Below are 52,419 nucleotides of genomic sequence, written 5' to 3'. Positions count from 1 at the left end.
GTGTTAAGTCGCTAACATCGCCTACGTTTTGAATGGTGAGTATTGGCGCTTGCGTGTCGATAGTGGTGGTATCACTCACTGTAGTTTCGTTGCCAACACTGTCGCGTACACTTACTTCGATGGTGTTATCACCTTCATTTAAATCTGTTTGTGGAGTTACTTCCCAGTTACCATTTGCATCTACTGTGGTGGTAAGTGTTTGTTCAACCCCGTTATCATCAGTAATAACAACCGTGATGCTGGTACCAACGTCTGCATCACTAGTGCCTGAAATGGTAGGTGTTGAGTCGTTAGTTACAGTATCAAAGTTTACGGTTAAGCTAGGCCCTGATGTATCTATGTTGCCTGTAGCCGTATCTGAAGCACTATTTCCAGCAGCATCAGATACTTCAGCTTCTACAGAATAATCGCCCGAGGCCAACTCTTGAGAAAGTTCAACACTCCAATTACCATCGGCATCTGTTGTTGTGCTTAATGTGCGAACAACCCCTTGAGAATCAGTAACCGTTAAATTTATAACTGTGCCTGCAACTACGTCAGTTGTGTTACCTGAAATAACCGGTGTTGTATCATTACTTGTTTCTAGTTCATTTACTTGTATGGTTGGAGGCGTAATATCAATTACAGCATCAAGCTCTGCATTTGCGCTTCCACCACCTATGTCTGTTACTGTCGCACTAATTAAAATGGTGCCTTCAGCCAAATCGGCTGGCGGAGTAACACTCCAGAGTCCGTTTTCATCAACAACCGTAGTTAAAGTAATTATTCCACCCGCTGAGTCAGTGATCTGAACTTCAACTTGAGAGCCAACTTGTGCATTAAAAGTATCACCATTTATTTGAGGTGTTTGATCGTTAGTTTCGCCAATAACATCAATGGTAATAGTCAATGCGCTTGTATCAATTGTGCCTGAAGCACTTGCTGTGCCTTCATTACCAGCGCTATCACTAATACTTGCATCTACAGAGTAGGTCCCTTCAGCTAAAGCCGCAGGTACTTCTACTGTCCAACTTCCGTCTGCAATTACTTGTGCTGAAATTGTTTGTACTGCACCATTAGCATCGGTCACTGTTAAAGTTATGGTTGAACCAGCAGGCTCCCCGCTAACCGTGCCTGAAATGGTCGGTGTTGTATCACTCGTATCGCCTAGTGCATTAATAGTAACTATTGGCGCTGTGGTATCAACTTCTCCCGTTGTTGTGGCGGTAGTTTCATTACCTGCTGTATCGGTAACCGATACTTCAACAGTAAATTCGCCTTCACTTAATTCATTTGGTACATCAACACTAAAGGTGCCATCGGCTTGTACTTCTGTGGTTATAGTTTGTGGATTACCAGCTTCATCAGTTACGGTAATAGTAACAACTGTGCCTTCTGGCTCACCCGTTGCGGTGCCTGAAATAGTTGGGGTGGTGTCGTTACTATCAGCCAGTGCATCTATCGTGATCACCGGTGCTAAAGTATCAACCTCGCCAGTCGTAGTTGCTGTGGTTTCATTGCCCGCAGTATCTGTAACCGATACCTCAACAGTAAATTCACCTTCACTTAATTCATTTGGTACATCCACACTAAAAGTGCCATCGGCTTGTACTTCAGTGGTGATAGTTTGTGGGTTACCTGCTTCATCAGTTACGGTAATAGTAACAACTGTGCCCTCTGGCTCACCCGTTGCGGCGCCTGAAATGTTTGGGGTGGTGTCGTTAGTATCACCTAATGGGTCAATAATAACTGTTGGCGCGGCAGTATCAACTTCGCCTGTTGTTGTTGCGGTAGTTTCATTACCTGCTGTATCGGTAACCGATACTTCAACAGTAAATTCGCCTTCACTTAATTCGTTCGGTACATCAACACTAAAGGTCCCATCGGCTTGTACTTCTGTGGTGATTATTTGTGGGTTACCTGCTTCATCAGTTACGGTAATAGTAACAACTGTGCCCTCTGGCTCACCCGTTGCGGAGCCTGAAATGGTTGGGGTGGTGTCGTTAGTATCACCTACGGGGTCAATAATAACTGTTGGCGCGGCAGTATCAACTTCGCCTGTTGTTGTTGCGGTAGTTTCATTACCTGCTGTATCGGTAACCGATACTTCAACCGTAAACTCACCCTCACTTAATTCATTTGGTACATCAACACTAAAAGTGCCATCGGCTTGTACTTCAGTGGTGATAGTTTGTGGGTTACCTGCTTCATCAGTTACGGTAATAGTAACAACTGTGCCCTCTGGCTCACCCGTTGCGGTGCCTGAAATGGTTGGGGTGGTGTCGTTAGTATCACCTACTGGGTCAATAATAACTGTTGGCGCGGCAGTATCGACTTCGCCTGTTGTTGTTGCGGTAGTTTCATTACCTGCTGTATCGGTAACCGATACTTCAACAGTAAATTCACCTTCACTTAATTCATTTGGAACATCAACACTAAATGTGCCATCGGCTTGTACTTCTGTGGTTATGCTTTGTGGGTTACCTGCTTCATCCGTAACTATAATAGTAACAACCGTGCCTTCTGGTTCGCCCGTTGCGGTGCCTGAAATAGTTGGTGTTGTATCGTTACTATCCGCCAGTGCATCAATCGTAATATTTGGTGCGGTATTATCAATAGTTCCCTGTGCAGAAGCTTCACTTTGGTTACCTGCTTCATCACTAACGATGGCATTAACACTAAAGTCACCTTCAACTAACTCATTAGTATCGGCTGTCCAGCTACCATCAGCTAGCGTTTGTGTTGTAATTGTTTGTGTATTACCACCAGCATCTGTAACGATTAACGTAACAGTTGTTCCGGCTGGTACATTTTGTACAGAACCTGAAATTGTTGGAGTAGTATCGGCACTATCTGGGATTGTATTAATTGCTATAATTGGAGCTGATAAATCAATTGTTCCACTAACAGTATCGCTTGCTTCATTACCCGCAGCGTCTGTTACTGTTGCTGTAATTGTAAAATCGCCTTCAGCAACAGCTTGAGTTGCACCTACTTGCCAAGTTCCATCTTCTGACACAACCGCCGTCAATGTTTGTGACTCACCATTTGCATCAGTAACTAAAACACTAACAAGGCTACCCGGTGCTACATCACTCGTTGTTCCGCTAAATGTAGGCGTTGTATCGTTTGAATCAGCAAAGTCATTTATTGCAACTAAAGGAGGGGTGGTATCAACTGTGCCTAATTGTGAATCTTGAGCTGCGTTACCCGCATTATCAGATACATTAGCTGTTACTGTAAAATCTCCCTCGCTTAAAGTAGTTGGAATCTCAATACTCCAAGTACCATCCGCACTTATAGTAGTCACTAACTGTTGCTCAGCCCCTAGACTATCGGTAATAATTAAAGTTACTTCACTGCCCGATGCTAATCCTTGGGTAGAGCCTGTAAGAGTAGGTGTTGTATCGTTTGTATCAGCAATATTGTTAATAGTTACACTTGGTGCGGTTAAATCGACCGTACCTGTAACAGTTGCCGTACTGCTATTGCCTGCAGTGTCGCTAACACTCGCTGTTACTGTGAAATCTCCTTCACTGAGATCTGCAATAATATCCGCTGTATATGTACCATCTGTATTTGTAGTTGTTGTAAGTGTTTGTTCATTGCCTTCACTGTCAGTTATTACTAAGGTAACTTCTGTTCCTACTGGTACATCAATTACGTTGCCACTTACTGATGGGGTTACATCATTCGTATCCTCAATAGGATTAATCGTGATTGCAGGATCTGTTAAATCAATTTCTCCAGTTTCGCTTGCAGAAGCTGTATTACCCGCAGCATCAGTTACAGTTGCAACCACACTAAACTGGCCTTCAACTAATTCATTACTTGCCTCAACTGACCAGCTTCCGTCAGCACCAGTAACTACTTGCACGGTTTCTGCTACGCCATCGCTTCCTGTAAATGTAACGGTTACTACCGCACCAGGATCTACGTCTTGGGTAGAGCCGCTAATTGTTGGTGTTGTATCGTTAGTATCAATAATAAAATTAATACTTACAGTTAAATCAACATTACCTACTGCACTTGCTTGCGCTTCATTACCCGAGTCATCTATAACAGCAGCAACTACTGTAAAGTCGCCCTCCGGTAGAGGAGTTGTTACTTGTGCAGTCCACGAACCATCTTCTTGCGTCACTGCAAGTAATGTAAATGTGCTGCCATCGCTTGCCGTAATAGTTAAAGTAATGGTTGTACCTGCAGGCACATTACCGGTGTTACCACTTAAAAATGGAGTGGTATCGTTAGTATTAGCAATTGCATCGATTTGAATTGAAATAGGAGCAAACGTTATTTCGCCGTTTGTTTGCGCAGATGCCTCATTACCCGCAGCATCGGTTACTGACGCAGTTGCGGTAAATTCACCACCTGGCAAGATTTCACTAGCATCAACACTCCATGTGCCATCTTCATTTAATAAAGTAGTTAAAGTTTGTACGTTACCGTTTATATCGGTTACTAATACTGTAATTACAGAGCCCGCTGGAGCGTCTTCTACCCTACCTACAAATGTTGGTGTAGTATCGTTAGTATCAGCAATTGCAGTAACGGTAATATCAGGGTTTGTTAAATCAACAACACCTTGGTTATTTGCTTGGGCTTGATTACCTGCAGCATCACTTACACTTGCATCAACCTCAAACTGCCCTTCAGCCAATGGCGTAGTTACGTCGATAGACCAATCCCCATCAGCGTTAGTTTGGGTTAATAATGTTTGAGTTTGACCATCAAAATCGGTAATAACCACACTAATAATAGAGCCTGCAGGTACATCTTGCGCGTTACCTGTAATCGTTGGCGTGGTGTCTTGAGTGTCGTTAATATTATTAATTTGTACCGAAGGCGCCGTTAAATCAATTACTCCTGAATCACTTGCTAATGCTAAGTTTCCTACACTGTCGCTTACTTGTGCATCAACAGTAAAATCACCTTCAGGTAAAGGAGTCCCTACTTCTACACTCCAGCTTCCATCGGCTTGGGTAACTGCAGTTAATGTTTGTATTTGTCCTGCACTATCTGTAACAGTAATTGTTACTTGAGTGCCCTCTGGAACACCATTTGTTGTTCCAACAAGTGGTGGTGTTGAGTTATTTGTTTCATCAGTTACATTTACGGTGATTACCGGAGCAGTTAAATCTACATTCGCTAAAGCTTGGTCTATAGCTTGATTTCCAGCTGCATCAATCGCAACAGCGCTTACGTTAAACTCCCCTTCAGATAAAGGTGAGGTGGTAGTAATTACCCAATTTCCTTGAGCATCAACCTGAGTAACTATTGTTTGTACCGTACCTGCACTATCCGTTAACGTGACTGATACATTATCCCCAGTATTCAAACCAGATACTGTCCCTGTCACTGTCACTGTTTGCGAAGCAGAATCGGCAACAGGATCAATAGCAATAAGTGGAGGTGTTGTATCAACCTCAATTGAAATAGTGTCGTTTATAGGATTACCAACAGGATCCGTCGCTTCAACAACAACCGTTACAGGGCCATCAGCAATTGGTGTTGGTAGGGTTATTTCAAAGGTACCATCAGGGCCAATTACAACACTAACTACTTGAGAGTTTCCATCAACATCAGTTACCGTTACATTAACCGTTTCGCCGATTAAGTTTTCGCTCGTACCGGTGATTGTAGGTTGTGATGAGTTAGTAATACCTAGCTCATTAAGTGAAATAGATGCAGTAGTTGAATCAGGCACAATACCGTCAGAGGTATCTCTTAAATTAAAAGCTTCAGTAGCGCCTTGCTCAAAAGATGAATCAAAAGTAACACTACTAGGATCAACACTTTCAGAAATTCGGGTTAGCTGTACAAACGAACTGCCTCCATCTGCACCCGCAGCGTTACCCCCACCAGCGGCTGTTGCCTCTAAATTATCTAGAATGTCCCCATCACCTTCTAACGCATCTAAAAAATCTGTTACATCAGAATTAGCCGCTGTTGATGGGTCTTGCTCTGCCCCTAAATCTAAGCTTGCAATTGCTTCATCTAAACTTTCATCAAAAACAGTTGTTTCGCTAGAATCTCTGGCTTCTTTCGCTAATAAGTCTGGTGTTATTTTTACCTTTTGATTTGCGGGTATAGATAAGGTTTCACCTTGCACATCAATTTGTAAAGACGATTTAATAGCAGTAACAACTAAATCACCCACGGTGATAATGTCACCAACATTTAATGCTCTTATTGACCCATCATCCAGCACCACACCTGCCGAACCTTGAATATCAATAACTACCAGTTGATTTGCTTCCATTTTGGTACCCTCAAACTTTTTAAAATAACAATCTAATAAGTTAAAGGTAGGACAAAAAAGCCACATAGATACTGTACTCAAGTACAGGTTTAAAAGAAAAATTCAAAAAATAAAAAATCAACAAGAAAGTGGTAGAAAATTTTTTTTATGCTAACCAAAACGATTACTTGCAAAAATAGTATTCCTTTACTAAATACTTAAGGGAGTATTTACGGTCTTAACAGGATCTAAGAGGAAGAAATGATTACAAAAAACACTTTTAAGAAACATCAAGAGACTATGTTAATCGGACTAACGATTACAGCCGCAACTCTACTAAACTATGTGCATGCAAATGAACAATCAGCAATGCCACTTACCTATGTCTCAAGTAAAGCGATTGAAAACAATCCTGAAGTACAAGAAGCATGGCATGCTTTTAAATCTTCGATTTATGGAGTAGATGCTGCCCGCTCAGGTTATTTACCAAGTGTTGATGTATCAGCAAGCGCGGGCTATGAAAGAAGAAATTACGGTGTTGAAGAAGAATATAACCGTAATACAGCCGAGTTAAGTGTTACTCAAATGCTTTACGACGGTTTTAGGACCTCGAATACGGTTGATCGCTTTAAACGCATTCAACTCATTAGGTACTTTGAGCTTATTTCTCAAACAGAACAAACAGCACTTGAAGCCTCAATAGCCCTGCTCGACGTACAAAAATTCAAAGAGTTAGTACAACTTGCAGAAGCAAATTTACAAGAGCACGAGTCTGTATATCAACAAATAGAACAAAGTGTAGGAGCTGGTGTAGCGCGCGCTGCCGATCTAGAACAAATTAGTGGGCGCTTATCTTTAGCACAATCTAACGTATTAACGGAGTACTCAAATTTACATGATGTAAGCGCTCGCTACTTAAGGGTTGTAGGAGAGCTTCCTATGAACGATATAAAGCAAGCTGACCTTGATGAAAAAAATATACCAATTTCAGTTAATCAAGCGCTAGACGTCGCTTACAAAAATAGCCCTTCATTTTACGCCTCTTTGTATAATATTGAAGCACAAAAAGCGAACGCAAAAGCACAAAAAGCAGCGTTTCATCCTAACGTAGATTTATCTGCCCGCTACGGTAGCCAAGATAGAGATGAACTTGGTCAAAATGAAACCAGAACAGAAGCGCGAGTCGGCATCGATATTAGCTATAATTTATATAATGGTGGTCTTGATAATGCCAATTTAGAACAAGCCTATCAGGATATAAACATTGCAAAATATCAACGCGATCAGTCTTGTATTGATATTCGTCAGAGTCTGCAAATTGCTTATTACAACGTCACTATATTAGAGCAAAAGTTACCGGCGCTTGATCAACACCGCGAATCATCAACTAAAGTTAAAATTGCATATAAGGATCAATTCGATATAGGCCAACGAACTCTACTAGACGTACTTGATGCCGAAAACGAGTCATTTCAATCAACACGTTCATACATAGTGGCGCTTTACGACCGTCAATCAGCTATTTTAACTATGCTAAAAGAAATGGGGAAATTACTGCCAGCACTTAACGTGATGTCAGATAAATACCCTACATTAAAAGAGCTAACTGACGACCCTATTGTTCATAACGCACAAAATATCTGTCCGAGTTACGATGTAGCAACCACTTTTAGCCGCAAGGCATTTCTTCAAAAAAAAGCTAAGCAAGATAATGCATACATGAGTGTAACGGCTATGCCAAGGTACTTAGATATACCGCTGGAAACCGACACGACAGCAAGCAGCTTTACCGATGATGATGGTGACGGCGTACCAAATGAGCAAGACACTTGCCCAAGCACACCTTTGAGTACAAATGTAGATTTATCTGGTTGCACAATTTATAGCGCATCAACCTCGAATATAGAAATTGGTATTCCTTTTTCTGCTGACTCAAGCGATGTAAGGTCTCAATATATTCAAGAAATTAGTCGGCTTGCAGATTTTTTAAAAGAGAACCCAACTAAACAGGTTGAAATACAAGGTCATGCCTCTTTAGATGGAGACCGTAAATATAATCGTAAACTATCAGAAAAACGTGCGTTTGCCGTAGCTGAAATTCTGATTAAGCAATTCGATGTAGAACCTAAACGTGTTAAATCGTTCGGGTATGGCATCGATCAACCACGTGTAAACGAAGTATCAGTAAGAGCAAATGCTGCGAATCGACGTATCGAAGCTGTAATTACTGATACCTAAAGACAATTAACGTTATGTAAATAACCTAAACTCGGCATGAAATATTTAAGTCGAGTTTAGGTTTACTAGTAACAATCCTATGCAGTTCTACATAACATTGGATGGTGTATGGAATTAAACGATGTACTTGATCATGGTGGCATCCTCGTTGACTGCCTAGCAGTTTTATGTCGTCATCATGGTAAAGAGTTTTCAAGAGAAGCACTATTAAATGGACTTCCTCTAACTGATGGAAATCTTACTCCATCAGGTTTTTCGCGCGCAGCAAAGCGCATCGGCTTTAAATCAAAAGTAGTTAATAAGCCATTACAAAAAATTAATACAGCACTGCTACCTGCCATCTTAATTTTAAAAGATAACCAAGCCTGTGTTATTAATTCTATTGATTACGATAAACAGTTGGTGAGTGTAATTTACCCAGAACTTACAGAATCAGTTATCGAACAAAGCATTGATGAGTTAGCTGCTAACAGTGTAGGTTTAGTTATTTATGCTCAACCAGAGTTTGCATTTGATGAGCGAACACCTGTACTTGAAAAACTATCAAAAGACGGATGGTTTTGGGGAGTAATTAAAGAATGCCGCTCACTTTATAAGGACGTAATTATTTCGGCTGTTGCTTTGGGTTTTTTGTCGGTTGCTATGCCTTTATTTGTAATGAACGTATATGACCGCGTAGTGCCCAACCACGCAACAGAAACCTTATGGGTACTTGCCATTGGCATTTTAATAGCACTCACTGCTGACTTTGTTTTGCGTTTAGTAAGAGGCTACTTTGTAGAGCTTGCTGCCAGTAGAATAGATGTCAAAGTATCGGCTGTAATAATGGAGCGGGTATTAGGTATGAAACTAAAAAACCGCCCATCGTCCGCAGGCTCCTTTGCTAGCAACATTCAATCATTTGAAGCTGTACGTAACTTTTTTAGCTCCATAACGCTTGTCGCATTAGTCGACTTACCATTCGTAGTTTTATATTTAATTGTTATCGCCATTATTGGCGTACCCCTAAGTTTACCCATTATAGCGGGCGCACTTATATTATTAGCTTACGCTATAGCCGCACACCGCAAACTTGAGGCTCTTTCAGAACAAACAATGAAAGCAAGCTCAATGCGAAATGCAGTATTAGTCGAAAGCTTAACCAATATTGAAGATGTAAAGAGCTTTCACTCAGAGTGTAAAACACAGTCTGTATGGGAAAAGTCGACCATTTACATTGCACAAGTAAACGCACATAGCCGACTCGTTTCTAGCTCTATATCAAATACAGCATCATGGATACAGCAATGCGTAGGCGTAATAATAATGATAATAGGCGTACACCTCGTTATTGAAGGTGAGCTAACTCAAGGCGGGTTAATTGCAGCCTACCTATTATCGTCTCGTGCTATGGGCCCAATCGGGCAGTCGGCCGCTGTTTTAGCACAATATCATCATGCCGCAATAGCAATGCAATCGCTGAACGAGATTATGGAAAAAGAGGTCGAGCGTCCACCTGGTAAGCATTGGTTAAGCCACCCTATTTTAAAGGGTGATATAGAATTTAAAGATGTATGTTTTAAATACTCTGACGAATCTCATAATGCGCTCAACGGCGTTAGTTTTAAAATTAAAGCCGGTGAAAAAGTCGCCATTTTAGGACGCAATGGCTCAGGTAAAAGTACATTAGAAAAGCTTATTTTAGGACTATACGAACCCTGTTCAGGATCAATTTTGATGGACAATAATGATATACATCAAATTGACCCAGCTGAGCTTCGTCATAATATTGGCTACCTACCACAAACCGTTGCCCTGTTTTATGGAACCTTGAAAGACAACCTCACCATGAGTGCTTGGCATGCCAAAGACGAGCAAATTATTGAAGCCTGTGAGCGAAGCCAATTATTTGATTTAATTAATTCGCACCCAGACGGATTTGATTTACAAGTAGGTGAGCAAGGTCGTCAATTATCAGGTGGCCAGCGCCAAGCTGTAGGTATGGCAAGAGCCATAATTAACGACCCTCCAATACTATTACTAGATGAGCCAACCTCATCGCTAGATCATAATAGTGAAAGTAAAATTATTAATAATTTAAAGGGTTATTCTAAAGGTAAAACCTTAATCGTGGTGACTCACCGCTCATCATTACTTGAGCTTGTTGACCGAATTATAGTTTTAGATAACGGAAAAGTAGTTGCTGATGGACCAAAACAAAAAGTAATTGCAGCGTTAAATAATAAGACAGTGGAGCAAGCCTCATGAGTGACAATAAAAAACCACTTGAACAGCGCTCCTTTGAATCTGTTAGCAGAGCAATAGAAGCAAGAAAACAAGGCAAGCCATCAATATTTAATAAACTATTTAAAGGATGGATTTCTCCGCCTAATAGCCAAGACTGGGTAGTCGATGCGCAGTGGGAAAAAATGCAACAGGAGCCAGCAAGCGCTAGGTTATTGCTCTATTTAATTTGTTTAACGTTTATATGCCTTATTGTGTGGTCTGGTTTTGCTAATTTAGATGAAGTTGCTCGTGGTGAGGGGCGAGTTATTCCCTCCAATAAATTACAACTTATTCAATCTTATGATGGTGGTATGGTCGAAAAAATAAATGTAAAAGAGGGGCAAATAGTAAATGAGGGTGATGTACTCATTAAAATAGACCCTACCCGCTTTATTTCTAGCTTTAGAGAAAACCAATCCAAAGTTGAGTCGTTAAGCGCAAAAGTAGCGAGACTCAGAGCACTCACTCAAAAAAAGGAGCTCGTATTTAGTGAGTCTGTTATTAAAAATGCGCCTAGAGTTGTGCAACATGAACGTTCTCTTTATTTGAGTAACAGCCAAGAATTAGAGCAACAAGTAAGTATTCACAAACGCCAACTAGAGCAGCGACACCAAGATTACATTGAAGCCAAAGCGGCACTTGAGCAGCATACGAGCGCGCTGCGCTTAACAAACAGAGAGCTCTCTGTTACTCGCCCATTGTTACGCACGGGCGCTATCTCAGATATAGATATTATTCGTTTAGAGCGCCAAATAGTTGATCTAAACGGCGAGATAAACAGAACCAAGGCAGTTATAAATAGGAGCCTTTCGGCCATTAACGAAGCTAAAAATAAAGTAACCGAAGTTGAACTCGTTATGATTAACCGTTGGAACAATGAACTATCCGAAGCGCTACTTCGACTAGATTCAATTAAAGAAACTGAATCTGGCTTGGCCGATAAAGTAACACAAACCGAAATACGTTCTCCTGTTAAAGGCACTGTACAGCGATTATTAGTTAATACTGTTGGCGGTATTTTACAGCCCGGTAGCGATGTTATGGAAATTGTCCCGCTTGACGATCAACTTGTAGTAGAGGCAAAAATTCCTCCTAAAGACATTGCATTTTTACGCCCTGGGCAATCTGCGATGATAAAATTTAGTGCCTACGACTTTGCCGTATATGGAGGCCTTGAGGCAGAGGTTTTACATATTAGCGCCGATACCATTACAGATGATCGTGAGAATACCTTTTATTTGGTGCAACTAAAAACCACCAAAAATAACTTTTCAAAAGAGCTGACTATTATTCCAGGTATGACCACTCAAGTGGATATTATTACCGGTAAAAAAACCGTACTTGAGTATCTTTTAAAACCAGTTCTTAGAGCTACATCGCAAGCAATGACAGAGCGTTAAGCATTTAATAAATGGAGAAATAATGCGCCAAAGTATTTTTATTACACAGCCTGAATTTGAATCGAAGCACTGGCGTGCAGCGTTTCCTGGTTGTTTAATATGCACAAAAGAACCAAACAGAGTAACGGCATCAAGTATTATTTGGGTTTTAGCCGGTACACCGAACTGGCTTGAGCTCGTTAAAAAGTATTCGCAACAACGTTTACTCGTTATTGTTATGACCAACGAACTAGAAATAAATCAACTAAGGAGTGCGCTTGAAGCAGGAGCTAAAGGATACGTAGAAGCACTCGCCACTAAAGTAATTATTGAACAAGTACTTGAGACTATTTGTTCTGGCGGAATATGGTTACCAGGACAATTACTATCTAATTTAGTGGGAGCTTTATCAAATACACCGTTTAAATATGCGAGTACATGCGAGCTTGAGTTACTCACAAAACGAGAACGCCAAGTAGTTGATATTGTTGTAACAGGCGCTACTAATAAACAGGCTGCAGAATCTTTAAATATTACAGAGCGTACGATTAAAGAGCATATGGGTTCTATATTTAATAAGCTAAAAGTACGCGACCGCATCCAATTAATGTTAGTTGTAAAAGGGCATTAACCGCACGGTTAATGCCCTTTTACTCTTTAATAACCCCATCAAAGCCTAAGTTAATAAGTGTATCGAGGTCATCTTGACTGGTAACACCTTGTGCGACCACTTTAATACCAATAGAGTGCGCTAACGTACACACCCCTCGCAGGAATGTTTGGTTATCTTGGCTGTAACTAATATTATGCCCATAAACGCTATCAATCTTAATCATTTCAAGCCCAAACTCCTGAATTTTTTCAATTTTAGTAAATTCAGGACCTACACGTTTTAACGCCACCTTAGCGCCCATACACCTTACATCTTCACAAAAGCCTTTAAATATTTTAATTTCGCTGACGGCAATACTTTCTCGTATATCAAAGCAAATTTTAGAGGCTAAATCAGGAAATGCCGATAGATAGGTAAGAATTGAAGCAAGCGCAGCATCATCAAGTAATGTTTGGGCAGATAACTCAACCGAAATCAGCTCACTTGGTGGCTCAATACTATACTGAGCAACCAACGCCTTAATTAATCCCCAATCTAAACGCGCTAATAACTTTAAGCGATTAGCCCATTGGTAATAATAACTTGCCCGATATATTTGCCCGCCAAGCTCTAGGCTCAGTCCTAATTGATTTTGCATCAACTGCCCCGTAAAACTCGTTACTGGGTATGTGTTAATTTCTAGCGCTTTGTTATCTAGAGCTTCTTCTATTGCATTTTGCCAACTCGTTGCATCATCAAATAACTCGCTTTTTTGTTTATTGTCACTTACTTTTGCTTGAACACCTGGTTTATTATCGGCTGATTTTAAAAGTTCATCGGCTCGTTTTAATACATCAAACCGCGTGTCATTCTTTTGTATGTAAGTGCAACTATGCGGTATAGCTAATTCAATATTTTTATACTCTTCAATAAAAGATTCATGGAGCCTAACTACTTTTTTACTCAATACCTCAATATCATCAGTATCACTAAACAGTACAGTAAAGTCATTATGTGATATTCGGGCTATGTAGTTTTCTGAAAAGTGTGCTTCATTTGATTCTAAAAACTCGATTAAAACCTGCGAAAAACGACGTAAGAAATTAACCATTTCTACACGGCTAATTTGTTCGCTCATTTTATCTAGGTTTACAACCCGAAATAAAAACAAGGCGCCATGGGCATGATCTTTCGATTTTTGTAAGTGGGCCTCAAGCGTTGCACCAAAGTATTCTCTATTTGCTAAACCAGTTAGCTCATCATGTTGTGATTTAAATCTAAGCTCTTCTAAACGTTTACTATCTTCTTTAATAATACGACTAAAACGGGTAGATAATTGGTTCATAGATTGCACTAAACGTGCAAACTCAAATGTACGAGGGACGGTGGATTTAATAAAACGTTTTTCACCAAATGCATTAGCCTGATACACAACATCATCTAGCGGTTTTAATATCCTACTTAAAAAGTAAGCACTAACTATACAAGCAAAAAAAGCGACAATTAAAAAACTAAAAAATAGTTTAAGCGCACTTTCCCATAAGGCTTGCTCAGCATATTGACTGTGGCTTTCTATAAACAAAGTTCCAAATTGCTGCCAACCATTATTTACTTGCCCAACCCCTGGTTGAACATTTAACCCATACATTGCCCTAAACCACTGTGGAGCCGTCGCTTTAAGCTCATCGGTAAATGTGCGTTTAACAATCACCTCACCATTAGGGTTTTGTAGCTCTATTCGCTTATAGTGACCGGTATCAAATGTGGCTGAAACTAATAATTCAAGCTCAACGGGGTCTTTGTCTAATTGACTGATCATCAACGCAAGTGAGCTGGCGTTATCTACATTTTTTAAGTACAGCTGGGTCGAAAAATAATTTTTAGCCGAATTAGTACTAATTAAAACACTACTTATAAAACCCACAAAAATAACAATTAATAATGCAATCCATAGCTCTTGCCTGAGTGTTATTTTTCGTTTTTTAAGATACTTAGATAAGGAAAATGATGCCATTACCACATAACTCCTTCTTTGGTTGTCTGCTCCAAAATTTTACGCCAGCGTGAAAGTCTTGCTGTTGGGCTGGCTACACTTTTGGTTGAATTATTAGCCCATAAACCTTGGCTGTTAAAGCTAAAAACAGGGCTTAAATCTACACGTTTTGCAGCAGGTAAAACCTTTGTTATTAAACTGTCTAAAATAAGTGGCTGAGCGTTTGGTGTAGCAAAATAACCTAACACCATATGCGCTTGCGTTTTGTTAGTGCCCGCAATTTTTGCTTTTACATAAATAAGGCGTAACTTGTCGTCGCTCACACCTAACGCTCTTAAGCTGATATATTTTGCTATTGCGTAATCTTCACAATCACCGAGGCCTCTGCCTAATGTTTCTAAAGGGGTTGCCCAATAATCGTTTTGTTTCCATAGCAAAATATCTGTCTGGTAGCGTAAATTACGCGCAAAAAAATCATTAACAATAAGAATTTGTTGTTGCTCTGGCTTGTTTTGAGTTTGCACCAACATGCTTTGCCAGTTGCGTGCAACCGCCGCTCGCGCAGGTCCATATTTTTGACCCATGAGCTCTATAAAGGTATTAAATTGAATAGTTAGTCGGCTTGCAAGCACACCACTGGAGAGTACAAAAAACAGCAATAGGTAGCGCAAATTGGCTTTGCACCATATAAATAATTGAGGATTTAAATGACTTGGCTTAATCGCCATTTACAGAGCCACTGTTAATATAAGTGGCAATAAAATACATCTGTTGAGCACTACGTAATCTGCTTAAAATTAATCCTAACAACAGCATAGCACTCAATATAAGAGGATGAGATATTTTGAATAACTTTTTTAGTAGTACGTTACTTTTTTAACTTCGCGTGGTTTTACTTCACCTATGTATAAATCGTGCACACGCTTCATATTAAGCTCAAGCTCGGTCACGTAAGTATCATCTACTGCGTAAGTTTTAATTATTTGTGCACCTTTAATAAGCCCCTGCACTTTACTTTCTAAGTAATCGTCTTGAGCAATTGAGCCTTCCACCGTTGTTCCTGCGGTAATTTTTTGCCCATAGACTTGCTCAGTAAGCTCGCGGTAAGCTTCAAGCTTAGAAGCCTTAATGGCCATAAGTTGCTTTTGCGACAAGTTAGCACCTTTTTGCAAGCTAATAGGTGCATACCCTATCGCTTTTAAAACGGGGTAATTATTTGGCTCTACATATTTATATTCAACATGCTTATCAAAAACGCTGCTACAACCACCTAAGGTTAAACACCCAAGTGTAATAAGTAATGAAATTGCTCGCATAGCATTTAGCCCTTGTATAGTAATTAGCAGTACATATGCACGTTTAATGCCATTTATAGCATTACTAATAATTACCAAATAACATTGGTACAGTCCTTGCTCAACCTAGTTAATAGCTAACGTTTAATTGGAGTAAAATTATGAAGTCGTTTTTATCATTGGCATTTGCAGGGTTAAGTGCAACGGCATTATTAACGTTCTCCCCTTTTACTAAAGCACAGTGGTATGAATCAACGGGTCACGCGAACGTCCAAAATGGTGATACAAGCGCTGCTAAATCTGCCGCTATAAAAGATGCGATTACACAGGCGTTAGTATTCTCTGGCGCACGGGTTAGCTCTGTGCAAACCTTGGTAGATGGCGTGTTAATGCAAGATCAGCTAAAAATTAGCAGCCACGGCGAAATTCAAAAAATTGAACTGGTCAGCGAAAATAAATACGACAATAAATTTGCCGTTACATTACGGCTCGATATTTTTTCTCAAACAGAGCAATGCCCACAAAATAGTTTTAATAAGTTTGTGGCCGTTACACAAAGCCAACTTGTTCATCGTGAACACGCCAAAATGGGTCAAATATTTGACGTAAGCAAAGCTATTAGCAAAAATATTTTTACTTCCCTGCAAAAATCAAAAATGAGCGCAGTACCTATTGCTTACTATAATAATGCAATAAGCGTTGATAAGTACTTTTCGCAGCAGCACGACTATTCAAATGCCCAATTAGAAGAAATATCTTCGCGCAGTAACGCTCAATATGTTCTGCTTAGCCAAATAACCAGCCTTTCGACTAGCGACAAACTCAATAACGATTATGCATTTTGGCAAGACGAGGCGTATGAGCGCAGTTACAACATTGAATTTGTATTATTCGATGGCACTACCTATGAGCAACTTTGGCAAAATAGTTACCATACTCAAGCAATATGGCCATTTGAAAAAACAACCATAGTTGACGTCAATAGTGATAGGTTTTGGCAATCGCCTTATGGGCAAAGCATAACTGATATCAACCAAGCAGTAAGTTATGACATTCAAGCAGCCATGGCGTGTTTGCCAACTCAAGGCAAAATAATGCACATGGAAAATAGCAAAATCGTTATTAATTTAGGTAAAGCTCATGGTTTGAAAAAAGGCCAGATGCTAAGCATTGCTCACCATAACTATTTAACCGACGCGGCAGGTAATGTTATGCCGCACACCATCACCACGCTTAATAAAATTCGCGTTGAGCAGCTTTATCAGCAAACTGCAGTAGCAGTCAGTATTGACAATAAACCGCTACCTGGCGTGCAAATTAACGATGTAGTAGAAATAATCAGCCAAGATCTTTAATTAACCTTTTTAGTTAATTTAGCTTTTAAATTAGGGTGAGCCGATAACCACTCGCCCAATTGTTCTACACCCGATAAATGCGGATAATGCTTTCTGCATGCAAACACCACATTACGCTGCTGATTAGGGAATATAGGCAAGTAATCAATCCCTACACGGTCGGTACATGCCAGTTTTGGTACAAATGTAATACCGTCATCCATGGCCACCAACGCTAATAATGTTTCTAAACTATTACCTTTATACTGGTTAGATACATCGACTCCCGCAGAAAAACAAAACTTTTGGGCTTGATCTTTAAAGCAATGACCATCACTTAACATTAGTAGGCTGCATCCTTGAAGTTCGCTCAACGCCACTTTTTTATGCTTAGAAAGCGCGTTATCTTGTGATACCGCCACTAAAAAATCTTCTTTGTATAAAGCAACCGTATGGTAATTAATAAGCTCTGGCACATCGGCTAAAATAGCAAAGTCGAGTTCGCCATTATTTAAAGCTTCTAAAATTGTTGCTGTTTGCATCTCAATAAACGAAAACTGACTATCAATAAATGCCGCTTTCATTGATGTTAATAACGCAGGCAACAAGTAAGGCGCAATGGTAGGAATAATACCAATAGTTAATTTACCTTGTAGAGGCTCATTAGAAGTAGCAGCAAGTTCTTTGAGTATTTGCGTTTGTTCTAAAATAATCTCTATTTGCGTCAACAAACGTTCACCTTTTGCTGTTAACGTAACTTGTTTAGTTGAGCGGTCAAATAAAGTAACGCCAAGCTCATGTTCGAGTTTTTTTACTTGGCCACTTAATGTAGGCTGACTTACAAAACATGCATCGGCAGCTTTGCGAAAGTGCTTGTATTGCGCTATTGCTTTTACATATTCAAAATCTTTTAAGTTCATATTCAGCTCTACGTGATAGTTTATAACTATCAGTTTAATACAAACAAACGATTGGAACTATATTTAATTATTCACCATAATGGCTATCAACAAATCAAGAGGAACAAAAACTATGTTAAACAATATCGAAGGTCAAACAGTCCCAAGTGTTACATTTGCAACTCGTCAAAATAACGAATGGAAATCAGTAACAACAGATGAAATTTTTAAAGGTAAAACGGTTGTAGTGTTTTCACTACCTGGTGCATTCACACCAACATGTTCATCAACTCACTTACCACGTTACAACGAATTAGCAGGCGTACTTAAGCAAAACGGCGTTGACGAAATTGTATGTTTATCAGTAAACGATACCTTTGTAATGAACGCATGGGCTGAGCATCAAGAAGCGCAAAACATTACTTTATTACCAGACGGCAACGGCGAATTTACTGACGGCATGGGCATGTTAGTAGACAAAAACGACCTAGGCTTTGGTAAGCGCAGCTGGAGATACTCTATGCTTGTTAAAGATGGCGTGGTTGACAAAATGTTCATCGAACCAGATTTACCAGGTGACCCGTTTGAAGTATCTGACGCAGACACAATGCTTGATTACATCAACCCTAAGCAAGCTAAACCAGAACCTGTAAGCATCTTTACTAAACCTGGCTGTCCTTTTTGTAAAAAAGCAAAAGAGCTTCTTGCAGAAAAAGGCTTCGCATATGAAGAGATTGTTATGGGTGCAGGCGCATCACTAACAAGTCTAAAAGCTGTATCTGGTCGTGACACTGTTCCACAAATATTCATTGGTGGTAAGCACATCGGTGGTTCAGACGACTTAGAAAAATACTTTGCTTAATTAAGTAAAAAATAGCAGGGGCGTACGCGCCCCTCTATATCAATCTCATCGCTTAGATTGAAAATAATAAAGGATACCACTATGAAAGAATTGCAAACCGATGTTGTTGTTATAGGCGCTGGCACTGCTGGTTTAAGTGCTTATCGTAATGCTAAACAGTTCACACAAAATGTATTAATGATCGAATCAGGCCCATACGGCACCACATGTGCACGTGTTGGTTGTATGCCAAGTAAGTTATTGATTGCAGCCGCCGAAGCCGCACACGCAATTGAAATGGCACCTGCATTTGGTGTTCATAGCTCAAAGCCTGTCATTGATGGCAAAGCAGTTATGGCACGCGTTAAAAGTGAACGAGATCGTTTTGCAGGATTCGTAGTAGAAGCCGTAGATGAATTACCAGATGGTGATAAAATTCGTGGTTACGCTAAATTTTTAGACGCAAACCGCGTACAAATAGACGACCATACAATTATTACAGCAAAACGCTTTGTAATTGCCACCGGTTCACGCCCTTCATACCCTGGCGTATTTAATAACTTTGGTGACAAACTTATTATAAACGACGACGTATTTGATTGGGATGACCTACCAGAATCAGTCGCTGTATTTGGCCCTGGTGTAATAGGTCTTGAAATTGGCCAAGCACTTAGCCGACTAGGCGTAAATGTAAAACTATTTGGTGTAGGCGGCGCAATTGGCCCACTTACAGATCCAGTAGTAAAAGACTACGCAAATACTGTTTTTGCTGAAGAATTTTTTGTAGATACCGACTCAAACGTATCTGACATGATGCAAGTTGGCGACAAAGCACAGCTAACTTACACCGACAAACAAGGTGAAAAACACACTGAACAGTTTGACTACGTACTTGCAGCCACAGGCCGAGTACCTAACGTAGATAAACTAGGCCTTGAAAACACCGGCATTAAACTTGATGAACGTGGCGTACCGCACGCAGACACGCACGCAATGCAGTGTGGTGAGTCGAACATATTTATAGCAGGCGATGCAAGTAACATGCTACCACTGCTACACGAAGCATCTGACCAAGGTGCTATTGCAGGTCAAAATGCAGGGCGCTTCCCAGATGTACGTATAGGTCTGCGCAGAGCAAAAATTGCAGCTGTATTTAGCGACCCACAAATAGCCATGGTCGGCGAAAGCTACAAGCAAATTACTGACCGATTAGGCCCATGCGGTTGTTTTGAAGTAGGCGAAGTAAGCTTTGAAAACCAAGGCCGTAGCCGAGTAATGCTTAAAAACAAAGGTCATATGCGTGTATATGCAGAGCAAGGTACAGGCTTATTTTTAGGTGCAGAATTTATTGGCCCACAAGCCGAACACATCGCTCACTTATTAGCTTGGGCTGTACAAAACAAAATGACCGTACCAGAAATGCTTGATATGCCATTTTACCATCCAGTAATTGAAGAAGGGTTACGTACCGCCCTTCGCGACTTAAACGCCAAACTTAAATTTGGCCCAGACATTGTAAATTCATGTATGGAATGTGGCCCAGGCGCATAGCCTATTTACCACACATACAAACTTGCTAAGCAAAAGCCAAAACATCTGTTTTGGCTTTTTTATGTATTTTTTTAAGCTGACCTCTCAAAAAAATTTAGTTGTTACACTTAATTGTTAATCGAATCAAAAAAGATAAAAACATCACCTAGTTCTAGCGCAATTTTCTTAACGTTAGATAGACTCTCTATATAAGCAGATTTGTATTATTTAATAAAGTTATCTCTGAGTAACGACACTACTTCGTTAGTACGACCATTTAGTACTGCTTTAAGGCCAAATAAAGCCGTAGAGGCTACCTGCCCTGCTTCTATTTTAGGCGGCATGACTAACTCCATTCTATTTACTTTTACTTCTAATAAAGCCGGTCCTTTTGCATCTAGCCATGCGCGCATCGTTGAAGGCAGTTCATCAGGGTCTGATACTTGCCAACTGTGCAAGCCAATTTGCTGTGCTAATAGAGCAAAATTAGGGTTCGAGAGACCTGTGTAACTATCAAGTAAGCCTTCTACCCTTTGCTCCATTTCTACAAAGCCGAGTGAGTCATTGTTAAAAATTAAAATTTTAACTGCTATTTTCTCTTGCACTAAGGTAAGTAAATCTCCCAATAACATGGTGATCCCGCCATCGCCACACATTGCTATTACTTGCCTATCAGGATATGCATTTGCAATTCCTAATGCCTGAGGATACGCATTTGCCATAGTACCATGCAATAAACTGGCTAAAAAACGGCGCTCTCCTGTAGCCTTTAAATGCCTTAATAACCAAACCATTGGACTTCCTCCATCGGCGGTAAAAATAGCATTATCAGTGGCCTGTTCACTGAGTAGCTGCGCCAGGTACTGCGGGTGAATAAGGTCAGAGTCGTGTTTTGCCTTTTTATTGTAGCCCTGAGTGTCTTTTTTCCACTGCTCAAGCGATTCATTCAAATGTCTATTATCTGATTTTTGTTCAAGTAGTGGGGTTAACGCAGCTAAAGTATCTTTAACATCGCCCACTAAACCAAGTTCGATAGGCGAACGGCGCCCTAAATGGTTAGCCTCTTTATTGATTTGCACAATACGGGCTTTTTCAGGATAAAATTGGGTATAGGCAAAGTCAGAACCTAAGCAAATTAACAAATCGCAATCGCTCATTGCTTGCACTCCTGCAAGATTTCCTAAAATCCCTGTCATACCAATGTTAAAAGGGTTATTAGGCTCTACAAATTCTTTTGCTCGCGAACTATGAGCTATCGGAGCGTTTAACTTTTTTGCCAAAGTAATAAGTTGATCATGCGCCTTTCGGGCGCCAATACCTGCGTAAATGGTAATGCGCTTTGCATCGAGAATCATACCAGCAAGCTTTTTGAGTTCGTCGTCACTTGGACGAATAACCGGTTGAGGCTGGTGAACCGACCAAGGCAAATCATCATCTATTTTCTCCTTAAATACATCGCCATTAACTACAACCACCGCCACCCCCTTGTGTGCCAATGCCGCTTGAGCTGCCTGGGTTACGATACGCCGAGCTTGATCTGGGTGGCTAATACGCTTACAAAATACAGAGCACTGCTCGTAAATTTTGGTTTGGTCCAACTCTTGTGGAAAATCCATTCCTTCCTCCGCCCTATCAATGTTGGAGGCTATTAAAACAACAGGGGCACCATTACGGTGGCTTTCAAAAATACCATTTACAAAATGTAAGCTGCCAGGTCCACACGTTCCAGCACAAACAGCAAGCTGCTCTGTCATATAAGCTTCTGCACCGGCGGCAAAGCCACCTACTTCTTCATGACGTACATTGACCCACTTTAAATCGGTGTGCCTAATCGCATCAGTAAAATGATTTATTGTGTCGCCAACAATACCATAACAACGTTTTGCTCCCGCTTGTACGAGAGTGTCTGCTATAACGTGTGAAACTGTTGTACTCATTAGTAATGTCCTCTTTTATGTGCTAATAACGTTGTTCCCATTGCATCGGTTAAATTTTTAATTGGCTTAAATGTATCTTTAGAAGCAGCTTCCCACCAATCGCAATACGCTGTATCGCCAGGGGTATCAAGCAAACTGTTAGGAGGTAAAAATGGATGGACTTCCATAATTGACTTAGATTGTGCTGCATCTATGCGCGTTATAATTTGATGGGGATCTAACTCACTAGGATGAACGCCACCGCAGGAGCCCACAATTTCACCTAATGCAGCTAACGTTTTAGAATGAAACAGCGCTGCTCTTTGTGATTGTATTTCTATATCTAACGAGCGTTGGCGCTGTGGATCTTGGGTGGTGATCCCCGTAGGGCACGTCCCTTTGTCACAACGCTTAGCTTGCACACAACCAATGGAAAACATAAACGCACGCGCGGCATTACACCAATCAGCGCCTAAAGCAATATGCTTAGCCATGCCCATACCATTATAAATTTTACCACTGGCACCGAGCTTTATATGCTTCCTTAACCCCGTACCCACTAACATATTTTGCATCATTACTAAACCATCCTCTAAAGGCATACCAACCCAATCCGACAATTCATTAGGTGCAGCGCCCGTACCGCCTTCTGCGCCATCGACCACAATAAAATCAGGGTAAATTTCAGTGCTAAGCATAGCTTTACCCAACGCCATAACCTCGTGGGGCATACCAACGCACAGCTTTAACCCTACTGGCTTACCGCCAGAAAGCTCACGCATATGTTGTGCAAATTCAAGTAATTCAACGGGTGTTGAAAAAGCAGAGTGCCCAGCGGGCGACAAACAATCTTCATGAGCGGGAACTTTACGGGTGCGGGCTATTTCTTCAGTTACCTTAGAGCCTGGTAACAAGCCACCATGGCCTGGTTTAGCACCTTGACTGAGTTTTATTTCAGTCATTTTTACTTGTTCACTTTGTGCAGTATCAGCAAACTGCTTTGGATCAAAATTGCCGTGCTCGTCGCGACAACCAAAGTAGCCAGTGCCTAACTCCCATACAATGTCGCCACCATGCTTTTTATGATACTCACTAAGCCCTCCTTCCCCGGTATCATGATAAAAGTCACCTATTTTAGCGCCTTTATTTAATGCCTCAACTGCTCTACCCGATAATGCGCCGAAGCTCATTGCCGATATATTTAATAAGGATGCTTCATAAGGTTGGCTAGATTGCTCATTACCAATAGTTACCCTTGGCTTAGTATCTGGCTGAGATTTAGGTGCCATAGAGTGGCAAACCCACGTATAACCATCTTCTTTTACGTTGCGTTCTGTACCTAAAGGCCGCGTATCACTTTTACCTTGCGAGCGAGCATAAATAAGATTACGCGCTTCAAAACTGTAAGGTGTACCTTCTAAATCATCCTCCACAATGTATTGGCGTAAAAATGGTCGTAAGTCGTAAAATATGTGCCTTATCCATGCTATTACCGGATAATTTCTAAGCAACGTGCTACTAGTTTGCAACCTGTCTTTAATGCCTAGTGCCACAAAAAAACCAGCAATAATGATGACGAATATTGAGAGGTAATTATAAGGATTTAAAAACAGAACTAGCACTAACACAATCAATGCACTGATCGGTAAAAAAGCGCGCATTAATAAATGAAAAAAAGAAGCCATTTGTTTCATTATCGTATTTCCCTTTCTTTTGAGTGAGCAAAAGCAAGGTGAAAGCATATACTAACCCAAGCTCGAGCAATTAATAATCTACTCTAGGGACACACTATAATAAGCAAACTGAACAAAAACTGATGAAAGAGACTAAAAAAGGAACAAACAAAATGGGCTACGCTCAATCAACTAATAGCAATTGCATTAAATAAGTGATCTATTATAGCGCTAAGAAAATAGCACAATGACAAGGCAAAATTGTGATGTATAAAGTCAAAATTTGATGATCATATACAAAGCTCCTAGAGTTTTTCGATATAGTTGTGTTGACCAAGACATAAACGTTATCAGAGGAGCTTAGTATAAAACTATATGGTGGGGTGGAGTTGACTTGCATTCAAATAATAGTGTAATTCCTATCATTAATGAACAGGGTGAAACACTTAACTGCAATCGTTTAAATAATGACATCTCTGTCATTTTATCTTTTTAGCCCCTTATAAATACAAGCTAGCAGGACTTGTTGTTGAATCAACATTTAATTTGTATTGGTTAGTTGATGCATTAATAGCTGCAAAGTTTAAACTTCACTTAGCGAATCCAGCTGCAACCCAGCAATACTCTGGTTAAAAATATACCAACGAGCATAGTGATGCACGCCGGTTAGCTGAAATGCTAAGTCTAGATATACTCTCTGGAGGCTATATTTATCCCCGAGAACTCAGGGCTGTTCGAGATTTAATGCACAAACAAATGGACATTGTTCAACAGTCCACTAAAAACTTATTATCGGTGTAAAGTTGTTATATGCGTCATCTTGGTTATAAGCTCGGTAGCAACAAAATGACCGTACCAGAAATGCTTGATATGCCATTTTACCACCCAGTAATTGAAGAAGGGTTACGCACCGCTCTTCGCGACTTAAACGCCAAACTTAAATTTGGCCCAGACATTGTAAATTCATGTATGGAATGTGGTCCAGGCGCATAACCTATTTGCCACACATACAAACTTGCTAAGCAAAAGCCAAAACTAACGTTTTGGCTTTTTTTATAATTTTTTTAAGCTAACCTCTCAAAAAAAAATTTAGCTGTTACACTTAATTGATAATTCAATTAAAAAGATGGAATAGCTATGCCCAATAATAAATTTAGACTAGTCACTCGCAGCGATTTTGATGGCTTAGTTTGTGCCGTATTGCTCAAAGACTTAGACCTAATTGACGATATTTTATTTGTTCATCCAAAAGATATGCAAGATGGCAAAATAGACATTACCGAAAACGACATTACGACCAACCTCCCCTACGTTGCAGGCTGTCATATAGCATTCGATCATCACCTTAGCGAAACCGTTCGCAACTCAAGCGACATAAAAAACCATATTATTGACCCAAAAGCCCCATCAGCAGCTCGCGTAGTTTATGACTATTATGGCGGCGCTGAAAAACTTCCAAATATTTCTGTTGAAATGATGGACGCGGTAGACAAAGGCGATGCTGCTCAGTTTTCAAAAGACGAAATATTAAACCCAACCGATTGGGTATTAATGAACTTTATTATGGATGCGCGAACTGGACTTGGCCGTTTTCGCGAGTTTAAAATTTCAAATTACCAATTAATGATGAAACTGATTGATGCGTGTAAAGATCAGAGCATCGAAGAAATCCTACAAATGGAAGACGTTGCCGAACGTGTTGCTTTATATAACGAGCATAACGAAAAAGCCAAAGAGCAAATTTCTCAATGCGCTACCGTTCATAAAAACTTAGTAGTCCTTGATTTAACTCAGGAAGAAACAATTTACGCCACAAACCGATTTGTTATTTATGCCATGTACCCCGACTGCAATATCTCGATTCATAAAATGTGGGGCCTTAAAAAGCAAAATGTAGTGTATGCCATAGGTAAATCAATAACTAACCGCAGTTCAAACACCAATGTTGGCGAACTGTGCCTTAAATACGGCGGCGGCGGCCATTTAAATGCAGGTACTTGCCAAGTAGAAACAAGTAAAGCTGAAGCTGTACTTAGCGAATTGATTGATAAAATTACAAGTGATGGTTAGTTGTAAGCTGTTATCTACCTAGCAGCGAAATATAGTGTATTAGTATTGACTATAGCCTCAGTTGAGTTTGGGTTGAACCAAAGTTAGGATCCTGAATTCATTCCGGGTGTGGGTAAAATTATTGATCATACTTTCAACCATAAGTTGATTTATGTTTTCATGCAGCGCGATAGATTACGTGGCGAAAAGTAGCCTAGCAAAGCACGTTATTATCACCAATAGTGTTAGTATTGAGTGCCGACTAGCCACTGTTAAAAATAATTTTTTAACAGTGGCTAGTATGTGTACCTAGTGTTTGGCGAGCAAGGTAGAAGGGCATAGTTAGTATGATTTAACGTCGAAGAAAAATGTATCCGATACGCAAAGTGACTGCTAAAAGCTCTGCTGGGATAGTTCGGGCGATGATTGCATCTTAAGATACTACCGTCATCATTTCCTCACGATCACAGTAGGTAATACCAGTAAATTCTGTGACCATGGCTGGTAGCAAACAAACTAAAAAACTGCCCCCCCCCTCGCCAAATAAAACCCATATTAAAAACTTAAGGTAAGTAAAAACTTTAACGGATCCCTATCGCAGCAAAGCAAATTGCTGGCGCTCAACGAGACCTTAACTTTCGGCCAAGAAAATGTTTGGGATATAAAAACTCAGCAGTGGTGTTCGATAAATTACCTAGTGCGACTTAATTTACTAAGTGGGGCACTTCGAGTTAATTGGCGTCATGCTGCAGATTAAAACCTTAGCAGGAAAGCTCCTCAAGCCTCGAAGCAACAGTATTTTATGGGTAGGCATCGCTTTTTGACTCATCGAAAAATAACAACACGGGATCCTTTAATCGGTATTCATTCTTCTAATGCATAAGCGTTAGCATAAAAAGTATTATAACTTCCTTCTTAACTACTTAATCGATTAAGTTAAACCTTCATTCAACAGGTGCCGCGTGAGAATTAATACATTATTTTTTTGTTAAGATTTAAATGAATGATGATAACTTTCAAGCATAAAAACTTATTTTTTTAATATTAATATTCACTTTTAAATTCCTACCTCTAAGTTACTTACAAAAAAAGCCAGTAAACACTAACACTATAGAGCCCATATATACTATGCAACCTTAATTCAAGATGAATTAAGGTTGTCATTTGAAAGTTCATATATGCAATAGTATTTTATATTTATATTTTCGATTGTTTTTGATTGTTAAATCGGTGAACCATTACAAAAAAACAAACTTAATCGTTTAAGTTTTTAAAAGAGTGGTATATAGTAAAAAAGCTAACATCATGTAGCGCGGGCATTATTACGCCCGAATTTCCTGGCTAATTCCAGAAGACAACCTTTGTCCGAATCGATTTCGCTATAAAAGTCACATATATTCAAGTGAATACAACTGGTTTTCACTCAAAATAATTGATTTAGACTAGGATAACAGGGGTCTTATTAGGCTGAGGCCATCCTTTTACGGGAAACAATTTTTAATTTAGTGAGAAGATATTGATGAATAGTAAAATAGGTAAATCGACAATCCCAATTCTGTGTTCATTTCTGGGCTTAACAACGGCAGCTGTTGCAGAACCTTATCTACAGCCGGGTCCCGAGCCGACATTTCACACCCAAGAGGCATTTGCACCTGAGAGTAATTTCACTGCGAAGTGGACGCGGGCTGATGCACGCCAAATCAAGCGAATGTCTGATCCGACGGCTGGTTCACGTCAGAATTCGATGCCTGAAGAATACACTATGCCTGACATCCCGCAGAACTTCCCTGACATGTCGAACGAACAGGTCTGGGTATGGGACTCTTGGCCTCTGACTGACGAGGATGCTAATCAGTACAGTGTCAATGGACAGGAAATCATTTTTTCTTTAGTAGCCGACCGTAGCCTTGGCTTTGATGACCGCCACGTTTACGCAAAGATCGGCTACTTCTATCGGCCGGCTGGGATTTCCGCTGACCAACGCCCCGAAAATGGTGGTTGGACCTATGGTGGTCTCGTGTTCGATGAAGGTGTCACCGGTGAAATTTTCGAAGACCAGTCTTACAGCCACCAGACCCAGTGGTCAGGCTCGGCGCGTATTTTTCCGGGTGGCGAAATAAAGTTATTTTTCACAGATGTTGCCTTCTACCGTGATCAAGACGGTGGACCGGACATCAAGCCTTACGACTCTCGGCTCGCGCTAAGCGTAGGCCATGTGCATGCTAATAAACACGGCGTGAGATTCACCGGTTTCAACAAGGTTACGTCGCTACTCGAGGCTGACGGCACTTACTACCAAAATGCTGAGCAAAACCCTTACTATAACTTCCGCGACCCGTTTACTTTCGAAGATCCGGCTCATCCAGGTGAGACCTATATGGTATTTGAGGGCAACTCGGCCATGGACCGGACAACTGCACAGTGTGATGCGGACGACCTTGGCTACCGGGACGGCGACCCTTATGCAGAAACCGTAACCCAAGTGAATGCATCGGGTGCGCCCTTTCAGATCGGTAACGTCGGTCTGGCAAGGGCTACGAACGACGACCTAACCGAGTGGGAATTTCTGCCGCCTATTCTATCTGCAAACTGTGTCACCGATCAGACTGAACGACCGCAGATCTACCAACAAGATGGCAAGTACTACCTTTTCACTATTAGCCACAGCACCACATACGCAACAGGTATTACTGGCCCCGAGGGCGTATATGGTTTCGTAGGCAACGGTATTCGCAGCGATTACCAGCCGATGAACCAGGGATCCGGACTGGTGCTGGGTAACCCAACGAACCTCAACTACTGGCCGGGTAGTCCGTTTGCGCCAGACTATAATCAGCATCCAGGTCAATTCCAGTCGTACTCGCACTACGTGATGCCTGGGGGCTTGATCCAATCGTTCATCGACACGATCGGCACTCAAGAAAATTTTCGTCGCGGTGGGACGCTTGCACCTACAGTCAGGATAGAAATCAACGGCGACTCGTCAGAGGTTGATTATTCCTATAGCGTAAATGGTTATGGGCTAGGTGGTTGGGCCGATATCCCTGCAAACCTTAATGTGAATTCGGGTGGACAGATCAAGCCTCTAAAGAAATAGCTTTAGTAAATTAATCTATACAGCCATTATCGGTGGGAAGAGGAGATGGCGATGTACCGGCGTATCCTCTTCTCCCTTGTTTGTGAATGGCAAATAAAGGTATGCTCGACTTATTCGACAGTCTCTCGAACTGTCGCTCTGTTTTTTTGTTTTACAGCAGTGATTTCTGAAGCACTGCATTTCCTTATTTTACAAGTTTTTCGTACTGCCCAATATCATCTATCATGCTCAATGAGTACCTTTGCGCAATTACATTGCTTTGTAATCGGTGCTCCAATAAGGGGAATTATGAACCACAATCTTATTTTAATATTTGCAAGTCGCTGGTATATGACAATTTGCGTGTTGGTCGTGTTGTTCTGCTCAGGAATGTCGCTGGCCGTCGAATTAGGTTCTGAAGCAGCGTTTAGCTCTTCACCGTTGCCTCTGTTGACAGAAGAATCATCTAAATACAAGCGCCCAGCTAATTGGGCGAGATATCGGCCCGCGGTGCACCTAACTCCCGCCAAACACTGGATGAACGATCCCCAGCGTCCAATTCTGATTGACGGTATCTGGCACTACTATTACCTCTACAATGCCGATTATCCCATAGGAAACGGTACTGAGTGGTACCACGCGACCTCGGTTGATCTTGTGCACTGGCAAGATCACGGTGTGGCAATCGACAAATACAAGAACGGCCTCGGCGACATTGAAACCGGTAGCGCAGTAATTGACATCGATAACACTGCAGGCTTCGGACCTGGCGCTGTAATCGCCATCATGACTCAACAACACGAGGGTGTACAGCGCCAGTCGCTCTTTGTCTCGACTGACGGCGGCTATCGATTTAAGGCGTACCACGACAATCCTGTCATGGACAACCCTGGATCCGAGCATTGGCGTGATCCTAAGATCATCTGGGACGACACGCGCAATGAATGGCTGATGGTGCTGGCTGAGGGTCATAAGATCGGCTTTTACACGTCGCCCGATTTGAAGCATTGGAAGTATCAGTCTGGGTTCGAGCGCGACGACCTTGGGATTCTGGAATGTCCCGACCTATTCCAAATGTCGGTCAACGGTGACAGTGCAACTACACGATGGGTGCTGGCAACTGGCGCGAACGGCTTTAAAAAAGGAATGACCACGGGAACCCTGTACTGGACCGGAGTATGGGACGGAAAAAATTTCACCGTGGATAGCGATGAACCTCAATGGCTAGACTTCGGCGCCGACTTTTATGCCGCAGTGACATGGGAAGACCCTCGCCACAATGACGCCGAACGCCTTGCTTCTCGCTATGCCATTGGTTGGCTCAATAACTGGGCCTACGCCACCAAACTCCCAACCGATGAGTGGCACGGGGGGGCCAACTCGATCGTACGGCGCATCATGCTACGGTCTGTAGACGGTAAGCCGCAGCTTGTCTCGCAGCCCATCAATGCGATCGACAAACTTGAGGGTAATACAGTAGCTCGATCCAATATTCGGGTGACGGAAGCGTCGAAGATGGCACTTCCTCAGCCTCAATCCGATGCCTACCGACTCCGGGTTAAGATTGACGCTGACTCAGATGCTAAAGAGATCCGCTTCCGTCTTAAGGAAGGCAATGGGCACTTTTCTGTCGTTGGATACAACTTTGCGAATGACACTGTTTTTGTCAAACGCGATAAGGATGCTATAGCCAATGCGATGCCCAAAGTTTACCGCGAGGTTCGAAAGTCCCCCGTACAAGCGCGCGATGGCTTTGTCATGCTGGATATCATTGTAGATACAACATCCATTGAGGTCTTTGTAAATAACGGCGAAGTTGTACTTTCAAACCTTGTATTCGGCGCTCCCGGTGCAAATGACCTATCGGTCGAGTCAATTGGAGGAAATACGGAACTGAGTTTATTTGAGCTAACCCCTCTCAAGGTTGCCCCGGTCACTCGCAGTAAAGGTAATGCGGGCTTGGGCCCTACTCCGTGAAATTTAGCCTAGATTGTATTTTAAGATGTTGCTGGTTATTGTGTGATTCATAGGTATCGTTTCAATATACTATCTCTCTATGAACAAAGAAACTCAACAGCTATTAAAGTGGATTGAGCTTTAAGAAAAAACAATGTTGTGGGTCTAGTTTGACGTCGTTGGTATATCTAGACCTACTCTTCAAATTACTACCAGCGATACATAGAAAACAGCATAGACGTACTCACAGACCCCCAAGCACTAATATTTATTATCAAATAGAAAATGGGTGCTAGAAGCTCCAAAATCAGCTTCTACACGAGCATAACTTTCATCCATCACTTGACTCAATTCATAAAGTCCTGACCAAATACGAAGTAAAGCCAATAGTTTTTCAGCAAAAGAAAAATACCTCATTCGATAATAAAGGCCTATTCCTAGTGACTAAATTCAGATGGATACATGTAAAGTCGCGCCTGAATTTATCAGTACACTACCATTGATGATTGCTCTAGATATCGCGTGTTAGACGCCTTTAAACGTAGAACGGCAAACAATACACTTACCTTTGTCGATAAAGTGATAGAAGAAATGCCATTTCCAACACGACGGTACAAACTGATCGCGCAATGGAGTTTTTTGCTGAGAAGGTACTGCTCAAATTGATGGAGCATAACATTAAATTTCGTCCCAACAAACCAGGCTCTCCTCACTTAAATGGTAAAGTTAAGAGGCCACAAAGAATCGACAAAGAAGAGTTTTATTCGACCGTTAATTTGGATTTTGGAGATCTCAAAAGTTAAACTTTACCTGAATGACGGCATTACTACACTACAATCAGCAGCACGCTTACGGCTCATTTAGAGGTAAAACACCACGGGTATTGAATGTGAACGCCTTGAACTACATCACTTTGAAGAACGTTCAAGCTAACTACGAAACGCCTAAAAATAGTTAAGAAATCAATTAAACTATATAATATTAAGCCTGAGAAATTAATGCATCATTAGTTAAGCTGATTTTTAGAAATCTTTATCATTTATATTTTATAAAAAATCAGGAGTGATGTAGCGGTCAATTAATTTCAAATTTGATGAGGTTTCTACTTTCTACTTAACTTTATTGGCTAACTTTAAAAAACTTTTCGGCTTTTTTACACTTTATTCTTAACTGGGCTATTCGTAATAAATCTATGCTAGTTGATATCAGTGAAACAATGGCTAGGTACAATTATAAGAGTTGAGTGTAATCCACTATTTAATAAACTCATCACGCTACATATGTGCTACACAAGCATAACTCATTAATTTAATTGGTAGCCCCTGCAGGAATCGAACCTGCAACTGCCCCTTAGGAGGGGGCCGTTATATCCATTTAACTAAGAGGCCACAAATAAGCTGTGTGCTTAGAGGTCTGAATTATAACGGCATCTGGTTTTTTATATCAAGCGACAACTGAACTTAATTGCTTGATAAGTATATATCTTCTTTATTTAGTACATAAATTGGGATTAGTTTTCGACTACTCGCGACGATTTTTTTTGTATGCGCATTAATTACACGTGTATTAACAACAACAGCATCATGTCGATAAATTAATGTACCCGCTAATACATGGCTCGCCATTTGCTCTTCGCTAAGCTTTTCAATATCACGCGAGAAAGCAAAATCACCACGGCTATTTACATCTATTGTTTGGGTTGTTTTAAAATCAACCACGCCATAACCAAACTTTTGTAACTGATGAATTAACGTCTCAGAAATTTGATTACCCAATTGATTGCTTTTAGTAAGCGATGAATCAAGATCGACCAAGGTAGTAACGGCAATATTAATATTGGTGTCGGTATCACTTTCAAATTCAAGCGTATCAACCAAATCAAGTGCCATTTGCTCTACATAGTTAGCAAGTGTTTTATGGTGCTGAAGTGGTGTAAATTGATTACCGTTAACATCATCTTGAGTTGATTTTTGCTCGGCTATTTTAAGCATGCTTGCTAGGTCATAATTTACTTGTGTGGTTGAAGGCGTATTAATTTCAGCACTTTCACTATTTTGAGTAAAGGCACAACCTGCTAAGTTAGCTAAAGCAAAAAAAACGATAAAGCGGTTAAATAATTTACTATACATAATTATCTCACTTGCTTGCTTGTTTTAACATTATGCCATCAGTGCGATAGCTGCTATTAAGCGCATCAACAACCGACTGTGGAATAAACCCTTGTGCAGAACCTACTACGGCCTTACTTTCTAGCCCAACAATACGTGCATTAACAAGTACACCACCTTGATGGTTTACAAGCGTACCGGCAAGTACATATTTAAAGCTTTGATCTTGATTTAGCTCTAAATAGTCGCGACTAAATACAAAGTCGCCTGTTGAGGTAACACGCATATAATCAGTTGTTTTAAAATCAATAACGGGTACACCAAAGCTGTGTAATTCATGCATGAAGCTTTCTGCAATTTGGTTCCCTAGTAAGCTACCATCGTTGTAGTCTTCATCTAAAAAAACAAAACTCGAAACAGCTAACGGTGTTTGTTCACTTACGTACTGTAAGTTTTCAACCATGTCTTGCATTATGCCGCGCACATAATGGTTAATATTTTTGCGCATTGGCGGTGTTGCTTTTGTGTAGTTATCCTGTGGAGCCATTCCTGACTGAAATAAGTTATCGTCAGAAACAGGCGCTGCAACGTCGCGTTGGTTACTCACCAGTTGATTGCTTTGCTCACTTTGTGGTGTTGCGGTGTCTGTATTCATTGTGCCTAGTATTTGAGAGCAACCAAAGCCCAGTGGTAAGCATAATGTAATTAATAGGTTTTTCATTTTGTGCTCCAAATTAGTATTCGCTTCGGTATAAAAGTCCGTCACGCTGCTGAATTTTCTCATTGCCCCACATTACATTAATTGGGATCTCGGTACTTCCCGCAGAGAGCACCTGTTTATTTTCTATATTCACAAGCCGTGCATTAACTATGTATGCATGCTGCTGGCGAGTCACTGTTCCTGTGATAACTAAGTCAATATTTTGGCGATTACGTAATTTACTTAAATCGCGACTTAAAATACTGTCTGAGTTTTCTGATAAAGAGAGGTTATTCCCAAGTCTGTACTCAACGGTGTGATAACCTAGTTGAGTAAATTGCGTAAGCAGACTTTCTTGGATCTGCTGACTTAAGCCTGAGGCCTGCCCTGTCACTAATTTTGTATCTAGTGCATCTGCATAAAAGAAGCTACTAACGCCAACACGTGCATTAGCATTTAACGCTCCATTTAGGTGGTTAAGTTGCGACGTTAAATTAACTACATAGTCATTAACCGTAAAAGGAGCCATGGCCGCTTTAGGTGCATTTGTAGGCACACTTGGTTCTGGTGGTGGCACCAAGTTACAAGCAGCTAAATTTAAAAATAATACAGGCAGTAAAAGGCGCATAATTGCCATCCTCTTCAAAACATACTGAGGACAAGCAATTTGTATGCCTATATCGTACTTCTGTAAGGTTGTTGAACATAGTAGCTAACAAAACATGTTACTTGTTGCTTTATAAGGGCTAAACAATCACTTTTTGCGTCCGCTGAATTACTATAAGCACCTAACTTCAATCGATAAAAAGTTGTGTTATTAACACTTACGGTTTCTACATTTATCTCAGTGGGTGAGATAATATTTTGTGGTATTTTTTCTTGGAATTCGCTGAGCTTCTTATGCAATGCATTTTTATTTTTAAAAGCGGCAATTTGTAAAGCAAACAATGCCGAGTGGGTTTTTAATATACTTTCGTTATTGACTTCATCATTTACAAGACTATTTAGAGAATCAGAATCATTCAGTTGTTTTAGATTAGTAGCAAGCTGCGTTAATTTATTTTCTAACTTGAGTAGCTCCTCTACTTTTGGTTGAGAGCTTTCCCATTGTGCCGCAGAGATTTTGAGCTGCTCTAAATCAGACTTTTCAATAAGAATCGGTTGCGGGGTTGCTTGAGTCATTTTAACTTGTTGAGATGAGTTACATGCAGATAAAACAAGTACACCCATTAGCATCATGCATTCTAAACTCCATTTTAATAACATTTAACTTCCCTAAAATGACGTTGTTTAGGGGGTTATTTATCCCCTAAACGTATTTAATTATGAAGGGTGTATTTTATGGATAAACAATTTTTAAGCAAGTTTCTTAACTACAGCCTTACTGGCTTATCGGTGTAGTTACTTACTATGCAATCGAGTTTATACAGCTTGAATACGTCACAGTCTGCTTTTGCATTTTTAAAGTTTTGGTAAGAGCCTAGCTTTAGTCTGTAAAACATTTTGTCGTTTATCTTGGCGGTTTCTACGTTAGTCAATATTTTGTCTCTAAACAACGGTGCTGCTTTAGTATTTAGCTCTTGCCATGCTTTAGCCACACCTTGCTCTGAGTCAACCGAAGCTACCTGCAAAGCAAATACATGTTTTGGTTTATTTAATTTTACAGCTTGTTTTTTATTGCTGTAGTTTTGTTTAACTTGTTGGCGTGATTTAACATTACGTGTGTTTCGAGGTGAGCGTACAGACTTGCTGCTATACCCTTGATTAGACTGCGCAATAGCTTTGCTGTTTATAATATCAATATGATTTACGAGGTAAGTTATTTCTTTTTCTAATCTTAAAATTCGCTCTATACCTTCGCGTGCTTGTTGCCACTGCATTGCAGCATCTTTTAGCTGAGCAAGTTCAAGGGCTGTAATTGATACGTAGTCTGGCGAGTTACTTTGAGGTTGTTCGTCAATGGTTTTTATTTCAGGCGTAACGCTGCATGCTGTGCCAAATAAAAGCATTAGCAAGCTAAGTAAAAGCCCAATGTTATTTTTTTTATATATAAACATGTATTTGCTGTCCTGAAAGCAGTGTTTTTCACTACATTTCAGTTAAACATTCTCACAAGAAAGCGTTTAACTTTATTTAAGCTGTAAGCTATAAAACTTAGCTCTTCGCATGCTTGTCAGTGTTTTGTAAAACACAACGTTGCATACTCCCACCCTTCCTTGAGAGCATTATTTAATACAAATTCAATGCCAGTTAACACAAACTTTACAACATAAATAACAATATGTCTGTAATGACCTAAAAATTTTATTTTTAGAGAGGCTCCTTTCCTATTTTATTCTAGGGCCTGTTGACCTTTCAGGATTAAAATTTGTTCAATCTAGGGGCCATTTAATCGCGGCGCGAGGTTTGTAATCTAGTGGGCTCGATAACTGCTCCTGCGTTATTCTACTGACTTACATCCCTGTAAGAATAAGTAAAAACCGAGTAAAGCTTCCGCGTCCTGCTCACGCCCCTTACCTACATCCATGTAGGCAACAAAGAGTAAATTGCCCCGAGGCAGAACCCTTCGGGCAGCGCATGTTTGGCATCTATGCTACGTTATCGCCTATTTATGGGGAATAACCACACTACATCGGCTCTGCCTTGCCTAAATACCAAACAGCCTGCTGCAAATTTAACCTCGAAAGATAAACAGGCCTGATAAAACTCATAAAAAAGGCGCCGATATAGGCGCCTTTCATGATTTACATTAACTGTTAAATCAGTTTTTTAATAAATGACTTTAATTCATCAGCAAATTCATCGCGACGAAGTGCAAATTCAATAGTCGCTTTTAAATAACCAATTTTACTTCCACAATCGTGGCTACGGCCTTTTATAGCGTATGCATCTACTTTTTCGTGTTCCATTAACATCGCAATTGCGTCAGTTAATTGAATTTCATTGCCTGCTCCTTGCGGAGTTTTTGCAAGTAACGGCCATATGTTTTCGCTTAATACGTATCGACCCACTACAGCTAAGTTAGATGGCGCTTCGTCTACTGGCGGTTTTTCTACCATGTTAAAAATTGGCGAGCTTTCACCTTGTTTTAAGTCAACATCGCCTAAATCAACCACACCAAACTTATCTACTTCATCCATTGGTACTGGCTCAACCATTATTTGGCTATGCTTGTTTTGCTCAAAATTAGCGATCATTTCTGCTAAGTTATCTTTTTTAAGATCGCTCTCTACATCATCAATAATTACATCAGGTAGAATAACTACAAACGGTTCGTTACCAATAATAGGCGCAGCACAACTAATAGCATGGCCTAAGCCTTTTGCTTCACCTTGGCGTACGTGAATAATGGTTACGTCTTTAGGGCAGATTGCTTGCACTTCGGCAAGTAGTTGCCGCTTTACACGCTTTTCTAAAGTAGCTTCTAGTTCAAAGCTCGTATCGAAGTGATTTTCGATTGAATTTTTACTTGAGTGAGTTACTAACACTATTTCTTTAATGCCTGCAGCAACGGCTTCGTTTACTACATATTGAATTAAAGGACGGTCTACCACTGGCAGCATTTCTTTAGGAATTGCTTTAGTGGCTGGTAACATACGAGTACCAAGGCCTGCTACTGGGATCACTGCTTTCATTTTATGTTTTCCTTAATCTTTTATTATACTGAAAATGGATATTGAATCGCTTCGTGGCATTGATAGCCTGTTACTTCAAAGTCGTCTCGTGTTACCCACGTTTCTATGTCTTCTAATGATTTAATTTCTGGATTAATTTTTAACTGAGGTGATGCAAATGGCTCACGCGTTAACTGCACATCACGCATCAGCTCAAGTTGGTTTTCGTAAATATGTGCATTAGCAATTTTATGATACGCCTTACCCGCTTTGTGGCCGGTAATCTGAGCCACTAGCGCAAGCAACACAAAACACTGAATTTGATTAAAATTAAGGCCAAGCGGCACATCACAGCTTCGCTGGTATGACGTTAAATATAGCGTATCACCAAGTAAGGAGAAAGTGTGTGTATGCATACACGGGCGCAGGCAACCAAGCTCAAACTCACCTGGGTTATAAAACGTGATTATTTCACCACGGTCATCAATGCCATTTTTTAAGTTATTAATAACTTTGGAAAGCTGATCAAGCGTTGAGCCATCTGGGCGTTGCCAACCACGGCCTTGTACGCCATAAACACGCCCCATGTCATCCTCACCTTTACGGTTAGGGTTATTAAGCCATGCATTGTTATCGTTTGCGTTAGCATCCCATGTTTTACAGCCAATTTCACGAAACTGCTCAGCGCTATCGTACCCGCGTAAATATCCTAGCAATTCAGCAATCGCTGCTTTGTAGTAACTTTTGCGTGTAGTGATCATCGGAAACTGATTATTAGCCACATCGTATTCTAAATCAGCATTGATAACGGTTAAACAACGCGTACCTGTACGTTTATTTTCGACCCACTGCCCTTCGTCAACAATACGCTGACATAATTCTAAATATTGTTTCATGCATTACTTCTTATTATGCTTTAGCTGTGGTTATTTGTTTAGGTTGTTTATATGCCCAAATTAATAAGCCTAAACCACCTACAATCATAGGTAACGAAAGTATTTGTCCCATTGATATAAAGTCGGCAAATAAACCTAATTGTGCATCGGGTTGGCGGAAATATTCAATACAGAATCTAAACACGCCATAACCTAATAAAAATACACCGGCTACGCTGCCTGCTGGACGTGGTTTTTTAATAAACCATTGCAGGATTAAAAACAGCACTAAGCCTTCAAAAAATGCTTCGTATAATTGCGATGGGTGACGCGCAAGCGGACCGCCCGTTGGAAATACCATTGCCCATGGCACGTCGGTAACACGCCCCCATAATTCACCGTTTATAAAGTTACCAATACGTCCAGCTAAAAGCCCTACAGGAACCAGTGGTGCAACAAAGTCGCCCACTTGAAGAAGCGACTTTTTACGCGTCCACGAAAAAATTGCGACGGCAGTTATAACGCCAAGTGTTCCACCATGAAACGACATACCGCCCTGGTCTATTCTAAATAAATACAGTGGGTTTTCTATAAAGTAACTAAACTGGTAAAACAATACGTAGCCAATACGCCCACCTAGTATTACCCCTAACATGCCGTAAAACAGTAAATCGCTTACTTGCTCTTTAGTCCAACCCGAATTTGGCTTTGATGCTTGACGATTTGCAAACCACATCGCAAATGCAAAACCTATTAAATACATCAAGCCATACCAACGTACGCTTAGCGGTCCAACAGAAAAAATAATTGGATCAATTTGAGGAAACTCAAGTGCCATAAAAAATAAACCTTTAGCTAAAAACCATTTTAATTGCGATAACTACAAGCAGCACCGCGAAAACTTTCTTAATTGTATTAACAGGTAAATAGTGAGTTGCTTTGGCGCCGATAGGCGCAACAAACCACGAGGTAATAACAATTCCAAATAATGCAGGTAAATAAACAAACCCAGCAAAACCATGCTCTAAATCGGTAACATGCCAGCCTGCGCTGATGTAACCAACAGAGCCAAATAATGCTATAACAATTCCGCACGCGGCTGCGCAGCCAATTGCTTTTTTTATATCAACCGAAAAATAATTAAGCATAGGTACTATTAAAGCACCACCACCAATACCAATTAAACCTGATAATCCGCCCATTATCGCAGAAAATCCACCTAAAATAGGACCTGCTGGTAACGGTTTATCTGACATCGGTTTATTACGCGCGGATAGCACCATTCTCGCTGCAATAAATACAACACTTATAGCAAACACTGTACGCAATATTTGTTCAGGGATTAAACTTGCTGCAAAGCCACTAATAAGTGCACCTAAAGCCACACCCGACATAACCCATGGGGCAATATCCCAAGGCACGTTATCATTTTTATGATGAGCCAGCGCTGAAGACGTTGAAGTAAATAAAATAGAAGCGAGTGAGGTTGCAATAGCAATTACTAATACATGATCAGCCGACGTTACATTAAATGACAGTAGCAGAGTGCTTAGAACTGGAACGATAATTAAACCGCCACCAATGCCTAGTAACCCAGCTAAAAACCCAACAATACAGCCTAGTAGTGCGCAGCTTGCGACTAACAAACCTAAGTCATACATAGTAATCTCAAATACCCTTTTAAGGTTTATATATTAAAGGATTATAAAACTAATAGCATCTGTGTATTGCAATTAATTAGGCGTATAAGCTTATTTGGGAGTGTAAAACAAATCACCTAATTTATGCTCTAGCATAAAGCTTCGCGTTAAACGTAGTACTTGTTTGGCTGTGGATTGCGCTAAGCATTCACTTAATAGTTGTTCCATGTCACTGACATTTAAACGCCTAAGTACCCATTTAACTTTATTAAGCGATGATAAATTCATACTAAGGCGCCTGTAACCCATGGCAATAAGCAAAATAGCCCCTTCAGGATCGCCGCCTAGTTCACCACACAAACTAAACGGCAGTTCATATTGCTCACATTCACGCGCTACTTTATTTAGTACCCTGAGTACGCCCGGGTGATAAGGGTTAAAAAGTTCGGCAACTCGTGCATTAGCCCTGTCTACTGCTAATAAATACTGTGTTAAATCGTTACTACCTACTGAGCAAAAATCGACTTTTTTCGACCACTCTGGAAGCATAAATACACTTGAAGGTACCTCTAGCATTATCCCTATGTCGGGTCTTTCTATGGTTTGCTCTGGGTATTTTTCACTTAACTCAAAATAAGCCTGTTCAAATAACGCAAGTGACTCATCAACTTCTTCAGTGCCGCTGATCATAGGGAGCATTATTTTTAGATTGCCTAAACCAATATTGGCTTTAAGCATCGCTTTTAGTTGATCTAAAAATAACTCTGGGTGATCAAGGCTAATACGAATGCCACGCCAACCTAAAAATGGGTTTTCTTCGGTAATGTTAAAGTAATCGAGTACCTTATCGCCCCCAATATCCAATGTACGCATAACCACAGGATTAGGATGATAGCTAGTTAGTACTTCTCGGTACCAATTTTCTTGCTCTGATTGCGAAGGAAACTGACCCTTTTGCATAAACCACGCTTCGGTACGGTAAAGCCCCACACCGTCACAAATATGCGCGCTACTTTGCTCGGTATTAAGCTCAAGGCCTGCGTTTAATAATAAGCTAACATGCTCACCGTCAAGCGTAATTGATTCTGAGTCTTGCTCTGCTAAAAAGCGGTTATTAAGTAGGTTATCTTGATGCTGTAACTCTGTGTATTCATCCATCAACATTTGCGAAGGCGATATATATAAACGCCCAGCAAATGCATCTAAAATCATCGGTTTGCCATTAAACTGCAGTAGAGGTAAATCTTCTATACCCCAAATGGCAGGGATCCCCATCGCACGCGTTAATATAGAAGCATGGCTATTTGCAGAGCCATTTACGCTTACAACGCCTGTTAAGTGACCTTTTGGCACCTCAGCTAGCATGGCGGGTGTTAAGGTATTAGCAATTAAGATAGTGTTGGCCGGATAATTTTTAACAGCGTGCTCGGTATTTACAAGATGGTGTAATACGCGAAGACCAATGTCTTTAACGTCAACAGCACGCTCTTTTATATAAGGGTCTTGCATGGCATTAAATTGAGATATTAAACGCTCTATTACAATTTTTAGGGCGCTTTTAGCACACCAGCCTTCTTGTAATTGCATTTCAACATTATGCCCTAAACTTTTAGCGTCAAGCAGTTGTTGATACACATCAAATACCGCAAGAGCTTCGTGCGGAATAGAATCGCTTAGCGTCATAGATAGGGTATTAAATTCTTTGCGCGTTGCAGCTACAGCTTGTGTAAACAAACGGCGCTGCTCAGTAACGTCACTGTCTTTTAAAAGCTCAATAGATTTAAAATCGAGTTTTGGTAATACAACAAATGCTTGCCCTATACCTATTCCAGGCGCGCTCGATACGCCTTTTAAAACAGACGTTTGATGAGATGACTCATCTTGGCGGAGTATTTCTTTAATTTCAGCATGCGCTAACTGTGAAGCAAGCTGGGCAGAAAGCGTTATTAAAAACGACTCTTCGTCTTGGCTAAATACACGTGCCATTTTTTGTTGAACAACAATAACACCCAGTACTTTTTTTTGATGAACAACGGGTACAGATAAAAAAGCGTTGTAGCCTTCTTCGTTTACTTCGGGGGAGAGCTTAAAACGAGGATGCGATTTAGCAAATGCAATATTAATAGGTTCTTCGCGTTGCGCTACTAGGCCAACTAAACCTTCGGTAAAACCAATTCTAAACTTACCTACCGCATCGGGGTTTAGCCCTTCGGTTGCCATAAGTACAAAATTGTCCTGGCTGTAATCTGCAAAATAAATGGAGCAGCACTGGGTTTTCATGGCATCTTTAACCATTTGCACAAAGCACACTAATGCGCTGTCTAAATTCGCTTGTCGCGATACAGACTCCGCAATAGATCTCAGTGTAGCCAGCATGTCCTGCTCCTTTATTTTATTCTGAATTAACTACCTTTTACTTCGCCAATGATCTTTATGTTGTTCTCTCTTATTAAAAGGCATGGCGAAAGGAGCAAACTCTTTCATTACACGTCGATAAACATCCCGTTTAAACGATACAACCTGTCTTACAGGATACCAATAACTTACCCAGCGCCAATCATCAAATTCAGGATGATGGGTTTTAAGTAAATTTACATCTTCGTCTTTACAGCGTAATTTTAGTAAAAACCATTTTTGTTTTTGCCCAATACACACCGGACTAGAGTCTCGGCGGATTAATCGTTTGGGTAATTTATAGCGTAACCAATGTTTTGAGCTTGCGACTATTTCTACATCTTCTGGTCGCAACCCTACTTCTTCGTGTAATTCACGGTACATGGTTTGTTCTGCAGTTTCGCCATCATCAACACCACCTTGGGGAAATTGCCAAGAGTGTTGACCATAACGTCTGGCCCAAAAAACCTGTCCCTGATTATTGCAAATCACAATTCCGACATTGGCACGAAAACCTTCGGCATCAATCACCTTAGTGCCTCATTTGTAAGTCGATTTTTAATGATTGTTCCACATTAGCCGCAATACGGCAAATACTATTATACCCAAGCCAATTAGTGAGCTAAGTTTGAGCTTTTAGTATGTTGATAAATTAATAGAGAATAGGTAAATATTTAGAAAATAACTCAACAAAGCTATTGCGGTTCTTGTTTTCCTCTAGTTACTCACAGTTTGTGCATAACTTTTGTAAAACACGCTCATTTTGCAAACAAATCCACAATATTAGATCTTAAAACTTAGCTTCTCCACAGATTCTGTGGATAAACATGTTCATATAGTTGTATTTATCCTTACAACTTTTAAATGGCTTAATCAAAACTGAACGTGCACATTTAAAAAAACCTGCAGAGTCAGTAACTTAAAGTAAAGTAGCTTAATTTCAATATGTGCAAAATTAACACAAACAACAAGCGAGCAAAAAACGTACAACCCTAAAGATATCCACGGCTTAGCCTATTTGCTATCATGGCTATGGTATTTATACAACCGAAATTAAGAATATGCGACCTACAAAACCACACTCAATAAACGACTTAATGCAACGCGTTAACAGTATTGCCGGATTAACGCTAGGACAACTTGCTAACAAGTATAATTTTAAAACGCCAGATGATTTACTACGTGAAAAAGGCTGGACTGGGCAACTCATTGAATACGTACTAGGCGCTACTGCAGGCTCAAAACCCCTCCCCGATTTTGAAGATTTAGGAATTGAGCTAAAAACACTGCCTATTTCTTATAAAGGTAGGCCACTGGAAACTACGTTTGTATCGGTTACACCTTTAATGAACGTAACGGGAATGACGTGGCATACCAGCTCTGTGCGTAAAAAACTAAATCATGTTTTATGGCTGCCAATTTTAAGCGAACGTGATATTGCGCCGTTTGACAGAACTATCGGCAGCGGCTTTTTGTGGCAGCCTTCACCTGAACAAGACGCTTTGTTACAACGCGACTGGGAAGAGCAAATGGAGCTAATTGCGCTAGGTAGAGTCGACGAAATATCAGGCCATTTAGGCGATGCTATGCAAATACGCCCCAAAGCTGCTCATAGTAAAATAGTCACTGATGCTATTGGCCCAAATGGGCAAATAATTAAAACCCTACCCCGTGGTTTTTATTTAAAAACCAGTTTTACAGGTGATATTTTAAAGCAGCAGTTTCAGCTATGAGTGCGTAAGAAGTTAAAGCATGAGTAAAGCGTTATACTTTTGTGCTCCACTCTTTAGTGCTGCGTACATCAACAAGCTTAAAGCATACAATTTATTTTCATCTCTTTGGAAAAAGTATCAGGCATAAAAAATCCCCGCATAGGCGAGGATTTTATCATCTAAAATTAAAAGTTACATTCTATGTAAAATAGAATTACTGACCTTTAACTTCTTTAAGACCGTTGTACGGTGCTTTATCACCTAATTGCTCTTCAATACGTAGCAATTGGTTGTACTTTGCAACACGGTCAGAACGGCTCAGTGAACCTGTTTTGATTTGACCTGCCGCAGTACCCACTGCTAAATCAGCAATTGTTGAATCTTCAGTTTCACCAGAACGGTGAGAAATAACAACAGTAAAACCAGCATCTTTAGCCATTTTGATTGCAGCTAAAGTTTCAGTTAAAGAACCGATTTGGTTAAACTTAATTAAGATTGAGTTAGCAATACCGTTGTCGATACCACGTTTTAAAATCTTCGTGTTAGTTACAAATAAATCATCACCTACTAATTGGATTTTATCACCCATTAGTTTAGTTTGGTGTGCAAAGCCATCCCAATCAGACTCATCAAGACCATCTTCAATAGAAACGATTGGGTACTGATTAGTAAGATCTTGTAAGAAGAAGTTAAATTCTTCAGAAGTGAATTTTTTACCTTCACCTTTAAGATCGTAGATGTTTGCTTCTTTGTCGTAAAACTCAGATGCAGCACAATCCATCGCTAAAGTAATATCTTTACCTAGCTCGTAACCTGCGTTTGCAACAGCTACTTTGATTGCAGCAAGAGCCGCTTCGTTAGATGCAAGGTTAGGTGCAAAACCACCTTCATCGCCAACCGCTGTTGAATGACCATCAGCTTTAAGCACTTTAGCAAGGCTGTGGAATACTTCAGCGCCCATACGTAGGCCTTCGCGGAAGTTTTTAGCGCCAACAGGTTGGATCATGAATTCTTGAATATCTACAGAGTTATCTGCGTGCTCACCACCATTGATGATGTTCATCATTGGAAGTGGCATAGAGTAAACACCTGGTGTGCCATTTAAGTCAGCAATATGTTCATAAAGCTCAACTTTTTTAGACTGTGCAGCTGCTTTCGCAGTTGCTAGTGATACAGCTAAGATTGCGTTTGCACCTAATTTTTCTTTATTTTCAGTACCATCTAAATCTAGCATCACTTTATCAACAGCGTTTTGATCTAATGCATTTTGACCAGCTAAAGCATCAGCAATTTCTTTATTAATATAACCAACTGCTTTTAATACGCCTTTACCTAAGTAACGTGATTTATCACCGTCGCGTAACTCTAATGCTTCACGAGTACCAGTAGAAGCGCCTGAAGGTGCTGCTGCACGACCCCAAGAACCATCTGCTAAATGTACGTCTGCTTCAACAGTTGGGTTACCACGCGAGTCCATAATTTCGCGACCGATTACTTTTACGATTTCTGACATCTTGATTCCTCTATATTCCCAAAATGGTGAGTTCAGCTAACTTTACTACGTTTTATATAGCTTAGTCAGCCCTTAAAACAAAAAAGCCGTGCAATATGCACGGCTTTTAAAATTACGAATTCGCTTTTTGGTGGATGTGTGCAGCTGCTACAAACCCTTCAAATAACGGATGACCATCACGTGGCGTTGACGTGAATTCCGGATGGAACTGCGCGGCAATAAACCATGGGTGATCTTTATTTTCGATAATTTCTACCAGTTTTTTATCTTCTGATAAACCAGTAAAGCTTAAGCCTGCTTTTTCAAGTATTTCTACGAAGTTATTATTTACTTCGTAGCGATGACGATGACGTTCAACAATTTCGTCGCTGCCATATACTCCATGTACTTTAGAACCAGGCGTTAAATGACATTTTTGTGCGCCTAAACGCATAGTGCCACCTAAATCAGATTTTTCGCTACGTGTTTCAACATTACCTTCAGCATCTAGCCATTCAGTAATTAAGCCAACTACAGGCGCTTCTGAATTTGCATTAAATTCTGTAGAGTTTGCATCCGTTAAACCTGCAACATTACGTGCATATTCAATTAATGCTACTTGCATTCCTAAACAAATACCTAAGTATGGTACTTTATTTTCACGTGCATATTTAGCTGCTAAAATTTTACCTTCAACACCACGTCCGCCAAATCCACCCGGTACTAAAATAGCATCTAAGTGTGAAAGTAATTCAACACCTTTGCTTTCTAAGTCTTGTGAATCTACGTATTCAATGTTGATTGTTAGGCGATTTTTAAGACCCGCATGCTTTAATGCTTCGTTAACCGATTTGTACGCATCTGGTAATTCAATATATTTACCAACCATACCAATGGTCACTTCACCCGTTGGGTTAGACTCTTGATAAAGTACTTGTTCCCACTCAGCTAAATCAGCTTCTGGTGGATCTAAGTGAAAACGACGACATACAAAGTTATCTAATTCTTGTGTTTTTAATAACGCAGGAATTTTATAAATGCTGTCTACATCTGGTAGTGAAATAACCGCTTTTTCTTCTACGTTTGTGAATAATGAGATTTTTGCACGCTCATTATTAGGTAGTTTACGGTCTGAACGACAAATAAGAATATCTGGCTGAATACCTACTGAGCGTAACTCTTTAACAGAGTGCTGAGTTGGTTTTGTTTTAACTTCACCGGCAGGGCCTAAAAATGGCACTAGCGTTAAGTGAATAAATAGCGCGCGTTCGCGGCCAATTTCAGTTCCCATCTGACGAATTGCTTCAATAAACGGTTGTGATTCAATATCACCTACAGTGCCGCCAATTTCTACAATAGCAATATCATAACCTTCAGCACCGTCGTATACACGTTGCTTAATATCGTTAGTGATATGTGGAATAACCTGAATAGTAGCACCTAGGTATTCACCACGGCGCTCACGACGTAATACGTCTTCATATACACGGCCTTGTGTGAAGTTATTACGACTAGTCATTTTGGTACGGATAAAACGCTCGTAGTGACCTAAATCAAGGTCAGTTTCTGCGCCGTCTTCTGTAACGTAAACTTCACCGTGTTGAATTGGGCTCATTGTGCCTGGGTCAACGTTGATGTAAGGATCCAGCTTTAAAATGGTAACATTTAAACCACGGGCTTCTAAAATAGCGGCCAGTGAAGCTGCGGCAATACCTTTACCCAACGAAGAAACAACTCCGCCAGTAACGAAGATAAATTTTGTACTCATGCGAACCCTAGAATATCAGGAATTAAAAGGAATATAACACCCAAAGAAGAGCCTAAGGGTATATCATCAAGACGGGGCGAAATTGTACCAAAACACTGCTTATCAATCCAGCTAAAATTAGCTAATACGCGCACAAAAAATGTGCACTATTTAACATTAAGCCTATTTTACTTTTTTAATCGCATCCCACGCACTATCCATCTCTTCAAAGGTTGCTGTATCTAAGCTTTTACCTTGCGCATGCAAATAAGCGTTTACCTTTTCAAAACGCGCTGAAAACTTATCATTAGCGCTACGAAGCAGTTGTTCGGGATCTCGTTTAACATGGCGTACAACATTAACAGTGGCAAAAAGTAAGTCGCCGAGCTCTTCCGCTGTATGATCAGATAGCGGGTCTTGCTCAATCGCTTCTTTTACTTCAAGCACTTCTTCACTCACTTTATCTAGTGCACCATGATACGTTGGCCAATCAAAGCCAAGGGAAGCCACGCGTTGTTGAATTTTTTTGGCTTTACTTAAGCTTGGCATATTGCCAGGGATATCTTGCCAAAAAGAAGGGGATTCGGTTTGCGCTCTAGCACTTCGCTCCTGTGCTTTGATTGCTTGCCACTGCTGCGATAATTGATCGTCTGTTAGCTCTTTTTTTCCACCAAACACATGCGGGTGACGACGGGTAAGCTTATCGTTTAATTGCTCTACTAGATCATTAAAATCAAATAGATTTTGCTCTTGTGCAAGTTGCGCATAAAAAACTATTTGAAATAGCAAATCACCCAATTCACCTTTAAGCTCATCTAAGTTGCCTGATTCAATACAGTCGGCAACTTCGTACGCTTCTTCTAGCGTATGCGGCACAATAGATTTAAAATCTTGCTTGAGATCCCACGGACAACCGCCCTTGGGATCTCGCAGTGTTTTCATTATGCTAAGAAGTTGTGTAAGCGCTGTATTATCATTCATGATTAATGACCACGCTTGGCATCATGTACACCTTCAATTTGGTGTAATTTAGAAAGAACACGGTTAGTACCCGATAAGTCATGTACTTCTATTTGCATTGTAAATATAGCTAACTGATTATCTTCAACCGTATTTACGTTCATGTTTAAAACATTTACTTTTTCGTTAGCAAGTACTGAGCTTATATCGCGTATCAACCCTGAACGATCGGTGGCTTCTATTTTAATACTTAGTGCGTACGAGCCGTTAATATCATCTGACCAACTTACCGAAATAACACGCTCAGGATGCTGGTTTTTTAAGTTATTAAACGAATCACAGTCTTCCTTATGAACACCTATTCCTCGACCTTGGGTTATATAACCTATTATTTCATCGCCAGGTACTGGGCGACAGCACTTGGCTACATGGCTCATTAGGCTGCCAACACCATCAACCACAATGCCGTTTTTATCACCAGTTACTTTACTTGGTGCTTTAATGCGAATAACCGGCTCATCTTCTGTCCGATCACTTACAAAGTTAAGCATTTGATTGAGGCGAACATCGCCCGCACCAATCGCAACCATTAAGTCATCCAGCTCTTTAAAGTTAAAACGCTTAATGGCTGGCTCTAAATCTTTATATGTTAAATTGAGCTTTTGTAATTCACTGTCGAGAATTTCTTTCCCCGCACTTAAGTTTTTGTCGCGGTCGAGCTGTTTAAACCAGTGGTGGATTTTAGCTCTAGCACGGGATGATTTAATGTATCCTAATGACGGGTTTAACCAATCACGACTTGGATTTGGTTGTTTTTGGGTCAGTATTTCTACCTGATCTCCTGTTGTAAGTTGATGCGTAAACGGCACTATTTTGCCGAATATTTTTGCACCAATACAACGATGCCCCACATTTGAGTGGATGTAGTAAGCAAAATCAAGCGGTGTAGCACCAAGTGGTAAATCGATAATATCGCCGCTTGGGGTAAATATGTATACGCGATCTTCTACTACTTGGTTTTTAAGCTCTTCTGCTAAATCGCCACCATCAACCACTTCTTCTTGCCATTGGAGTAGCTTACGCAACCAGCTGATTTTTTGCTCATAACCCGAGCCGCGCCCTGGTAATGCACCTTCTTTGTACATCCAGTGTGCAGCCACTCCTAACTCAGCATCTTGATGCATGTCGCTGGTACGAATTTGTATCTCTACCGTTTTACCTTCAGGTCCAAATACCACGGTATGAATTGACTGATAGCCGTTTTGCTTTGGGGTTGCTACATAGTCGTCAAACTCTTTATTAAGATGACGCCAATTGGTGTGCACAATGCCCAGCGCACCGTAGCAGTCTTGCAGGCGTTCAACGACGATACGCATTGCCCGAATATCAAAAAGCTGATCAAACTCGTAGTTTTTTTGCTGCATTTTTTTATAAATGCTGTAAATGTGCTTAGGACGACCATAAACTTGGGCTTCTATGCCCGCTTCACTTAAACGGGTTTTTACTTGCTCAACCATATCTTCCATGTAGGCTTCGCGTGTAAGGCGTTTGTCGTCAAGTTGTTTGGCTATGCTTTTATAGGTGCCTGGGTGCAAATATCTAAACGATAAATCTTCCAGTTCCCATTTTAATTGCCCTATTCCTAATCTGTTTGCCAATGGTGCAAAAATATCAGCCGTTTCTTTAGCGGCAATGACGCGGTCTTCTTCATCCGCATTTTTTACATTGCGTAAATGACATACCTGCTCGGCAAGCTTAATGACCACGGCGCGCACATCTTCAACCATGGTTAATAACATTTTTCGAATATTATCAACTTGCATAGTGCCTTTACCTTGATGCGATAAAGTACTAATAGTGGCCATTTGTGCAACCCCAGTTAGCAGCATGGCAATGTTATTCCCAAGCTGCTCTTCGATGGTTTCAAGCGATATTAAGTCGTTTAAAAAATACGGGGTTAAATACGCAGTAGCTAACGATTCGGGGTCGAGATTTAGCTCAGCTAAAATTTCAACCATTTCGATTGCAGTAGTTTGCCTGCTTTCACTATCACATTTTACGCAGAGCGCTTGGGCTTTAGTAAGTAGCTCTGTTTTTTCTTCAGACAAGGCAAGAAATGAAAGCCGAGTGCTAAAATCTGTTGTCTCATCTTGTTGATGTGATTGTCGTGTAGCTACCATAATGCGTTCTACCTCCGTTGAAATAACGCCATAGTTTCAATATGCCCTGTATGAGGAAACATATTCATTAGCCCAATTTTATTAAGATCAAAGCCAGCTTGTGAAATAATTGCGCTGTCACGGGCTAAAGTAACAGGGTCACAAGAGACATATAAAATAGTTTTAAACTGCTTTAAAGGTAATTCCTCTAATACAGCCATAGCACCAGTCCTCGAAGGATCGAGTACAAGCACATCTAAGTTTTTGCTAAACCATGGGGCGCTCTGTATGCTTTGGGTTAAATCAAAGCAATGAAACTGCGCATTGGTAATAGAGTTAGTTTGCGCATTTTGAGCAGCCATTGCAACCGCTGAAGTCACACCTTCTACACCAATTACAGATTTTGCTTGTTTTGCTAACACTAATGAGAAATTACCAATCCCACAAAATAAATCCAATAAATTTTCATCACCTTTTAAATCAAGCCAATTTGCAGCTTGCTTTAACATAGCTTCGTTAACTTGCGCATTTACCTGAATAAAATTACCTAAACCAAATTCAAATTTTAGATCAAATTCTTTAAGATAATAAAATGGCATGGCTAAGTGTGAATGTTCTATTGCATCGCTCTCGCTTTGCCATACAATTTTAAACTGCTGGCTTTTTGTTATGTGCTCAACCAAAGCCTTTGTATCATCATTAATTGCTTTAGTGTGACGAATAACAACAAAGTTTTGTTTATCACTTTGGCATAACTGTAAATGGCTTATACTGTGCAGTGCTTTGTGTTGATTAATTAAATCATCAAAAAGTGTAAAAACATCTGTAAATACTTCATCAAGTACTGCACATTTATTAATACTCACAATATTTTTTGAGCCACTTGCTCTGTAACCCACGCGCATTTTTTTAGCTGCTTTATCAAACATAACAGCTATACGAGCGCTGCGTCTGTAATGCACAGGTTTACTTAATAATGGGGCTTGCCAGTTTAAGCTGTTTAATTTAGCAAACTTACTAAATAACTGAGTAACTGCAGTTTGTTTTTCTACAACTTGTTGGCTTACTTCTAAATGCTGTAATTGGCAACCACCACACTGATTATAGTGCTCACAAAAAGCATCTACTCTTGATTCACTCGCTTGAATAACTTTAGTTACTTTTGCACTACTGTATTTAGCTTTATCTTCGACGAGTGTTGCTTTGACTGTTTCGTTTGGTAATGCACCGCTTACAAAACATACTTTATTGTTATGTTTAGCAATGCCACGCCCTTGATGATCCATTCCCGTTATAGTCAATTCTAGTGTTTGTTGCTTTAACGGTTTTTTTTTCGCTTTAAAAATTTGCGCCATTAGGCATTACCTTAACTTTATTTATGAAGCACCTATATTTAGATGCTTTAGAATGCGTGTTGAACCGTATATACTCAAGTCATACTAATAACGATAAAACGCTCTCATTATGACCAAATTAGGCTTACGCGATTCTGTTTTAACACTGACCCTGATCCCAACGGTGATCATAGGATTACTACTTGGTGGCTATTTTACAATAAATCGTTACATTGAGCTTGATGAAATTTTATATCAGCAAGGCACTACTATTTCTGAGCCCCTTGCTATTGCGCTTGAGCAACCCATGCTCGAAAAAAACAAACAGCTATTGAATCGCCTTATAAGCTACACACATAACAAGCACTCCCCTACAATTAAGTCGATTGCAATTTTTGATAAAAATAATGCGCTATTAATGACCAGTA

The 52,419-nt window shown here is 40.4% G+C and carries 35 protein-coding genes, 1 tRNA gene and 2 pseudogenes (1 of these 38 running past the window's edge); 14 read left to right on the top strand and 24 right to left on the bottom strand.

All coding sequences use genetic code 11. From position 1 onward, the window contains the following. Positions 1–6,241 (bottom strand): Ig-like domain-containing protein (locus H5161_RS10195; RefSeq protein ID WP_182769197.1); only part of this gene is annotated, 6,241 nt, incomplete at its 3' end. A 240-nt stretch (positions 6,242–6,481) separates the two neighbouring features. Between H5161_RS10195 and H5161_RS10190 the strand changes: the two genes are divergently transcribed. The 4 genes from H5161_RS10190 (at position 6,482) to H5161_RS10175 (ending at position 12,733) form a co-directional block, all read left to right on the top strand. After that, on the top strand, positions 6,482–8,458 hold the full coding sequence (locus H5161_RS10190) for a TolC family outer membrane protein (RefSeq protein ID WP_182769196.1): 1,977 nt from the start codon (positions 6,482–6,484) through the stop codon (positions 8,456–8,458). 108 nt (positions 8,459–8,566) lie between these two features. Next, positions 8,567–10,705, top strand: a complete 2,139-nt coding sequence (locus tag H5161_RS10185; RefSeq protein ID WP_182769195.1) for a type I secretion system permease/ATPase — start codon at positions 8,567–8,569, stop codon at positions 10,703–10,705. Beyond that, positions 10,702–12,123, top strand: coding sequence for an HlyD family type I secretion periplasmic adaptor subunit (locus H5161_RS10180; protein ID WP_182693280.1), 1,422 nt, complete (start codon positions 10,702–10,704; stop codon positions 12,121–12,123). The genes H5161_RS10185 and H5161_RS10180 overlap by 4 nt, the downstream gene beginning before the upstream one ends. Positions 12,124–12,145: 22 nt before the next feature. Further along, positions 12,146–12,733 carry a response regulator transcription factor gene (locus tag H5161_RS10175; protein WP_138488691.1) on the top strand — a complete coding sequence of 196 codons (588 nt, stop codon included), beginning with the start codon at positions 12,146–12,148 and terminating at the stop codon, positions 12,731–12,733. A gap of 19 nt (positions 12,734–12,752) precedes the next feature. Here H5161_RS10175 and H5161_RS10170 read toward each other — a convergent pair whose 3' ends face one another. The 3 genes from H5161_RS10170 to H5161_RS10160 all read right to left on the bottom strand — a co-directional run bounded on the left by H5161_RS10170 (position 12,753) and on the right by H5161_RS10160 (position 16,003). Further along, a complete protein-coding gene (locus H5161_RS10170) occupies positions 12,753–14,708 on the bottom strand; it encodes a LapD/MoxY N-terminal periplasmic domain-containing protein (RefSeq protein ID WP_182738854.1) in 1,956 nt (651 codons plus the stop codon). Further along, positions 14,708–15,415: a transglutaminase-like cysteine peptidase gene (locus tag H5161_RS10165; RefSeq protein ID WP_002961331.1), complete on the bottom strand. Its 708-nt coding sequence runs from the start codon at positions 15,413–15,415 to the stop codon at positions 14,708–14,710. Before H5161_RS10165 ends, H5161_RS10170 begins: the two co-directional genes overlap by 1 nt. 129 nt (positions 15,416–15,544) lie before the next feature. Further along, the gene (locus tag H5161_RS10160; protein ID WP_024593173.1) at positions 15,545–16,003 is read right to left on the bottom strand and encodes an LPP20 family lipoprotein; all 459 of its coding nucleotides are present in this window, start codon (positions 16,001–16,003) and stop codon (positions 15,545–15,547) included. Positions 16,004–16,143: 140 nt separating this feature from the next. Here H5161_RS10160 and H5161_RS10155 point away from each other — a divergent pair, with 140 nt between their 5' ends. Continuing rightward, a complete protein-coding gene (locus tag H5161_RS10155; RefSeq protein WP_149602267.1) occupies positions 16,144–17,337 on the top strand; it encodes a flagellar assembly protein FlgT in 1,194 nt (397 codons plus the stop codon). Here the strand turns inward: H5161_RS10155 and H5161_RS10150 are convergent. After that, complete coding sequence (locus H5161_RS10150) at positions 17,334–18,236, bottom strand: LysR substrate-binding domain-containing protein (protein ID WP_182769194.1); 903 nt, start codon at positions 18,234–18,236, stop codon at positions 17,334–17,336. The two genes, H5161_RS10155 and H5161_RS10150, sit on opposite strands and share 4 nt — an antisense overlap. Positions 18,237–18,348: 112 nt before the next feature. On the opposite strand from H5161_RS10150, the gene H5161_RS10145 reads away from it, so the two are divergent. Beyond that, the gene (locus tag H5161_RS10145; RefSeq protein WP_182692706.1) at positions 18,349–19,077 is read left to right on the top strand and encodes a glutathione peroxidase; all 729 of its coding nucleotides are present in this window, start codon (positions 18,349–18,351) and stop codon (positions 19,075–19,077) included. Between the two features lie 81 nt (positions 19,078–19,158). After that, entirely contained in the window at positions 19,159–20,607 is a 1,449-nt protein-coding gene (locus H5161_RS10140) for a dihydrolipoyl dehydrogenase (protein WP_182769193.1), read from the top strand. A 203-nt stretch (positions 20,608–20,810) separates the two neighbouring features. On the opposite strand, the gene H5161_RS10135 is transcribed toward H5161_RS10140, so the two are convergent. Further along, positions 20,811–22,523: a thiamine pyrophosphate-dependent enzyme gene (locus H5161_RS10135; RefSeq protein WP_165723556.1), complete on the bottom strand. Its 1,713-nt coding sequence runs from the start codon at positions 22,521–22,523 to the stop codon at positions 20,811–20,813. Beyond that, positions 22,523–24,196, bottom strand: a complete 1,674-nt coding sequence (locus H5161_RS10130) for an FMN-binding glutamate synthase family protein (protein WP_220490830.1) — start codon at positions 24,194–24,196, stop codon at positions 22,523–22,525. Before H5161_RS10130 ends, H5161_RS10135 begins: the two co-directional genes overlap by 1 nt. Positions 24,197–25,012: 816 nt before the next feature. On the opposite strand from H5161_RS10130, the pseudogene H5161_RS10125 reads away from it, so the two are divergent. From H5161_RS10125 to H5161_RS20125, 5 genes and pseudogenes are all read left to right on the top strand, one after another. Next, a pseudogene (locus H5161_RS10125) lies at positions 25,013–25,168 on the top strand (dihydrolipoyl dehydrogenase); the annotation flags it as partial. Positions 25,169–25,312: 144 nt separating this feature from the next. Continuing rightward, positions 25,313–26,245, top strand: a complete 933-nt coding sequence (locus H5161_RS10120; protein WP_002961341.1) for a hypothetical protein — start codon at positions 25,313–25,315, stop codon at positions 26,243–26,245. A 1,498-nt stretch (positions 26,246–27,743) separates the two neighbouring features. Next, complete coding sequence (locus H5161_RS10115) at positions 27,744–29,321, top strand: glycoside hydrolase family 68 protein (RefSeq protein WP_002961343.1); 1,578 nt, start codon at positions 27,744–27,746, stop codon at positions 29,319–29,321. 288 nt (positions 29,322–29,609) lie between these two features. Further along, positions 29,610–31,277, top strand: a complete 1,668-nt coding sequence (locus H5161_RS10110; RefSeq protein WP_259398688.1) for a glycoside hydrolase family 32 protein — start codon at positions 29,610–29,612, stop codon at positions 31,275–31,277. A gap of 275 nt (positions 31,278–31,552) precedes the next feature. After that, a pseudogene (locus tag H5161_RS20125) lies at positions 31,553–32,044 on the top strand (DDE-type integrase/transposase/recombinase); the annotation flags it as partial. A 525-nt stretch (positions 32,045–32,569) separates the two neighbouring features. On the opposite strand, the gene H5161_RS10105 reads toward H5161_RS20125, so the two are convergent. The 12 genes from H5161_RS10105 to rppH form a co-directional block, all read right to left on the bottom strand. After that, positions 32,570–32,644 (bottom strand) — tRNA-Arg (locus tag H5161_RS10105). Between the two features lie 72 nt (positions 32,645–32,716). Continuing rightward, complete coding sequence (locus H5161_RS10100) at positions 32,717–33,385, bottom strand: FlgO family outer membrane protein (RefSeq protein WP_182696094.1); 669 nt, start codon at positions 33,383–33,385, stop codon at positions 32,717–32,719. 7 nt (positions 33,386–33,392) lie between these two features. Continuing rightward, positions 33,393–34,085: a FlgO family outer membrane protein gene (locus H5161_RS10095; protein ID WP_182769191.1), complete on the bottom strand. Its 693-nt coding sequence runs from the start codon at positions 34,083–34,085 to the stop codon at positions 33,393–33,395. Between the two features lie 13 nt (positions 34,086–34,098). Further along, positions 34,099–34,692: a FlgO family outer membrane protein gene (locus H5161_RS10090; protein ID WP_182769190.1), complete on the bottom strand. Its 594-nt coding sequence runs from the start codon at positions 34,690–34,692 to the stop codon at positions 34,099–34,101. A gap of 47 nt (positions 34,693–34,739) precedes the next feature. Beyond that, a complete protein-coding gene (locus H5161_RS10085; RefSeq protein WP_138488674.1) occupies positions 34,740–35,330 on the bottom strand; it encodes an SPOR domain-containing protein in 591 nt (196 codons plus the stop codon). Between the two features lie 107 nt (positions 35,331–35,437). Beyond that, positions 35,438–36,121: an SPOR domain-containing protein gene (locus tag H5161_RS10080; RefSeq protein WP_024594911.1), complete on the bottom strand. Its 684-nt coding sequence runs from the start codon at positions 36,119–36,121 to the stop codon at positions 35,438–35,440. 699 nt (positions 36,122–36,820) lie between these two features. Then, a complete protein-coding gene (galU, locus tag H5161_RS10075; RefSeq protein WP_002958699.1) occupies positions 36,821–37,699 on the bottom strand; it encodes a UTP--glucose-1-phosphate uridylyltransferase GalU in 879 nt (292 codons plus the stop codon). A 23-nt stretch (positions 37,700–37,722) separates the two neighbouring features. After that, positions 37,723–38,574, bottom strand: a complete 852-nt coding sequence (locus tag H5161_RS10070; protein ID WP_149602248.1) for a thymidylate synthase — start codon at positions 38,572–38,574, stop codon at positions 37,723–37,725. A gap of 13 nt (positions 38,575–38,587) precedes the next feature. Then, on the bottom strand, positions 38,588–39,391 hold the full coding sequence (gene lgt / locus H5161_RS10065; RefSeq protein ID WP_002958701.1) for a prolipoprotein diacylglyceryl transferase: 804 nt from the start codon (positions 39,389–39,391) through the stop codon (positions 38,588–38,590). A gap of 13 nt (positions 39,392–39,404) precedes the next feature. Continuing rightward, positions 39,405–40,214, bottom strand: coding sequence for a sulfite exporter TauE/SafE family protein (locus tag H5161_RS10060; RefSeq protein WP_182693717.1), 810 nt, complete (start codon positions 40,212–40,214; stop codon positions 39,405–39,407). 90 nt (positions 40,215–40,304) lie between these two features. Continuing rightward, positions 40,305–42,569, bottom strand: a complete 2,265-nt coding sequence (gene ptsP / locus H5161_RS10055) for a phosphoenolpyruvate--protein phosphotransferase (protein WP_002958703.1) — start codon at positions 42,567–42,569, stop codon at positions 40,305–40,307. Between the two features lie 30 nt (positions 42,570–42,599). Then, on the bottom strand, positions 42,600–43,118 hold the full coding sequence (gene rppH / locus H5161_RS10050; protein WP_002958704.1) for an RNA pyrophosphohydrolase: 519 nt from the start codon (positions 43,116–43,118) through the stop codon (positions 42,600–42,602). 530 nt (positions 43,119–43,648) lie between these two features. On the opposite strand from rppH, the gene mutH reads away from it, so the two are divergent. Then, positions 43,649–44,320 (top strand): DNA mismatch repair endonuclease MutH, encoded by a 672-nt coding sequence (mutH, locus tag H5161_RS10045; RefSeq protein ID WP_182672523.1) that lies wholly within the window; start codon positions 43,649–43,651, stop codon positions 44,318–44,320. 193 nt (positions 44,321–44,513) lie between these two features. Here mutH and eno read toward each other — a convergent pair whose 3' ends face one another. The 5 genes from eno to rlmD form a co-directional block, all read right to left on the bottom strand. Beyond that, positions 44,514–45,812, bottom strand: a complete 1,299-nt coding sequence (gene eno, locus H5161_RS10040) for a phosphopyruvate hydratase (protein WP_002958706.1) — start codon at positions 45,810–45,812, stop codon at positions 44,514–44,516. A gap of 112 nt (positions 45,813–45,924) precedes the next feature. After that, positions 45,925–47,559 carry a CTP synthase gene (locus tag H5161_RS10035; RefSeq protein ID WP_033020682.1) on the bottom strand — a complete coding sequence of 545 codons (1,635 nt, stop codon included), beginning with the start codon at positions 47,557–47,559 and terminating at the stop codon, positions 45,925–45,927. A 162-nt stretch (positions 47,560–47,721) separates the two neighbouring features. Beyond that, entirely contained in the window at positions 47,722–48,519 is a 798-nt protein-coding gene (mazG, locus tag H5161_RS10030; RefSeq protein WP_024594978.1) for a nucleoside triphosphate pyrophosphohydrolase, read from the bottom strand. Between the two features lie 2 nt (positions 48,520–48,521). After that, positions 48,522–50,678 carry a GTP diphosphokinase gene (gene relA / locus H5161_RS10025; protein WP_182769189.1) on the bottom strand — a complete coding sequence of 719 codons (2,157 nt, stop codon included), beginning with the start codon at positions 50,676–50,678 and terminating at the stop codon, positions 48,522–48,524. Positions 50,679–50,686: 8 nt separating this feature from the next. After that, positions 50,687–52,012, bottom strand: coding sequence for a 23S rRNA (uracil(1939)-C(5))-methyltransferase RlmD (rlmD, locus tag H5161_RS10020; RefSeq protein ID WP_182747728.1), 1,326 nt, complete (start codon positions 52,010–52,012; stop codon positions 50,687–50,689). 109 nt (positions 52,013–52,121) lie between these two features. Between rlmD and barA the strand changes: the two genes are divergently transcribed. After that, positions 52,122–52,419 carry the 5' portion of a two-component sensor histidine kinase BarA gene (barA, locus tag H5161_RS10015; RefSeq protein ID WP_024594975.1) on the top strand. The gene runs 2,477 nt beyond the window's last position, so 298 of the gene's 2,775 nt are visible here — the first part of the coding sequence; the start codon lies at positions 52,122–52,124; its stop codon lies off the right edge, out of view.

It is taken from the genome of Pseudoalteromonas sp. SG43-5 (assembly GCF_014164345.1).
In the GTDB taxonomy this organism is placed as follows: Bacteria; Pseudomonadota; Gammaproteobacteria; order Enterobacterales; family Alteromonadaceae; genus Pseudoalteromonas; species Pseudoalteromonas distincta.
Note: the sequence above shows the minus strand (reverse complement) of the source record. Positions and strands in the feature narration are given on the sequence as shown.

Excerpts from the sequence above, each read along its gene's own strand:
- H5161_RS10095 (WP_182769191.1), bottom strand. The coding sequence starts at position 34,085 with ATGAAAAACCTATTAATTACATTATGCTTACCACTGGGCTTTGGTTGC.
- H5161_RS10035 (WP_033020682.1), bottom strand. The coding sequence starts at position 47,559 with ATGAGTACAAAATTTATCTTCGTTACTGGCGGAGTTGTTTCTTCGTTG.
- galU (WP_002958699.1), bottom strand. The coding sequence starts at position 37,699 with ATGAAAGCAGTGATCCCAGTAGCAGGCCTTGGTACTCGTATGTTACCA.
- H5161_RS10130 (WP_220490830.1), bottom strand. The coding sequence starts at position 24,196 with ATGAAACAAATGGCTTCTTTTTTTCATTTATTAATGCGCGCTTTTTTA.
- H5161_RS10060 (WP_182693717.1), bottom strand. The coding sequence starts at position 40,214 with ATGTATGACTTAGGTTTGTTAGTCGCAAGCTGCGCACTACTAGGCTGT.
- relA (WP_182769189.1), bottom strand. The coding sequence starts at position 50,678 with ATGGTAGCTACACGACAATCACATCAACAAGATGAGACAACAGATTTT.
- H5161_RS10185 (WP_182769195.1), top strand. The coding sequence starts at position 8,567 with ATGGAATTAAACGATGTACTTGATCATGGTGGCATCCTCGTTGACTGC.
- H5161_RS10155 (WP_149602267.1), top strand. The coding sequence starts at position 16,144 with ATGAAGTCGTTTTTATCATTGGCATTTGCAGGGTTAAGTGCAACGGCA.
- H5161_RS10165 (WP_002961331.1), bottom strand. The coding sequence starts at position 15,415 with ATGGCGATTAAGCCAAGTCATTTAAATCCTCAATTATTTATATGGTGC.
- rlmD (WP_182747728.1), bottom strand. The coding sequence starts at position 52,012 with ATGGCGCAAATTTTTAAAGCGAAAAAAAAACCGTTAAAGCAACAAACA.
- H5161_RS10135 (WP_165723556.1), bottom strand. The coding sequence starts at position 22,523 with ATGAGTACAACAGTTTCACACGTTATAGCAGACACTCTCGTACAAGCG.
- H5161_RS10080 (WP_024594911.1), bottom strand. The coding sequence starts at position 36,121 with ATGTTTATATATAAAAAAAATAACATTGGGCTTTTACTTAGCTTGCTA.
- H5161_RS10180 (WP_182693280.1), top strand. The coding sequence starts at position 10,702 with ATGAGTGACAATAAAAAACCACTTGAACAGCGCTCCTTTGAATCTGTT.
- mazG (WP_024594978.1), bottom strand. The coding sequence starts at position 48,519 with ATGAATGATAATACAGCGCTTACACAACTTCTTAGCATAATGAAAACA.
- H5161_RS10090 (WP_182769190.1), bottom strand. The coding sequence starts at position 34,692 with ATGCGCCTTTTACTGCCTGTATTATTTTTAAATTTAGCTGCTTGTAAC.
- H5161_RS10150 (WP_182769194.1), bottom strand. The coding sequence starts at position 18,236 with ATGAACTTAAAAGATTTTGAATATGTAAAAGCAATAGCGCAATACAAG.
- H5161_RS10140 (WP_182769193.1), top strand. The coding sequence starts at position 19,159 with ATGAAAGAATTGCAAACCGATGTTGTTGTTATAGGCGCTGGCACTGCT.
- H5161_RS10190 (WP_182769196.1), top strand. The coding sequence starts at position 6,482 with ATGATTACAAAAAACACTTTTAAGAAACATCAAGAGACTATGTTAATC.
- H5161_RS10175 (WP_138488691.1), top strand. The coding sequence starts at position 12,146 with ATGCGCCAAAGTATTTTTATTACACAGCCTGAATTTGAATCGAAGCAC.
- H5161_RS10070 (WP_149602248.1), bottom strand. The coding sequence starts at position 38,574 with ATGAAACAATATTTAGAATTATGTCAGCGTATTGTTGACGAAGGGCAG.
- H5161_RS10120 (WP_002961341.1), top strand. The coding sequence starts at position 25,313 with ATGCCCAATAATAAATTTAGACTAGTCACTCGCAGCGATTTTGATGGC.
- H5161_RS10160 (WP_024593173.1), bottom strand. The coding sequence starts at position 16,003 with ATGCGAGCAATTTCATTACTTATTACACTTGGGTGTTTAACCTTAGGT.
- lgt (WP_002958701.1), bottom strand. The coding sequence starts at position 39,391 with ATGGCACTTGAGTTTCCTCAAATTGATCCAATTATTTTTTCTGTTGGA.
- H5161_RS10100 (WP_182696094.1), bottom strand. The coding sequence starts at position 33,385 with ATGTATAGTAAATTATTTAACCGCTTTATCGTTTTTTTTGCTTTAGCT.
- mutH (WP_182672523.1), top strand. The coding sequence starts at position 43,649 with ATGCGACCTACAAAACCACACTCAATAAACGACTTAATGCAACGCGTT.
- H5161_RS10145 (WP_182692706.1), top strand. The coding sequence starts at position 18,349 with ATGTTAAACAATATCGAAGGTCAAACAGTCCCAAGTGTTACATTTGCA.
- H5161_RS10170 (WP_182738854.1), bottom strand. The coding sequence starts at position 14,708 with ATGGCATCATTTTCCTTATCTAAGTATCTTAAAAAACGAAAAATAACA.
- H5161_RS10110 (WP_259398688.1), top strand. The coding sequence starts at position 29,610 with ATGAACCACAATCTTATTTTAATATTTGCAAGTCGCTGGTATATGACA.
- H5161_RS10085 (WP_138488674.1), bottom strand. The coding sequence starts at position 35,330 with ATGTTATTAAAATGGAGTTTAGAATGCATGATGCTAATGGGTGTACTT.
- eno (WP_002958706.1), bottom strand. The coding sequence starts at position 45,812 with ATGTCAGAAATCGTAAAAGTAATCGGTCGCGAAATTATGGACTCGCGT.
- ptsP (WP_002958703.1), bottom strand. The coding sequence starts at position 42,569 with ATGCTGGCTACACTGAGATCTATTGCGGAGTCTGTATCGCGACAAGCG.
- H5161_RS10115 (WP_002961343.1), top strand. The coding sequence starts at position 27,744 with ATGAATAGTAAAATAGGTAAATCGACAATCCCAATTCTGTGTTCATTT.